The 48498-nt window shown below is 30.2% G+C and carries 51 protein-coding genes and 6 pseudogenes; 29 read left to right on the top strand and 28 right to left on the bottom strand.

The genetic code is table 11. The features are described 5' to 3' along the window. Window positions 1-288: 288 nt before the first annotated feature. A complete protein-coding gene (gene mobV / locus BW731_RS12245; RefSeq protein WP_408645973.1) occupies window positions 289-1545 on the top strand; it encodes a MobV family relaxase in 1257 nt (418 codons plus the stop codon). Window positions 1546-2779: 1234 nt separating this feature from the next. On the opposite strand, the gene BW731_RS12240 is transcribed toward mobV (BW731_RS12245), so the two are convergent. Then, the gene (locus BW731_RS12240; protein ID WP_079348693.1) at window positions 2780-3052 is read right to left on the bottom strand and encodes a helix-turn-helix transcriptional regulator; all 273 of its coding nucleotides are present in this window, start codon (window positions 3050-3052) and stop codon (window positions 2780-2782) included. Window positions 3053-3254: 202 nt separating this feature from the next. Further along, window positions 3255-3617 carry a helix-turn-helix domain-containing protein gene (locus BW731_RS12235; RefSeq protein WP_143592813.1) on the bottom strand — a complete coding sequence of 121 codons (363 nt, stop codon included), beginning with the start codon at window positions 3615-3617 and terminating at the stop codon, window positions 3255-3257. Window positions 3618-3869: 252 nt separating this feature from the next. Here BW731_RS12235 and BW731_RS12230 point away from each other — a divergent pair, with 252 nt between their 5' ends. The 3 genes from BW731_RS12230 to BW731_RS12215 all read left to right on the top strand — a co-directional run bounded on the left by BW731_RS12230 (window position 3870) and on the right by BW731_RS12215 (window position 5302). Beyond that, entirely contained in the window at window positions 3870-4130 is a 261-nt protein-coding gene (locus tag BW731_RS12230) for a GIY-YIG nuclease family protein (RefSeq protein WP_079348674.1), read from the top strand. A gap of 678 nt (window positions 4131-4808) precedes the next feature. Then, a complete protein-coding gene (gene relB, locus BW731_RS12220; RefSeq protein WP_079348670.1) occupies window positions 4809-5030 on the top strand; it encodes a type II toxin-antitoxin system RelB family antitoxin in 222 nt (73 codons plus the stop codon). Continuing rightward, on the top strand, window positions 5030-5302 hold the full coding sequence (locus BW731_RS12215; protein ID WP_079348668.1) for a type II toxin-antitoxin system RelE family toxin: 273 nt from the start codon (window positions 5030-5032) through the stop codon (window positions 5300-5302). Before relB (BW731_RS12220) ends, BW731_RS12215 begins: the two co-directional genes overlap by 1 nt. Before the next feature lie 54 nt (window positions 5303-5356). On the opposite strand, the pseudogene BW731_RS12210 reads toward BW731_RS12215, so the two are convergent. From BW731_RS12210 to BW731_RS12195, 4 genes and pseudogenes are all read right to left on the bottom strand, one after another. Next, window positions 5357-6503: pseudogene (locus BW731_RS12210) on the bottom strand (IS3 family transposase). A 151-nt stretch (window positions 6504-6654) separates the two neighbouring features. Then, window positions 6655-8774, bottom strand: a pseudogene (locus BW731_RS12205) (heavy metal translocating P-type ATPase). Between the two features lie 5 nt (window positions 8775-8779). Next, a pseudogene (locus tag BW731_RS12200) lies at window positions 8780-9133 on the bottom strand (ArsR/SmtB family transcription factor). Between the two features lie 493 nt (window positions 9134-9626). Then, window positions 9627-10079 (bottom strand): DUF536 domain-containing protein, encoded by a 453-nt coding sequence (locus tag BW731_RS12195; protein ID WP_079348684.1) that lies wholly within the window; start codon window positions 10077-10079, stop codon window positions 9627-9629. Between the two features lie 569 nt (window positions 10080-10648). Here BW731_RS12195 and BW731_RS12190 point away from each other — a divergent pair. From BW731_RS12190 to BW731_RS12925, 3 genes are all read left to right on the top strand, one after another. Beyond that, window positions 10649-11359: a replication initiation protein gene (locus BW731_RS12190; protein WP_332881451.1), complete on the top strand. Its 711-nt coding sequence runs from the start codon at window positions 10649-10651 to the stop codon at window positions 11357-11359. A 331-nt stretch (window positions 11360-11690) separates the two neighbouring features. Then, on the top strand, window positions 11691-12110 hold the full coding sequence (gene mobV, locus BW731_RS12930) for a MobV family relaxase (protein WP_233120567.1): 420 nt from the start codon (window positions 11691-11693) through the stop codon (window positions 12108-12110). Continuing rightward, the gene (locus BW731_RS12925; protein ID WP_233120566.1) at window positions 12091-12432 is read left to right on the top strand and encodes a hypothetical protein; all 342 of its coding nucleotides are present in this window, start codon (window positions 12091-12093) and stop codon (window positions 12430-12432) included. The genes mobV (BW731_RS12930) and BW731_RS12925 overlap by 20 nt, the downstream gene beginning before the upstream one ends. 1459 nt (window positions 12433-13891) lie before the next feature. Here the strand turns inward: BW731_RS12925 and BW731_RS12175 are convergent. Both BW731_RS12175 and BW731_RS12170 read right to left on the bottom strand, forming a co-directional pair. Further along, complete coding sequence (locus BW731_RS12175) at window positions 13892-14413, bottom strand: helix-turn-helix domain-containing protein (protein WP_079348678.1); 522 nt, start codon at window positions 14411-14413, stop codon at window positions 13892-13894. Window positions 14414-14881: 468 nt separating this feature from the next. Next, window positions 14882-14998 (bottom strand): helix-turn-helix transcriptional regulator, encoded by a 117-nt coding sequence (locus tag BW731_RS12170; RefSeq protein WP_079348689.1) that lies wholly within the window; start codon window positions 14996-14998, stop codon window positions 14882-14884. 224 nt (window positions 14999-15222) lie between these two features. Here BW731_RS12170 and BW731_RS12680 point away from each other — a divergent pair, with 224 nt between their 5' ends. The 3 genes from BW731_RS12680 to BW731_RS12155 all read left to right on the top strand — a co-directional run bounded on the left by BW731_RS12680 (window position 15223) and on the right by BW731_RS12155 (window position 16645). Next, on the top strand, window positions 15223-15387 hold the full coding sequence (locus BW731_RS12680; protein WP_158080223.1) for a GIY-YIG nuclease family protein: 165 nt from the start codon (window positions 15223-15225) through the stop codon (window positions 15385-15387). 790 nt (window positions 15388-16177) lie between these two features. Then, window positions 16178-16318: a DUF6290 family protein gene (locus tag BW731_RS12920; protein WP_233120565.1), complete on the top strand. Its 141-nt coding sequence runs from the start codon at window positions 16178-16180 to the stop codon at window positions 16316-16318. Between the two features lie 54 nt (window positions 16319-16372). Next, window positions 16373-16645, top strand: coding sequence for a type II toxin-antitoxin system RelE family toxin (locus BW731_RS12155; RefSeq protein WP_079348668.1), 273 nt, complete (start codon window positions 16373-16375; stop codon window positions 16643-16645). Between the two features lie 54 nt (window positions 16646-16699). On the opposite strand, the pseudogene BW731_RS12150 reads toward BW731_RS12155, so the two are convergent. The 4 genes and pseudogenes from BW731_RS12150 to BW731_RS12135 form a co-directional block, all read right to left on the bottom strand. Continuing rightward, window positions 16700-17848: pseudogene (locus BW731_RS12150) on the bottom strand (IS3 family transposase). Window positions 17849-17998: 150 nt separating this feature from the next. Further along, window positions 17999-20116 carry a heavy metal translocating P-type ATPase gene (locus BW731_RS12145; protein WP_079348686.1) on the bottom strand — a complete coding sequence of 706 codons (2118 nt, stop codon included), beginning with the start codon at window positions 20114-20116 and terminating at the stop codon, window positions 17999-18001. Beyond that, window positions 20109-20471, bottom strand: coding sequence for an ArsR/SmtB family transcription factor (locus BW731_RS12140; RefSeq protein WP_079348685.1), 363 nt, complete (start codon window positions 20469-20471; stop codon window positions 20109-20111). The genes BW731_RS12145 and BW731_RS12140 overlap by 8 nt, the downstream gene beginning before the upstream one ends. A 491-nt stretch (window positions 20472-20962) precedes the next feature. Continuing rightward, on the bottom strand, window positions 20963-21415 hold the full coding sequence (locus BW731_RS12135) for a DUF536 domain-containing protein (RefSeq protein WP_079348684.1): 453 nt from the start codon (window positions 21413-21415) through the stop codon (window positions 20963-20965). 568 nt (window positions 21416-21983) lie between these two features. Here BW731_RS12135 and BW731_RS12130 point away from each other — a divergent pair. Then, entirely contained in the window at window positions 21984-22721 is a 738-nt protein-coding gene (locus BW731_RS12130; RefSeq protein ID WP_079348683.1) for a replication initiation protein, read from the top strand. 303 nt (window positions 22722-23024) lie between these two features. After that, the gene (mobV, locus tag BW731_RS12125; protein WP_143592812.1) at window positions 23025-24314 is read left to right on the top strand and encodes a MobV family relaxase; all 1290 of its coding nucleotides are present in this window, start codon (window positions 23025-23027) and stop codon (window positions 24312-24314) included. Between the two features lie 222 nt (window positions 24315-24536). On the opposite strand, the gene BW731_RS12120 is transcribed toward mobV (BW731_RS12125), so the two are convergent. Beyond that, on the bottom strand, window positions 24537-24737 hold the full coding sequence (locus BW731_RS12120; protein WP_079348681.1) for a hypothetical protein: 201 nt from the start codon (window positions 24735-24737) through the stop codon (window positions 24537-24539). 141 nt (window positions 24738-24878) lie between these two features. Here BW731_RS12120 and BW731_RS12115 point away from each other — a divergent pair, with 141 nt between their 5' ends. After that, window positions 24879-25157, top strand: a complete 279-nt coding sequence (locus BW731_RS12115) for a hypothetical protein (RefSeq protein WP_079348680.1) — start codon at window positions 24879-24881, stop codon at window positions 25155-25157. A 119-nt stretch (window positions 25158-25276) separates the two neighbouring features. Here BW731_RS12115 and BW731_RS12110 read toward each other — a convergent pair whose 3' ends face one another. Together BW731_RS12110 and BW731_RS13105 are read right to left on the bottom strand one after the other, a co-directional pair. Next, complete coding sequence (locus BW731_RS12110) at window positions 25277-25798, bottom strand: helix-turn-helix domain-containing protein (protein ID WP_079348678.1); 522 nt, start codon at window positions 25796-25798, stop codon at window positions 25277-25279. A gap of 157 nt (window positions 25799-25955) precedes the next feature. Then, window positions 25956-26384 (bottom strand): helix-turn-helix domain-containing protein, encoded by a 429-nt coding sequence (locus BW731_RS13105; protein WP_079348676.1) that lies wholly within the window; start codon window positions 26382-26384, stop codon window positions 25956-25958. A 224-nt stretch (window positions 26385-26608) separates the two neighbouring features. On the opposite strand from BW731_RS13105, the gene BW731_RS12100 reads away from it, so the two are divergent. The 4 genes from BW731_RS12100 to BW731_RS12085 all read left to right on the top strand — a co-directional run bounded on the left by BW731_RS12100 (window position 26609) and on the right by BW731_RS12085 (window position 28026). Further along, window positions 26609-26869, top strand: a complete 261-nt coding sequence (locus BW731_RS12100; protein ID WP_079348674.1) for a GIY-YIG nuclease family protein — start codon at window positions 26609-26611, stop codon at window positions 26867-26869. 6 nt (window positions 26870-26875) lie between these two features. Continuing rightward, window positions 26876-27427, top strand: coding sequence for a hypothetical protein (locus BW731_RS12095; protein WP_079348687.1), 552 nt, complete (start codon window positions 26876-26878; stop codon window positions 27425-27427). Between the two features lie 105 nt (window positions 27428-27532). Continuing rightward, window positions 27533-27754: a type II toxin-antitoxin system RelB family antitoxin gene (relB, locus tag BW731_RS12090; protein WP_079348670.1), complete on the top strand. Its 222-nt coding sequence runs from the start codon at window positions 27533-27535 to the stop codon at window positions 27752-27754. Further along, complete coding sequence (locus tag BW731_RS12085) at window positions 27754-28026, top strand: type II toxin-antitoxin system RelE family toxin (protein WP_079348668.1); 273 nt, start codon at window positions 27754-27756, stop codon at window positions 28024-28026. The genes relB (BW731_RS12090) and BW731_RS12085 overlap by 1 nt, the downstream gene beginning before the upstream one ends. 54 nt (window positions 28027-28080) lie before the next feature. Here BW731_RS12085 and BW731_RS12080 read toward each other — a convergent pair. From BW731_RS12080 to BW731_RS12065, 4 genes are all read right to left on the bottom strand, one after another. Next, window positions 28081-29225, bottom strand: a protein-coding gene (locus BW731_RS12080) for an IS3 family transposase (RefSeq protein ID WP_143592811.1) whose coding sequence is annotated in 2 segments (ribosomal slippage) — window positions 28081-28943 and window positions 28943-29225 — 1146 coding nt in all. Because the reading frame shifts where the segments join, the coding sequence is not laid out codon by codon here. 150 nt (window positions 29226-29375) lie between these two features. Then, window positions 29376-31493, bottom strand: coding sequence for a heavy metal translocating P-type ATPase (locus tag BW731_RS12075; RefSeq protein ID WP_079348686.1), 2118 nt, complete (start codon window positions 31491-31493; stop codon window positions 29376-29378). Continuing rightward, the gene (locus BW731_RS12070; protein WP_079348685.1) at window positions 31486-31848 is read right to left on the bottom strand and encodes an ArsR/SmtB family transcription factor; all 363 of its coding nucleotides are present in this window, start codon (window positions 31846-31848) and stop codon (window positions 31486-31488) included. The genes BW731_RS12075 and BW731_RS12070 overlap by 8 nt, the downstream gene beginning before the upstream one ends. Before the next feature lie 492 nt (window positions 31849-32340). After that, window positions 32341-32793, bottom strand: a complete 453-nt coding sequence (locus BW731_RS12065) for a DUF536 domain-containing protein (protein WP_079348684.1) — start codon at window positions 32791-32793, stop codon at window positions 32341-32343. A 568-nt stretch (window positions 32794-33361) separates the two neighbouring features. Between BW731_RS12065 and BW731_RS12060 the strand changes: the two genes are divergently transcribed. After that, entirely contained in the window at window positions 33362-34099 is a 738-nt protein-coding gene (locus BW731_RS12060) for a replication initiation protein (RefSeq protein ID WP_079348683.1), read from the top strand. A gap of 303 nt (window positions 34100-34402) precedes the next feature. Further along, a complete protein-coding gene (gene mobV, locus BW731_RS12055; RefSeq protein WP_143592812.1) occupies window positions 34403-35692 on the top strand; it encodes a MobV family relaxase in 1290 nt (429 codons plus the stop codon). Window positions 35693-35914: 222 nt separating this feature from the next. Here the strand turns inward: mobV (BW731_RS12055) and BW731_RS12050 are convergent, their stop codons facing one another. Continuing rightward, window positions 35915-36115, bottom strand: coding sequence for a hypothetical protein (locus BW731_RS12050; RefSeq protein WP_079348681.1), 201 nt, complete (start codon window positions 36113-36115; stop codon window positions 35915-35917). Window positions 36116-36256: 141 nt separating this feature from the next. Between BW731_RS12050 and BW731_RS12045 the strand changes: the two genes are divergently transcribed. Next, window positions 36257-36535: a hypothetical protein gene (locus BW731_RS12045; RefSeq protein WP_079348680.1), complete on the top strand. Its 279-nt coding sequence runs from the start codon at window positions 36257-36259 to the stop codon at window positions 36533-36535. A gap of 119 nt (window positions 36536-36654) precedes the next feature. On the opposite strand, the gene BW731_RS12040 is transcribed toward BW731_RS12045, so the two are convergent. Together BW731_RS12040 and BW731_RS13100 are read right to left on the bottom strand one after the other, a co-directional pair. Further along, entirely contained in the window at window positions 36655-37176 is a 522-nt protein-coding gene (locus BW731_RS12040; RefSeq protein ID WP_079348678.1) for a helix-turn-helix domain-containing protein, read from the bottom strand. Between the two features lie 157 nt (window positions 37177-37333). Next, window positions 37334-37762 (bottom strand): helix-turn-helix domain-containing protein, encoded by a 429-nt coding sequence (locus tag BW731_RS13100; protein ID WP_079348676.1) that lies wholly within the window; start codon window positions 37760-37762, stop codon window positions 37334-37336. A gap of 224 nt (window positions 37763-37986) precedes the next feature. On the opposite strand from BW731_RS13100, the gene BW731_RS12030 reads away from it, so the two are divergent. From BW731_RS12030 to BW731_RS12015, 4 genes are all read left to right on the top strand, one after another. Further along, entirely contained in the window at window positions 37987-38247 is a 261-nt protein-coding gene (locus tag BW731_RS12030) for a GIY-YIG nuclease family protein (protein ID WP_079348674.1), read from the top strand. 6 nt (window positions 38248-38253) lie between these two features. After that, window positions 38254-38649: a hypothetical protein gene (locus tag BW731_RS12025; protein WP_079348672.1), complete on the top strand. Its 396-nt coding sequence runs from the start codon at window positions 38254-38256 to the stop codon at window positions 38647-38649. 262 nt (window positions 38650-38911) lie between these two features. Then, complete coding sequence (relB, locus tag BW731_RS12020; RefSeq protein ID WP_079348670.1) at window positions 38912-39133, top strand: type II toxin-antitoxin system RelB family antitoxin; 222 nt, start codon at window positions 38912-38914, stop codon at window positions 39131-39133. Then, a complete protein-coding gene (locus tag BW731_RS12015) occupies window positions 39133-39405 on the top strand; it encodes a type II toxin-antitoxin system RelE family toxin (protein ID WP_079348668.1) in 273 nt (90 codons plus the stop codon). Before relB (BW731_RS12020) ends, BW731_RS12015 begins: the two co-directional genes overlap by 1 nt. Before the next feature lie 54 nt (window positions 39406-39459). On the opposite strand, the gene BW731_RS12010 is transcribed toward BW731_RS12015, so the two are convergent. From BW731_RS12010 to BW731_RS11995, 4 genes and pseudogenes are all read right to left on the bottom strand, one after another. Then, a protein-coding gene (locus BW731_RS12010) for an IS3 family transposase (protein WP_143592811.1) occupies window positions 39460-40604 on the bottom strand; the annotation gives its coding sequence in 2 pieces (ribosomal slippage) (window positions 39460-40322 and window positions 40322-40604; 1146 coding nt in all). A gap of 149 nt (window positions 40605-40753) precedes the next feature. Beyond that, a pseudogene (locus BW731_RS12005) lies at window positions 40754-42847 on the bottom strand (heavy metal translocating P-type ATPase); the annotation flags it as partial. A gap of 58 nt (window positions 42848-42905) precedes the next feature. Beyond that, window positions 42906-43228 (bottom strand): annotated as a pseudogene (locus tag BW731_RS12000) (ArsR/SmtB family transcription factor). Window positions 43229-43811: 583 nt separating this feature from the next. Further along, entirely contained in the window at window positions 43812-44021 is a 210-nt protein-coding gene (locus BW731_RS11995; protein ID WP_079348667.1) for a hypothetical protein, read from the bottom strand. A 681-nt stretch (window positions 44022-44702) separates the two neighbouring features. Here BW731_RS11995 and BW731_RS11990 point away from each other — a divergent pair. The 5 genes from BW731_RS11990 to BW731_RS12675 all read left to right on the top strand — a co-directional run bounded on the left by BW731_RS11990 (window position 44703) and on the right by BW731_RS12675 (window position 46916). Then, window positions 44703-45419, top strand: a complete 717-nt coding sequence (locus BW731_RS11990; protein ID WP_233120564.1) for a replication initiation protein — start codon at window positions 44703-44705, stop codon at window positions 45417-45419. Between the two features lie 316 nt (window positions 45420-45735). After that, window positions 45736-45849: a plasmid recombination protein gene (locus tag BW731_RS12905; protein WP_233120563.1), complete on the top strand. Its 114-nt coding sequence runs from the start codon at window positions 45736-45738 to the stop codon at window positions 45847-45849. A 138-nt stretch (window positions 45850-45987) separates the two neighbouring features. Next, window positions 45988-46128, top strand: coding sequence for a plasmid recombination protein (locus tag BW731_RS12900; RefSeq protein ID WP_233120562.1), 141 nt, complete (start codon window positions 45988-45990; stop codon window positions 46126-46128). Then, window positions 46079-46549, top strand: a complete 471-nt coding sequence (locus BW731_RS12895) for a plasmid recombination protein (protein ID WP_233120561.1) — start codon at window positions 46079-46081, stop codon at window positions 46547-46549. The genes BW731_RS12900 and BW731_RS12895 overlap by 50 nt, the downstream gene beginning before the upstream one ends. Before the next feature lie 223 nt (window positions 46550-46772). Further along, window positions 46773-46916, top strand: a complete 144-nt coding sequence (locus tag BW731_RS12675; RefSeq protein ID WP_158080222.1) for a hypothetical protein — start codon at window positions 46773-46775, stop codon at window positions 46914-46916. Window positions 46917-47145: 229 nt separating this feature from the next. On the opposite strand, the gene BW731_RS12760 is transcribed toward BW731_RS12675, so the two are convergent. Both BW731_RS12760 and BW731_RS12670 read right to left on the bottom strand, forming a co-directional pair. Then, window positions 47146-47472 carry a hypothetical protein gene (locus tag BW731_RS12760; protein ID WP_079348665.1) on the bottom strand — a complete coding sequence of 109 codons (327 nt, stop codon included), beginning with the start codon at window positions 47470-47472 and terminating at the stop codon, window positions 47146-47148. Between the two features lie 731 nt (window positions 47473-48203). Beyond that, on the bottom strand, window positions 48204-48371 hold the full coding sequence (locus BW731_RS12670; RefSeq protein ID WP_158080221.1) for a hypothetical protein: 168 nt from the start codon (window positions 48369-48371) through the stop codon (window positions 48204-48206). Window positions 48372-48498: the final 127 nt, after the last annotated feature.

The following is a 48498-nucleotide window of genomic DNA, read 5'->3' as shown; positions in this document are numbered from 1 at the left end:
GGCAATCTAGCCACCGTTGATAGATAAAAAGCAGCGAGTCTAAATTGGAAACAATTTGGACAGCTGTACGCTAAAAAAGAGAAGATCATAAATTGCCTAAAGGCGATTTTATCTGAACGTTTTAGCTCGACTGGAAACAGTCGAAATGCGTCGCAGACCGAGTGCCAAAATCTATTTTGGTATAACGAGCTATACCAAATTGAATTGGTCTTCTAACCATGCTATGATGAACTCAACTTATTTAGGAGGTTTTCTCATGGCTCACGTTGAAAAATTTACTCAAGGTCTGTGAACGGATTGTCCATTCACATTGAAAGAAAAACAACCAATCATTCTAACCCTGATATTGATTCAGAACGAACTTATTTGAATTATGATTTGTGTGATAAAGAAGGCGATATGAATCAACGGTTAAAAAATAGGTTAGCTGAAGTCTATTGCTTTAATCGTGCTGACGTTAAAGTTATGGCTGACTGGATTGTGACACTTCCTAAATCACTTGAACAAGAGACAATGAGTACTCAAAAAGAGTTTTTTAAAGCGACAGTTGATTTTCTGAATGAACGATACGGTAGTCAAAATGTATTATCAGCAACCGTTCATCATGATGAAACGACACCTCACTTGCATTATGCCTTTATTCTGTTGTTTTTTGATGAAAAAAAGCAACGTGAGAAAGTCTCTGCCAAAGAGGTCTTAACTAGGAAAGAACTATCTTCTTTTCATCAAGACCTGGATAAGTATCTCAAACAACAAATTCCTCACATTTACCAGGAAGGAATTTTAAACAATCAAACAATTGGCATTGATGACGTTAAAATCATCAAAAAAATGGCAAAAGAAATCGCTGAAAAAGAAACAGAGCTATCTCAAAGAAAAGAGCATATCAATAAAAAAATAAAAGAAGTTAAAAATATAGGTGTCTCGACTCAAAACGTGTACGACGTTCAAGATCAATGGACTCATTTAACCAATCAATTTGAAAAAACATTTTTAGGAAAAACGATTGTTGATACCAAAAATTTAACTCATTTAAAAGAGTTTATGGGTGGGGTTCAAAAAGAAGCTGAATTAACTAAAAAAACTAATTATAACCTAAATAAAAAGGTCAAAAATTTAACTGAAAAAATAGAGAAACACACCTTCCAATTAGAAGGTCGTGACAATCAGATTAATCATTTAAAACAAGAAAATAGACATCTGAAGCAAGACTTAGAAGAAACACAAGAACACACACTACAAGTAAGGGACAACAATAGAGTTCTGAAAAGTTTATTAAAAGATATGGGAAAAACTGACTTTTCTATGTCGCAAGTAGAATATGAAGGTCGAATTATTTTAGACAAACTCGAGCATGACGAAAAACCACGAGATTCTTATGAGTGTTCAGACTGGAAGGAGACTCTTGAAGAAAATAAAATTAAGCGATATATCCCTGAAAATCGCTTAACTCAATGGATTCAGCAGTTAACAACGTGGTTAAAACAATTAATCACACGAGAAAAACAGATAGAGCAACAAAAAAGTAGAGGAATGTCTCGCTAAAAAAAATTAATGTTACTAGTAATATTAATTTTAAAAATAACAAAACCCCCTCAAAATGATTTTCAAATTTCACTATCTTCATAAAAAAAAAAGCCTTATTTCTAAGGCTTCTTTTTTTATTTTGAGGTAGACCTTTTAAGATTCACAATCTTGCGAGTTGAATCCGTTGGTACCTCTACAGCTTCTTAAAATGGTGATTATGTTAACTAAGGTATTAAATAACTAATTCTCTTTTTTAAAATTGGGATTCGCCATATAATTTGAATTGTTTTTATCTGTAATTCCTATGTTCGCTTTTGTTAATTCCAACCATTCCAGTATTAACCATTGGGTTTGAACCTTTCAAAGGGTCTTTACCTTTTGCACGTAATTTATCATTTTTTTATTCGGAGCTTTTCTGATTTTAATAATTCTTTTTCTGACATAAAAATCTCTCCATTCTTTTTTTATTTATTGTACCATAATATCAAAAAGTAACTTCGTATAATCACCAGTTATGTAAACTAACCTTGATTTAGTACACCATGATATAATTAATATATAGGATTTGAAAGAGGGTGATTGTTATGAATAGAGTAATTACCATAATAAGTTTTGTCTTATTTATATTAATAGCTATTATTTTTAATGTACCTACAAAATATACATTCCTTATTTTAAGTTTATTTTTATTTTATATATCTTATCAATTGGGTGTAAAAAAAAGATTTAAGCTGGGCAAATTTTAGTCAGGAACTCTGATATAACCTAAATGAAACAGATAAAAATATAGGAAAATCAACTGCTGTTATCGTTTTGATAATTGGGTTAATTTTAACTATGCTTATCTATCTTTATGCTTTTAAAATGAACCATCGTATAATTGCCATTATGTGAACCTAGAATGATTTTTCAAGTATGCTGCTAGGAAATTGTCCAAACAATTGATAAAAAGCCACTCAGAATCGATTTCTGAGGGCTTTTAAAATGGAATTAATCACCTAGCAAAAGGGTAAAAGCCATAATACTAAAAACTAATATTAATATTACTGGAATCAACAACCATTTATTTTCAGTTTTTTAAATTATCTGATATGGGCTTTTATTCTCATTTGTTACTTTCACTTCTTTAGCAAAATAAAAACATAGTGAAAACTATTTAAAATAATTCCAAGAGTTAGTAAAACAAAAGCTACAGTTGATAAATCACCATATAAATTTTTGTGTGCCTAGTATTAAAACAAAACTATGTTAGTTAACCAACTGAAAGTAAAGTATTTTTTTGCGATTTTAGCAGCTTCAATTTTTTTTGATGTTTTCCCACGATATCTGATCCCTCCAATAATAAGTTATCCAAAGATAAATCAAATAGAGCAGATAGTCGAATGAGACTATCAATATCAGGAGTTGTTTTACCAGTTTCCCAATTAGATACTGTCCTATTTGTTACATATATTTTTTCAGCCAATTGCTCTTGAGTTAATTGATACTCTTTCCGTTTCTCTTTCAACACTTGCCCTATTGTCATTTATCTTCACCTACAATTTATCATTTGAGTTTTTTATTTCTCTTTCTAATCTATTTCATATTGCTGTAAAAGTCATTAGAAAGTCTTTTCCTTTATTGATTTAATAGTATTTTCAACTAAGAATAATATCAGATTATGTCTACCTAACAGTTAAATAACTATTTTTTGTTTTTTTCAGAAAATCTTTTTATATTTGATAGCCTCAACTATAACTGGTACTTGTATTTACCAAAATTATCACTGTAATAAAAAAAGAAACGAAACTATTGTAGCCTATATTTTTTAATAATTGATCAGTATAAGTAATAATAGATTTAATACATTGTTTAATTATAAATTTTGAATTTAGTCCTTCTTTGCTTTCTTTAACTTCCAATTTCTTAATCATAGTAATATCTCCTTTTATTAATTCATCTAAAGAGATTTCATAAACATCGCTCAATAAAATTAAACTTGTGACGTCAGGTAAACTTTTAGAATTCTCCCAACTAGATATTGTTTGTCTCGATACATGAATTTTTTCTGCCAGTTCATCTTGAGTTAACTTCAAATCTTTACGTTTAATTTTTTATTGTTTCTCCAATATTCATTCCGTTCTCCTTACTCATTACCTTAGTTGATATTCTATGTATCCTCCATCAAAGATAGCTTACATTTATTGATATTATAGCAATGTAAAGCTATTTTGACTTCAAAAATATGATAATAAGTTTAACTTGGTATAACTAACCAGTTATGTAAATCATGATAATTTTTTGAGTCTTAAGAACGTTCTAGAGAACTTGTTTGATATAATCTTTCTAAAAGGGGACTTATTATGTATAGATATTATGTTTATGGTCACTACACTGATGATGGTACTTTATTTTATATTGGAAAGGGGTCTGGAGGTAGACTTAACAACAATAATAGGAACTCAGCCCATGATAGAATTGCGAATAAAAGAGGTTGTGTATCAAAAATATTTATTGATGGGTTGCTAGAAGATGAAGCACTAGCTTTAGAAAAAGATTTTATTTGGCATGCAGAAGACATTGGGTTTATTTTAACCAATCAAAACCTAGGCGACTATTCCTAACCTACAATGACTGATGAAGATTCTCTAAATTTTATTAACTTTATATGCGCTAGGAATAATTTCAATCGCAATGATATAACTCATTATGATAAAGAAATTATTAAAATAAATTTAGATGATGAAATCATAAATAGAGAATATGAAAAAACAATATATAAAATCATAGAAAATTATACTCAACTTCAAATAGATTTTATTATCTATTATTTTGGTAAATACTATCGCTTATAGTTTTTCAAATAAAATAAGTTTTAGTATATAAAGAATTATCAAAAAATTTTAAGCATAGAAGAAAAATGTGCTAGAAAAAAAAATTGATTTTCATTTTACCACTCTAATTTAGATCTAGAAGTTAAAAACAATTAAAAGATATAGTAGATATCCTATTTTTAAAAGTTATATCCTTACGTGACGATTATTATGAGGTTGTTTTTATTTAATTATTATCAAGATTTACTTATTACTGCATATAACAAAATCCACCCTTATGCTTCTGAAAAGGTAGCTATTTACCTAAGTGATATAGTTCATTTATACAATGGCCCATATTAACGTCACTTCAAAAACTATGAACTCCGTATAACTTGATTTATGTTAACTATTATAAATTTGACTCCTTGTATACATTTGTTAATACAATAAGAATGTAAAACAAATGTACACAAGGAGGTTTTTTATATGAGTACTGTTACATTTAGAGTTACGGATGAGGAAAAATTATTTATTCAATCTATGGCTGATTTAAATGGATTAAGTTTATCAGAATTGGCTAGGACTAAATTATTAGAGGGGCTGGAAGATCAAATTGATATGGCTTTATATGAAAAAGCAATGAAAGCTCATGAATTAAGTGACGAAAGTATCTCACATAAAGATATGCTTCTAGAATTAGGATTATGATGGATAAAAAATACACCGTTCGGTATGAAAAAAATGCTCAAAAATCACTAAAAAAGATGGATAAACATCAAGCTAGACTTATATTATCTTGGATTTCTAAGAACTTAGAAGGAACTGATTCTCCTCGAGCTCACGGAAAAGGATTAGTAGGTAATAAAAGTGGGCAATGGCGATATAGAATAGGAGATTATCGTTTGTTGGCAAACATAGATGATGACACTATAACGATTCTAGTTTTAGAAATCGGTCATCGTAGAGACATATATAAATAAAAGACCTCATAATTGTGGGACTGAACCCCTAAAATGAGACAGTAATAAAAACACCTATGCGATTACTTTTTTCCGATAGTCAACTGGAGATAAGTAGTCGTATTTTTGTTGAATTCTTTCTTTATTATAATAGTTGATGAAATTTTGTACAGTTTCAATTACACTAATTGTAGAGCTTCCAAGCTCTGGGTGTAATGAGAACGTTTCAGACTTTTAGGATGGAATGAAACGATTCTATTGGAGCATTATCTGCAGGAGTCCCTTTTCGGGACATACTTCTGGTAATGCTCTTTTCTTTTGTTGCGTGATAATAAGCATATGAAGTATACACAGAACCTTGATCCGAATGAAGTATACATTTATCTGGAAGTTAGGTAATTTATTTAGTGTGTCTAAAACACAAGATATGTCCTGTTTTTCACTTATTGTATAAGAAAGTATTTCTCCATTAAACAAATCCATAATGCTAGAAAGATAGAGTCTTTTAGGACCATAATCAAGATAAGTGATGTCTGTTGTTAGTTTTTCTAGTGGCTTACTTGAACTAAAGTCTCTATCAATTATATTAGTAGTTTTAAAATAAATAGAACCTGGACGTTTTTCTTTCTTTATTTTCACCTGACAACTCCATCCATATTTTTGCATAATACGCTGAACAACTTTATGATTCACTTTTATCTTTTTACGAAGTAAAAAAGTGATTTTTCGATAACCATAAGTGAACTTGTTTTCTTTACACAGCTGCTCAATCATTTTAATTCGATTATCGGCAACATATTCTTTCTTAGACCAACGATAGTAAGTACTTCTAGCTATCCTAAAATAGTGACATAACCATGTTATAGATAGTTTTCCTTTATAAGAATCAACTAAATTTATGAATACTTCTTTTTTCCACATCCTTTCCAACTCCTTGTATTTTTTTAAAACATCAATTTCCTGTTTCAAGTACTTGTTTTCTCTTTCTAGAACTTCTAAAGGCGAAAAGTGTTCATTACCTTTTCCATAAGTATATTGTTTTCCCACACCTTGAGAGAATCGATAAGATTCTCCATTTCTATACCATTTCCACCATGTTTTCACCTGAGTTTTATTCCGAATGTTGAGTTTATTCATAATTTCTGATGTTGTTTTTACCTTCAAGTTTCATTTTTATAGCTTCTTCTTTTACTTCTACTGGATAAGCAATCCTTTTAACCATAAAAAATACACCTCCGTTAAATTCATTTTACATGAATTCAACAGGGGTGTTTTTATATTTGTCTCATCTTTTGGGGTCAGTTCCTTGTTGAGGTCTTTTTACTTCGTATAAATATTTGATTATGTTAATCAACGAGATAAATAACTATTTCTTACTTCTGTTTCATCAATCTCAATCCATTAAGTGTTACTAATAAAGTTGCTCCCATATCTGCAACAATAGCAATCCAAAGTGATAACCATCCTGGAATAATTAGCAATAAAGCTAAGAATTTAATGCTTAAAGAGAAAGTAATATTTTGTTTTATAATTTTTAATGTTTTTCGACTAAGATTAACAATAAACGGTAACTTTTGTAAATCATCACCCATTAAGGCAACATCAGCTGTTTTCTAAAGCAGTGTCCGTTCCAGCCCCACCCATTGCAATCCCAACAGTTGCTGATGCTAACGCAGGAGCATCATTTACTCCGTCTCCTACCATAGCCACTTTTCCATACTTTTCTTTAAGCTCTTTAATATAATCTAACTTATCTTGTGGCATTAAATCACCTTTAATGTCTGTCACACCAAACTTGTTCTCCAATTGATTTAGCTGTTCTGATATTGTCACCAGTTAACATAATTGTATGTTCAATACCTAACTGATGAAGCTTAGCGATTACTTCTGAACTTGACTTTCTTAATTCATCAGCAACTGCGATAATTGCCAAAATATTTTGTGCTGTTCCAAAAATCATGACGGTTTTTCCTTGCTCTTGTAACTTCTCATAATTTTTCATGACACTAGCTTGCCTAATTAATTCTGAATCAAATAATTTAGGACTTCCAACAAAATAAGTTGTACCTTGATAATCACCTTTAATTCCTTTACCAGTTACTGATTTAAAATTCATAATATCGATCATTTGATAGTTTGACTCTCTTCTATCAGCTTCTTTAAGAATGGCTGAAGCTAAAGGATGTTGAGAAAGTATTTCTAACGCTGAAATGATAGATAAGTACTGATTTTCTTGATTTGTGTCACTTACAACAAAGTCTGTTACAGAAGGCGTTCCTTTGGTTAAAGTCCCTGTTTTATCAAAAGCGATTGCTTTTAATCCTCCGATTTCTTCGAGATAAATACCTCCTTTTACCAGCACACCATTTTTAGCTGAATTTCCAATAGCTGAAACGATTGAAACAGGTGTTGAGATAACTAATGAACAAGGACAACCAACTACTAATAGTGATAAACCCTGGTACAACCACTTATTCCAATCACCACCAAAAAACAATGGTGGAATAATGATAATTAAAGCCGAAATAGCCATGATAGAAGGGGTATAGTATTTAGCAAAGTTATCAACGAATGCTTGTGCAGGTGCTCGTTCTCCTTGTGCTTCTTCCACTAAATGAATGATTTTAGCAATGGTTGTATCATTAACATGTTTAGTCACTTCCACTTCTAAAATTCCCTCTTTATTTAAAGTTCCTGCAAAAATTTCGTCCTTAATTTGTTTTTCAATTGGAACAGACTCACCCGTTATTGCTGCTTGATTAACAGCAGAATGTCCTTTAATGACTACCCCATCCATAGCTATTTTTTGCCCTGGTTTAATAATCATAATATCTCCTATTTGAATATCAGAAACATTTATCATTTTTTCTTCGTTATTTCTTCTAATCAAAGCTTCTTTTGGTGCTATATCCATTAACGAACGAATAGATTGTCTTGCTCTATCCATTGAAAATCGTTCAAGGGCTTCACTAACAGCGAATAAGATAACTACAATAGAACCTTCAGCCCATTCACCTATAATTGATGCGCCTAATAATTGCTACTGTCATTAAAACTTCCATTGAAAAGTTTAATTTAAGTAAATCCTTAATTCCTTCTGTAAATAAACTAAATCCACAATAACGATGGCTGATATAAATAAGCTTTTAGTTATGATATCATTCTCGCCTACAGTAGCTCTAAAATAAAAAGCTATCGCTATTAATATTACTGAAATAACTAATTTCCAATTACGTTTCAAGAAAGAGTCTTTCTGTCCCCCTTCAGATTCTTGATTGTCCTCATCTTGAATAATTAGATTTTCAAAAGCTCCAGCAGACTTAATTTCTTGAATGGAAGATGTTCCCTCAACTTTAATTTTTCCAGCACCAAAGTTTACTTTTGCATCTGTTACACCTTCAATACTTTTAACATTTTTTTCAAATTTAGCAGCACAATTCGTACAGCTTAATCCCTCTACTCGATATGTTTTACTAGAAGTTTCTTTACTCATAGCTATCACCCTGTTCTAGTTGTTTTTCCTAAATTTATCAATTCAACAATCCTATCATCAGAACTAAAATAATAAACTAATTTGCCTATTTTTTTACTATCTACAACACCTAATTTTTTTAATGATTGCAAATGATGTGATGTATTTGCCATAGTTGCTCCAATAATATTGGCTACGTCACATACACATAGTTGATCTTCATAAGCTAAAGCATGTAATATTTTTGAATCTATTTTCATCTGATAAAATTTTAAATAAAGAACTTAGATCTTTTGCTATTAGTATTTTTTAATCTCTCTTTTGAAATTAGTTACTTGCTCCTCATGAATACAAGTAATCTCACATATTTCATTTGTCACGTTTATTCCTCCAAAATCACTCATTCAAGTTCATACTTGATTATATATAAACAGATTTGTAATAATCAAGTACAAGTTTGATTGTCTTTGATTTCACTAGGTATAATTTGATTTATGTTAGTCACTTTTAATATTACCAGTACTTTAAATTAAGTATTTTGATTGAAATTTAAAGTCATGATATAATGAAGGTGCGAAAACGAGAATATGTGTTAGTGTATCTAGCACAAAAGCCACTACCTCATCACAGGTAGTGGCTTTTTTTTTCGTTAGTGCGACTCTAACGAGTGGGTTTGTTGGCACTCATGCCTTTATTCATCATCTTTATCGTCAAACCAACGATTTAATAACTTTTTAGTTATAACTGTTGTTACTGTTGTAAAAAACAGTCGTGATGAATAACGAGAATATGTTTATCAAGCATGTATCTAGCACCCCTTTCAAAATGAAATGGGCTAAGTGCCATTAATAATATATCATATTTGCGAGAATCTTATTTTCTAAATAAACGTTGCCATAAAGATAATTTTTCTTTTTCCTCAGATTCTGCTAGGTTCATTTCTAATTGCTCTATTTTTTGATTAGCTTGCAATGTTAAAACCTGTTGCTGATCTAGTAATTTTTGAAGATTTTTCTGACTCTCTAATAATTCAGTTATTATCTCATCTTTATTATTCAATTCTTCTTTTAAAAGTTCTAATTCTTTAGATATTAATTGTTTCTTTGCTGTATAGTTTGCTGATTCTTTTGTCGGTTTCTCTATATTCTTTTTGCCGATTTTTTCTGACAAAAGTGATTGTAAACGGTTATCTAACAATATCGCTCCTTTGTCGCTTAATACTGTTTCTTTGTCGGCAAAAGATTTGTAATGATATTGGACTGTTTGTTTGGTCACACCTAAGTCATCTGCTAGTTCTTTTATTGTTTTATATTCTTCATTTTTCATCTTAATAGTAACTCCTTCAGAAAGAATAACTAATATCTTAATACTCTTTATCTGCTTTTGGGTTGTTAGGGCTTGCCCTGACCGTCTGTAAGACGTTTTAAAGAAAGTATAACGTATTTATCTAGTTTATGCTTAAAAGCTCTTAAAACTCGTTTTTAAGCATATAAAAAGAATCCTTTAAAGAAAGGTTTTATTTTTTTTAGCAAAGGAGCGTATAGCGACTGCTGCAAGTAAAATGTGAGAGTGGTTTTCTCTCACTCCTTTTTTAATTGTTTTTTAGTTAACTTTTTTCAAAAGAAATTAAAAAAATAATTGCTTATCCTACTAAGTAAATACTTTAAAGAATACTTTTAAATACTTTTAAATACTTTAGGGTCTTTCAAAACGCACTAATATCAATGCTTTCAGAGGTTATAAATACCATTTTCCACGTCATAAATACCATTTTCCACGTTATAAATACCATTTTCCACGTTATAAATACCATTTTCCACGTTATAAATACCTTGTTTGTATTTATTCTGTTTTTTTGGTATTATTACATAATCAGATGAATAGAGGTGTATAATTTGAAAAACAAGAAAGCCGAGCTAGCAATAAAAGATTTATTAGCACGTCAAGATTACTTAGTAGTTCAAGGAAATGATTTAGCTAAGTCGTTTGGTGGCTTAAAATCTTTTGAACAACGTGTTCTTGATTACTGTTTTAGCTATGTTACAAAAGACTCTAAATTAGATGATGAATATGAAGTATCAGCATTGGAAATCATTAAACATTTTAATCTTAATACTTCAGGCGATTCATATACTAGGATTGCTAAAGCTTTTAAAAAACTAAATGAAAATACTGCTTTGTATTTACCTATAGTTGAAGATGGTGTAAGTGGTATTTTAATGACTCAATTATTTTCTAGAATTAAATTTTTAGAGAATGGTGTTGTTAGATTTAAATTTTCTGAAGATGCTGCTCCTTTAGTTTTTGATTTGAAAGAACATTTTTATAGTTTTAGATTAAATGAACTTTCTAGAATTAACGGGAAGTATTCACTAATTATGTTAAAGCTTTGGGAATCTCATAGAAGAGGTAGAGAAAAATATACAACTATTTCTGCTGATTTAGAAAGTTGGCAGTCATGGTTTTTAGGTAAAGATTCTCGTATGCCTGCAGGACAATTTTTTCAAAAAGTTATTACACGCTCTATCGAAGAATTGGAAGAAAAGATTGCATGCGAATTTTTTCGTTACCACACAAAAAAGAGGGCGAAAAGTGGTTGGCTATGAAATCATGATTACAGATACATCTATTTAGATTTTGAGAGAACCTTAGTAGGTTCTTTTTTTATCTATCAACCATTGGCAATCTAGCCACCGTTGATAGATAAAAAGCAGCGAGTCTAAATTGGAAACAATTTGGACAGCTGTACGCTAAAAAAGAGAAGATCATAAATTGCCTAAAGGCGATTTTATCTGAACGTTTTAGCTCGACTGGAAACAGTCGAAATGCGTCGCAGACCGAGTGCCAAAATCTATTTTGGTTATAACGAGCTATACCAAATTGAATTGGTCTTCTAACCATGCTATGATGAACTCAACTTATTTAGGAGGTTTTCTCATGGCTCACGTTGAAAAATTTACTCAAGGTTCTGTGAACGGATTGTCCATTCACATTGAAAGAAAAACAACCAATCATTCTAACCCTGATATTGATTCAGAACGAACTTATTTGAATTATGATTTGTGTGATAAAGAAGGCGATATGAATCAACGGTTAAAAAATAGGTTAGCTGAAGTCTATTGCTTTAATCGTGCTGACGTTAAAGTTATGGCTGACTGGATTGTGACACTTCCTAAATCACTTGAACAAGAGACAATGAGTACTCAAAAAGAGTTTTTTAAAGCGACAGTTGATTTTCTGAATGAACGATACGGTAGTCAAAATGTATTATCAGCAACCGTTCATCATGATGAAACGACACCTCACTTGCATTATGCCTTTATTCCTGTTGTTTTTGATGAAAAAAAAGCAACGTGAGAAAGTCTCTGCCAAAGAGGTCTTAACTAGGAAAGAACTATCTTCTTTTCATCAAGACCTGGATAAGTATCTCAAACAACAAATTCCTCACATTTACCAGGAAGGAATTTTAAACAATCAAACAATTGGCATTGATGACGTTAAAATCATCAAAAAAATGGCAAAAGAAATCGCTGAAAAAGAAACAGAGCTATCTCAAAGAAAAGAGCATATCAATAAAAAAATAAAAGAAGTTAAAAATATAGGTGTCTCGACTCAAAACGTGTACGACGTTCAAGATCAATGGACTCATTTAACCAATCAATTGAAAAAACATTTTTAGGAAAAACGATTGTTGATACCAAAAATTTAACTCATTTAAAAGAGTTTATGGGTGGGTTCAAAAAGAAGCTGAATTAACTAAAAAAACTAATTATAACCTAAATAAAAAGGTCAAAAATTTAACTGAAAAAATAGAGAAACACACCTTCCAATTAGAAGGTCGTGACAATCAGATTAATCATTTAAAACAAGAAAATAGACATCTGAAGCAAGACTTAGAAGAAACACAAGAACACACACTACAAGTAAGGGACAACAATAGAGTTCTGAAAAGTTTATTAAAAGATATGGGAAAAACTGACTTTTCTATGTCGCAAGTAGAATATGAAGGTCGAATTATTTTAGACAAACTCGAGCATGACGAAAAACACGAGATTCTTATGAGTGTTCAGACTGGAAGGAGACTCTTGAAGAAAATAAAATTAAGCGATATATCCCTGAAAATCGCTTAACTCAATGGATTCAGCAGTTAACAACGTGGTTAAAACAATTAATCACACGAGAAAAACAGATAGAGCAACAAAAAAGTAGAGGAATGTCTCGCTAAAAAAAATTAATGTTTACTAGTAATATTAATTTTAAAATAACAAAACCCCCTCAAAATGATTTTCAAATTTCACTATCTTCATAAAAAAGAAGCCTTATTTCTAAGGCTTCTTTTTTTATTTGAGGTAGACCTTTTAAGATTCACAATCTTGCGAGTTGAATCCGTTGGTACCTCTACAGCTTCTTAAAATGGTGATTATGTTAACTAAGGTATTAAATAACTAATTCTCTTTTTAAAATTGGGATTCGCCATATAATTTGAATTGTTTTTATCTGTAATTCCTATGTTCGCTTTGTTAATTCCAACCATTCCAGTATTAACCATTGGGTTTGAACCTTTCAAAGGGTTTACCTTTTGCACGTAATTTATCATTTTTTATTCGGAGCTTTTCTGATTTTAATAATTCTTTTTCTGACATAAAAATCTCTCCATTCTTTTTTTATTTATTGTACCATAATATCAAAAAGTAACTTCATAATCACCAGTTATGTAAACTAACCTTGATTTAGTACACCATGACGGAGGGTAATTGTATTTTAGCTAATTTTTTGTTTTTTATATTAATAGCTATTTTTAATGTACCTACAAAATATACATTCCTTATTTTAAGTTTTATTTTATTTTATATATCTTATCAATTGGGTGTAAAAAAAGATTTAAGCTGGGCAAATTTAGTCAGGAACTCTGATAAACCTAATGAAACAGATAAAAATATAGGAAAATCAACTGCTGTTATCGTTTTGATAATTGGGTTAATTTTACTATGCTTATCTATCTTTATGCTTTTAAAATGAACATCGTATAATTGCCATTATGTGAACCTAGAATGATTTTTCAAGTATCTGCTAGGAATGTCCAAACAATTGATAAAAAGCCCTCAGAATCGATTCTGAGGGCTTTTAAATGGAATTAATCACCTAGCAAAAAGGGTAAGCCATAATACTAAAACTAATATTAATATTACTGGAATCAACAACCATTTATTTTCAGTTTTTAATATCTGATATGGGCTTTTATTCTCATTTGTTACTTTCACTTCTTTAGCAAAATAAAACATAGTGAAACTATTTAAAATAATTCCAAGAGTTAGTAAAACAAAAGCTACAGTTGATAAATCACCATATAATTTTTGTGTGCCTAGTATTAAAACAAAAACTATGTTAGTTAACCAACTGAAAGTAAAGTATTTTTTTGCGATTTTAGCAGCTTCAATTTTTTTGATGTTTTCCACGATATCTGATCCCTCCAATAATAAGTTATCCAAAGATAAATCAAATAGAGCAGATAGTCGAATGAGACTATCAATATCAGGAGTTGTTTTACCAGTTTCCCAATTAGATACTGTCCTATTTGTTACATATATTTTTTCAGCCAATTGCTCTTGAGTTAATTGATACTCTTTCCGTTTCTCTTTCAACACTTGCCCTATTGTCATTTATCTTCACTACAATTTATCATTTGAGTTTTTATTTCTCTTTCTAATCTATTTCATATTGCTGTAAAAGTCATTAGAAAGTCTTTTCCTTTATTGATTTAATAGTATTTTCAACTAAGAATAATATCAGATTATGTCTACCTAACAGTTAAATAACTATTTTTTGTTTTTTCAGAAATCTTTTTATATTTGATAGCCTCAACTATAACTGGTACTGTATTTACCAAAATTATCACTGTAATAAAAAAAGAACGAAACTATTGTAAGCCTATATTTTTTTAATATTGCATCAGTATAAGTAATAATAGATTTAATACATTGTTAATTATAAATTTTGAATTTAGTCCTTCTTTGCTTTCTTTAACTTCCAATTTCTTAATCATAGTAATATACTCCTTTATTAATTCATCTAAAGAGATTTCATAAACATCGCTCAATAAAATTAAACTTGTGACGTCAGGTAAACTTTTAGAATTCTGCCCAACTAGATATTGTTTGTCTCGATACATGAATTTTTCTGCCAGTTTCATCTTGAGTTAACTTCAAATCTTTACGTTTAATTTTTATTGTTTCTCCAATATTCATTTCCGTTCTCCTTTACTCATTACTTAGTTATATTCTATGTATCCTCCATCAAAGATAGCTTACATTTATTGATATTATAGCAATGTAAAGCTATTTTGACTTCAAAATATGATAATAAGTTAACTTGGTATACTAACCAGTTATGTAAATCATGATAATTTTTGAGTCTTAAGAAACGTTCTAGAGAACTTGTTTGATATAATCTTTCTAAAAGGGGACTTATTATGTATAGATATTATGTTTATGGTCACTACACTGATGATGGTACTTTATTTTATATTGGAAAGGGGTCTGGAGGTAGACTTAACAACAATAATAGGAACTCAGCCATGATAGAATTGCGAATAAAAGAGGTTGTGTATCAAAAATATTTATTGATGGGTTGCTAGAAGATGAAGCACTAGCTTTAGAAAAAGATTTTATTTGGCATGCAGAAGACATTGGGTTTATTTTAACCAAATCAAAACCTAGGCGACTATTCCTAACCTACAATGACTGATGAAGATTCTCTAAATTTTATTAACTTTATATGCGCTAGGAATAATTTCAATCGCAATGATATAACTCATTATGATAAAGAAATTATTAAAATAAATTTAGATGATGAAATCATAAATAGAGAATATGAAAAAACAATATATAAAATCATAGAAAATTATACTCAACTTCAAATAGATTTATTATCTATTATTTTGGTAAATACTATCGCTTATAGTTTTTTCAAATAAAATAAGTTTTAGTATAAAAGAATTATCAAAAATTTTAAGCATAGAAGAAAATGTGCTAGAAAAAAAATTGATTTCATTTTACCCTAATTTAGATCTAGAAGTAAAAAACAATTAAAAGATATAGTAGATATCCTATTTTTAAAAGTATATCCTTACGTGACGATTATTATGAGGTTGTTTTATTTAATTATTATCAAGATTTACTTATTACTGGCATATAACAAAATCCACCCTTATGCTTCTGAAAGGTAGCTATTTACCTAAGTGATATAGTTCATTTATACAATGCCCATATTAACGTCACTTCAAAACTATGAACTCCGTATAACTTGATTTATGTTAACTATTATAAATTTGACTCCTTGTATACATTTGTAATACAATAAGAATGTAAAAACAAATGTACACAAGGAGGTTTTTTATATGAGTACTGTTACATTTAGAGTTACGGATGAGGAAAAATTATTTATTCAATCTATGGCTTGATTTAAATGGATTAAGTTTATCAGAATTGGCTAGGACTAAATTATTAGAGGGGCTGGAAGATCAAATTGATATGGCTTTATATGAAAAAAGCAATGAAAGCTCATGAATTAAGTGACGAAAGTATCTCACATAAAGATATGCTTCTAGAATTAGGATTATGATGGATAAAAAATACACCGTTCGGTATGAAAAAAATGCTCAAAAATCACTAAAAAAGATGGATAAACATCAAGCTAGACTTATATTATCTTGGATTTCTAAGAACTTAGAAGGAACTGATTCTCCTCGAGCTCACGGAAAAGGATTAGTAGGTAATAAAAGTGGGCAATGGCGATATAGAATAGGAGATTATCGTTTGTTGGCAAACATAGATGATGACACTATAACGATTCTAGTTTTAGAAATCGGTCATCGTAGAGACATATATAAATAAAAGACCTCATAATTGTGGGACTGAACCCCTAAAATGAGACAGTAATAAAAACACCTATGCGATTACTTTTTTCCGATAGTCAACTGGAGATAAGTAGTCGTATTTTTGTTGAATTCTTTCTTTATTATAATAGTTGATGAAATTTTGTACAGTTTCAATTACACTAATTGTAGAGCTTCCAAGCTCTGGGTGTAATGAGAACGTTTCAGACTTTAGGATGGAATGAAACGATTCTATTGGAGCATTATCTGCAGGAGTCCCTTTTCGGGACATACTTCTGGTAATGCTCTTTTCTTTTGTTGCGTGATAATAAGCATATGAAGTATACACAGAACCTTGATCCGAATGAAGTATACATTTATCTGGAAGTTTAGGTAATTTATTTAGTGTGTCTAAAACACAAGATATGTCCTGTTTTTCACTTATTGTATAAGAAAGTATTTCTCCATTAAACAAATCCATAATGCTAGAAAGATAGAGTCTTTTAGGACCATAATCAAGATAAGTGATGTCTGTTGTTTAGTTTTTCTAGTGGCTTACTTGAACTAAAGTCTCTATCAATTATATTAGTAGTTTTAAAATAAATAGAACCTGGACGTTTTTCTTTCTTTATTTTCACCTGACAACTCCATCCATATTTTTGCATAATACGCTGAACAACTTTATGATTCACTTTTATCTTTTTACGAAGTAAAAAAGTGATTTTTCGATAACCATAAGTGAACTTGTTTTCTTTACACAGCTGCTCAAATCATTTTAATTCGATTATCGGCAACATATTCTTTCTTAGACCAACGATAGTAAGTACTTCTAGCTATCCTAAAATAGTGACATAACCATGTTATAGATAGTTTTCCTTTATAAGAATCAACTAAATTTATGAATACTTCTTTTTCCACATCCTTTCCAACTCCTTGTATTTTTTTAAAAACATCAATTTCCTGTTTCAAGTACTTGTTTTCTCTTTCTAGAACTTCTAAAGGCGAAAAGTGTTCATTACCTTTTCCATAAGTATATTGTTTTCCCACACCTTGAGAGAATCGATAAGATTCTCCATTTCTATACCATTTCCACCATGTTTTCACCTGAGTTTTATTCCGAATGTTGAGTTTATTCATAATTTCTGATGTTGTTTTTACCTTCAAGTTTCATTTTTATAGCTTCTTCTTTTACTTCTACTGGATAAGCAATCCTTTTAACCATAAAAAATACACCTCCGTTAAATTCATTTTACATGAATTCAACAGGGGTGTTTTTATATTTGTCTCATCTTTTGGGGTCAGTTCCTTGTTGAGGTCTTTTTACTTCGTATAATATTTGATTATGTTAATCAACGAGATAAATAACTATTTCTTACTTCTGTTTCATCAATCTCAATCCATTAAGTGTTACTAATAAAGTTGCTCCCATATCTGCAACAATAGCAATCCAAAGTGATAACCATCCTGGAATAATTAGCAATAAAGCTAAGAATTTAATGCTTAAAGAGAAAGTAATATTTTGTTTTATAATTTTTAATGTTTTTCGACTAAGATTAACAATAAACGGTAACTTTTGTAAATCATCACCCATTAAGGCAACATCAGCTGTTTCTAAAGCAGTGTCCGTTCCAGCCCCACCCATTGCAATCCCAACAGTTGCTGATGCTAACGCAGGAGCATCATTTACTCCGTCTCCTACCATAGCCACTTTTCCATACTTTTCTTTAAGCTCTTTAATATAATCTAACTTATCTTGTGGCATTAAATCACCTTTAATGTCTGTCACACCAACTTGTTCTCCAATTGATTTAGCTGTTCTGATATTGTCACCAGTTAACATAATTGTATGTTCAATACCTAACTGATGAAGCTTAGCGATTACTTCTGAACTTGACTTTCTTAATTCATCAGCAACTGCGATAATTGCCAAAATATTTTGTGCTGTTCCAAAAATCATGACGGTTTTTCCTTGCTCTTGTAACTTCTCATAATTTTTCATGACACTAGCTTGCCTAATTAATTCTGAATCAAATAATTTAGGACTTCCAACAAAATAAGTTGTACCTTGATAATCACCTTTAATTCCTTTACCAGTTACTGATTTAAAATTCATAATATCGATCATTTGATAGTTTGACTCTCTTCTATCAGCTTCTTTAAGAATGGCTGAAGCTAAAGGATGTTGAGAAAGTATTTCTAACGCTGAAATGATAGATAAGTACTGATTTTCTTGATTTGTGTCACTTACAACAAAGTCTGTTACAGAAGGCGTTCCTTTGGTTAAAGTCCCTGTTTTATCAAAAGCGATTGCTTTTAATCCTCCGATTTCTTCGAGATAAATACCTCCTTTTACCAGCACACCATTTTTAGCTGAATTTCCAATAGCTGAAACGATTGAAACAGGTGTTGAGATAACTAATGAACAAGGACAACCAACTACTAATAGTGATAAACCCTGGTACAACCACTTATTCCAATCACCACCAAAAAACAATGGTGGAATAATGATAATTAAAGCCGAAATAGCCATGATAGAAGGGGTATAGTATTTAGCAAAGTTATCAACGAATGCTTGTGCAGGTGCTCGTTCTCCTTGTGCTTCTTCCACTAAATGAATGATTTTAGCAATGGTTGTATCATTAACATGTTTAGTCACTTCCACTTCTAAAATTCCCTCTTTATTTAAAGTTCCTGCAAAAATTTCGTCCTTAATTTGTTTTTCAATTGGAACAGACTCACCCGTTATTGCTGCTTGATTAACAGCAGAATGTCCTTTAATGACTACCCCATCCATAGCTATTTTTTGCCCTGGTTTAATAATCATAATATCTCCTATTTGAATATCAGAAACATTTATCATTTTTTCTTCGTTATTTCTTCTAATCAAAGCTTCTTTTGGTGCTATATCCATTAACGAACGAATAGATTGTCTTGCTCTATCCATTGAAAATCGTTCAAGGGCTTCACTAACAGCGAATAAGATAACTACAATAGAACCTTCAGCCCATTCACCTATAATTGATGCGCCTATAATTGCTACTGTCATTAAAACTTCCATTGAAAAGTTTAATTTAAGTAAATCCTTAATTCCTTCTGTAAATAAACTAAATCCACCAATAACGATGGCTGATATAAATAAGCTTTTAGTTATGATATCATTCTCGCCTACAGTAGCTCTAAAATAAAAAGCTATCGCTATTAATATTACTGAAATAACTAATTTCCAATTACGTTTCAAGAAAGAGTCTTTCTGTCCCCCTTCAGATTCTTGATTGTCCTCATCTTGAATAATTAGATTTTCAAAAGCTCCAGCAGACTTAATTTCTTGAATGGAAGATGTTCCCTCAACTTTAATTTTTCCAGCACCAAAGTTTACTTTTGCATCTGTTACACCTTCAATACTTTTAACATTTTTTTCAAATTTAGCAGCACAATTCGTACAGCTTAATCCCTCTACTCGATATGTTTTACTAGAAGTTTCTTTACTCATAGCTATCACCCTGTTCTAGTTGTTTTCCTAAATTTATCAATTCAACAATCCTATCATCAGAACTAAAATAATAAACTAATTTGCCTATTTTTTTACTATCTACAACACCTAATTTTTTTAATGATTGCAAATGATGTGATGTATTTGCCATAGTTGCTCCAATAATATTGGCTACGTCACATACACATAGTTGATCTTCATAAGCTAAAGCATGTAATATTTTGAATCTATTTTCATCTGATAAAATTTTAAATAAAGAACTTAGATCTTTGCTATTAGTATTTTTTAATCTCTCTTTTGAATTAGTTACTTGCTCCTCATGAATACAAGTAATCTCACATATTTCATTTGTCACGTTTATTCCTCCAAAATCACTCATTCAAGTTCATACTTGATTATATATAAACAGATTGTAATAATCAAGTACAAGTTTGATTGTCTTTGATTTCACTAGGTATAATTTGATTTATGTTAGTCACTTTTAATATTACCAGTAACTTTAAATTAAGTATTTTGATTGAAATTTAAAGTCATGATATAATGAAGGTGCGAAAACGAGAATATGTGTTAGTGTATCTAGCACAAAAGCCACTACCTCATCACAGGTAGTGGCTTTTTTTTTCGTTAGTGCGACTCTAACGAGTGGGTTTGTTGGCACTCATGCCTTTATTCATCATCTTTATCGTCAAACCAACGATTTAATAACTTTTTAGTTATAACTGTTGTTACTGTTGTAAAAACAGTCGTGATGAATAACGAGAATATGTTATCAAGCATGTATCTAGCACCCCTTTCAAAATGAAATGGGCTAAGTGCCATTAATAATATATCATATTTGCGAGAATCTTATTTTCTAAATAAACGTTGCCATAAAGATAATTTTTCTTTTTCCTCAGATTCTGCTAGGTTCATTTCTAATTGCTCTATTTTTTGATTAGCTTGCAATGTTAAAACCTGTTGCTGATCTAGTAATTTTTGAAGATTTTTCTGACTCTCTAATAATTCAGTTATTATCTCATCTTTATTATTCAATTCTTCTTTTAAAAGTTCTAATTCTTTAGATATTAATTGTTTCTTTGCTGTATAGTTTGCTGATTCTTTTGTCGGTTTCTCTATATTCTTTTTGCCGATTTTTTCTGACAAAAGTGATTGTAAACGGTTATCTAACAATATCGCTCCTTTGTCGCTTAATACTGTTTCTTTGTCGGCAAAAGATTTGTAATGATATTGGACTGTTTGTTTGGTCACACCTAAGTCATCTGCTAGTTCTTTTATTGTTTTATATTCTTCATTTTTCATCTTAATAGTAACTCCTTCAGAAAGAATAACTAATATCTTAATACTCTTTATCTGCTTTTGGGTTGTTAGGGCTTGCCCTGACCGTCTGTAAGACGTTTTAAAGAAAGTATAACGTATTTATCTAGTTTATGCTTAAAAGCTCTTAAAACTCGTTTTTAAGCATATAAAAAGAATCCTTTAAAGAAAGGTTTTATTTTTTTAGCAAAGGAGCGTATAGCGACTGCTGCAAGTAAAATGTGAGAGTGGTTTTCTCTCACTCCTTTTTTAATTGTTTTTTAGTTAACTTTTTTCAAAAGAAATTAAAAAAATAATTGCTTATCCTACTAAGTAAATACTTTAAAGAATACTTTTAAATACTTTTAAATACTTTAGGGTCTTTCAAAACGCACTAATATCAATGCTTTCAGAGGTTATAAATACCATTTTCCACGTCATAAATACCATTTTCCACGTTATAAATACCATTTTCCACGTTATAAATACCATTTTCCACGTTATAAATACCTTGTTTGTATTTATTCTGTTTTTTTGGTATTATTACATAATCAGATGAATAGAGGTGTATAATTTGAAAAACAAGAAAGCCGAGCTAGCAATAAAAGATTTATTAGCACGTCAAGATTACTTAGTAGTTCAAGGAAATGATTTAGCTAAGTCGTTTGGTGGCTTAAAATCTTTTGAACAACGTGTTCTTGATTACTGTTTTAGCTATGTTACAAAAGACTCTAAATTAGATGATGAATATGAAGTATCAGCATTGGAAATCATTAAACATTTTAATCTTAATACTTCAGGCGATTCATATACTAGGATTGCTAAAGCTTTTAAAAAACTAAATGAAAATACTGCTTTGTATTTACCTATAGTTGAAGATGGTGTAAGTGGTATTTTAATGACTCAATTATTTTCTAGAATTAAATTTTTAGAGAATGGTGTTGTTAGATTTAAATTTTCTGAAGATGCTGCTCCTTTAGTTTTTGATTTGAAAGAACATTTTTATAGTTTTAGATTAAATGAACTTTCTAGAATTAACGGGAAGTATTCACTAATTATGTTAAAGCTTTGGGAATCTCATAGAAGAGGTAGAGAAAAATATACAACTATTTCTGCTGATTTAGAAAGTTGGCAGTCATGGTTTTTAGGTAAAGATTCTCGTATGCCTGCAGGACAATTTTTTCAAAAAGTTATTACACGCTCTATCGAAGAATTGGAAGAAAAGATTGCATGCGAATTTTTCGTTACCACACAAAAAAGAGGGCGAAAAGTGGTTGGCTATGAAATCATGATTACAGATACATCTATTTAGATTTTGAGAGAACCTTAGTAGGTTCTTTTTTTTATCTATCAACCATTGGCAATCTAGCCACCGTTGATAGATAAAAAGCAGCGAGTCTAAATTGGAAACAATTTGGACAGCTGTACGCTAAAAAAGAGAAGATCATAAATTGCCTAAAGGCGATTTTATCTGAACGTTTTAGCTCGACTGGAAACAGTCGAAATGCGTCGCAGACCGAGTGCCAAAATCTATTTTGGTATAACGAGCTATACCAAATTGAATTGGTCTTCTAACCATGCTATGATGAACTCAACTTATTTAGGAGGTTTTCTCATGGCTCACGTTGAAAAATTTACTCAAGGTTCTGTGAACGGATTGTCCATTCACATTGAAAGAAAAACAACCAATCATTCTAACCCTGATATTGATTCAGAACGAACTTATTTGAATTATGATTTGTGTGATAAAGAAGGCGATATGAATCAACGGTTAAAAAATAGGTTAGCTGAAGTCTATTGCTTTAATCGTGCTGACGTTAAAGTTATGGCTGACTGGATTGTGACACTTCCTAAATCACTTGAACAAGAGACAATGAGTACTCAAAAAGAGTTTTTTAAAGCGACAGTTGATTTTCTGAATGAACGATACGGTAGTCAAAATGTATTATCAGCAACCGTTCATCATGATGAAACGACACCTCACTTGCATTATGCCTTTATTCCTGTTGTTTTTGATGAAAAAAAGCAACGTGAGAAAGTCTCTGCCAAAGAGGTCTTAACTAGGAAAGAACTATCTTCTTTTCATCAAGACCTGGATAAGTATCTCAAACAACAAATTCCTCACATTTACCAGGAAGGAATTTTAAACAATCAAACAATTGGCATTGATGACGTTAAAATCATCAAAAAAATGGCAAAAGAAATCGCTGAAAAAGAAACAGAGCTATCTCAAAGAAAAGAGCATATCAATAAAAAAATAAAAGAAGTTAAAAATATAGGTGTCTCGACTCAAAACGTGTACGACGTTCAAGATCAATGGACTCATTTAACCAATCAATTTGAAAAAACATTTTTAGGAAAAACGATTGTTGATACCAAAAATTTAACTCATTTAAAAGAGTTTATGGGTGGGGTTCAAAAAGAAGCTGAATTAACTAAAAAAACTAATTATAACCTAAATAAAAAGGTCAAAAATTTAACTGAAAAAATAGAGAAACACACCTTCCAATTAGAAGGTCGTGACAATCAGATTAATCATTTAAAACAAGAAAATAGACATCTGAAGCAAGACTTAGAAGAAACACAAGAACACACACTACAAGTAAGGGACAACAATAGAGTTCTGAAAAGTTTATTAAAAGATATGGGAAAAACTGACTTTTCTATGTCGCAAGTAGAATATGAAGGTCGAATTATTTTAGACAAACTCGAGCATGACGAAAAACCACGAGATTCTTATGAGTGTTCAGACTGGAAGGAGACTCTTGAAGAAAATAAAATTAAGCGATATATCCCTGAAAATCGCTTAACTCAATGGATTCAGCAGTTAACAACGTGGTTAAAACAATTAATCACACGAGAAAAACAGATAGAGCAACAAAAAAGTAGAGGAATGTCTCGCTAAAAAAAATTAATGTTACTAGTAATATTAATTTTAAAAATAACAAAACCCCCTCAAAATGATTTTCAAATTTCACTATCTTCATAAAAAAAGAAGCCTTATTTCTAAGGCTTCTTTTTTTATTTTGAGGTAGACCTTTTAAGATTCACAATCTTGCGAGTTGAATCCGTTGGTACCTCTACAGCTTCTTAAAATGGTGATTATGTTAACTAAGGTATTAAATAACTAATTCTCTTTTTTAAAATTGGGATTCGCCATATAATTTGAATTGTTTTTATCTGTAATTCCTATGTTCGCTTTGTTAATTCCAACCATTCCAGTATTAACCATTGGGTTTGAACCTTTCAAAGGGTCTTTACCTTTTGCACGTAATTTATCATTTTTTATTCGGAGCTTTTCTGATTTTAATAATTCTTTTTCTGACATAAAAATCTCTCCATTCTTTTTTTATTTATTGTACCATAATATCAAAAAGTAACTTCGTATAATCACCAGTTATGTAAACTAACCTTGATTTAGTACACCATGATATAATTAATATATAGGATTTGAAAGAGGGTGATTGTTATGAATAGAGTAATTACCATAATAAGTTTTGTCTTATTTATATTAATAGCTATTATTTTTAATGTACCTACAAAATATACATTCCTTATTTTAAGTTTATTTTTATTTTATATATCTTATCAATTGGGTGTAAAAAAAGATTTAAGCTGGGCAAATTTAGTCAGGAACTCTGATAAACCTAATGAAACAGATAAAAATATAGGAAAATCAACTGCTGTTATCGTTTTGATAATTGGGTTAATTTTACTATGCTTATCTATCTTTATGCTTTTAAAATGAACATCGTATAATTGCCATTATGTGAACCTAGAATGATTTTTCAAGTATCTGCTAGGAATGTCCAAACAATTGATAAAAAGCCCTCAGAATCGATTCTGAGGGCTTTTAAATGGAATTAATCACCTAGCAAAAAGGGTAAGCCATAATACTAAAACTAATATTAATATTACTGGAATCAACAACCATTTATTTTCAGTTTTTAATATCTGATATGGGCTTTTATTCTCATTTGTTACTTTCACTTCTTTAGCAAAATAAAACATAGTGAAACTATTTAAAATAATTCCAAGAGTTAGTAAAACAAAAGCTACAGTTGATAAATCACCATATAATTTTTGTGTGCCTAGTATTAAAACAAAAACTATGTTAGTTAACCAACTGAAAGTAAAGTATTTTTTTGCGATTTTAGCAGCTTCAATTTTTTTGATGTTTTCCACGATATCTGATCCCTCCAATAATAAGTTATCCAAAGATAAATCAAATAGAGCAGATAGTCGAATGAGACTATCAATATCAGGAGTTGTTTTACCAGTTTCCCAATTAGATACTGTCCTATTTGTTACATATATTTTTTCAGCCAATTGCTCTTGAGTTAATTGATACTCTTTCCGTTTCTCTTTCAACACTTGCCCTATTGTCATTTATCTTCACCTACAATTTATCATTTGAGTTTTTATTTCTCTTTCTAATCTATTTCATATTGCTGTAAAAGTCATTAGAAAGTCTTTTCCTTTATTGATTTAATAGTATTTTCAACTAAGAATAATATCAGATTATGTCTACCTAACAGTTAAATAACTATTTTTTGTTTTTTTCAGAAATCTTTTTATATTTGATAGCCTCAACTATAACTGGTACTGTATTTACCAAAATTATCACTGTAATAAAAAAAGAAACGAAACTATTGTAGCCTATATTTTTTAATAATTGCATCAGTATAAGTAATAATAGATTTAATACATTGTTAATTATAAATTTTGAATTTAGTCCTTCTTTGCTTTCTTTAACTTCCAATTTCTTAATCATAGTAATATCTCCTTTTATTAATTCATCTAAAGAGATTTCATAAACATCGCTCAATAAAATTAAACTTGTGACGTCAGGTAAACTTTTAGAATTCTCCCAACTAGATATTGTTTGTCTCGATACATGAATTTTTTCTGCCAGTTCATCTTGAGTTAACTTCAAATCTTTACGTTTAATTTTTATTGTTTCTCCAATATTCATTCCGTTCTCCTTACTCATTACCTTAGTTGATATTCTATGTATCCTCCATCAAAGATAGCTTACATTTATTGATATTATAGCAATGTAAAGCTATTTTGACTTCAAAATATGATAATAAGTTTAACTTGGTATACTAACCAGTTATGTAAATCATGATAATTTTTGAGTCTTAAGAACGTTCTAGAGAACTTGTTTGATATAATCTTTCTAAAAGGGGACTTATTATGTATAGATATTATGTTTATGGTCACTACACTGATGATGGTACTTTATTTTATATTGGAAAGGGGTCTGGAGGTAGACTTAACAACAATAATAGGAACTCAGCCCATGATAGAATTGCGAATAAAAGAGGTTGTGTATCAAAAATATTTATTGATGGGTTGCTAGAAGATGAAGCACTAGCTTTAGAAAAAGATTTTATTTGGCATGCAGAAGACATTGGGTTTATTTTAACCAATCAAAACCTAGGCGACTATTCCTAACCTACAATGACTGATGAAGATTCTCTAAATTTTATTAACTTTATATGCGCTAGGAATAATTTCAATCGCAATGATATAACTCATTATGATAAAGAAATTATTAAAATAAATTTAGATGATGAAATCATAAATAGAGAATATGAAAAAACAATATATAAAATCATAGAAAATTATACTCAACTTCAAATAGATTTATTATCTATTATTTTGGTAAATACTATCGCTTATAGTTTTTCAAATAAAATAAGTTTTAGTATAAAAGAATTATCAAAAATTTTAAGCATAGAAGAAAATGTGCTAGAAAAAAAATTGATTTCATTTTACCCTAATTTAGATCTAGAAGTAAAAACAATTAAAAGATATAGTAGATATCCTATTTTTAAAAGTATATCCTTACGTGACGATTATTATGAGGTTGTTTTATTTAATTATTATCAAGATTTACTTATTACTGCATATAACAAAATCCACCCTTATGCTTCTGAAAAGGTAGCTATTTACCTAAGTGATATAGTTCATTTATACAATGCCCATATTAACGTCACTTCAAAACTATGAACTCCGTATAACTTGATTTATGTTAACTATTATAAATTTGACTCCTTGTATACATTTGTAATACAATAAGAATGTAAAACAAATGTACACAAGGAGGTTTTTTATATGAGTACTGTTACATTTAGAGTTACGGATGAGGAAAAATTATTTATTCAATCTATGGCTGATTTAAATGGATTAAGTTTATCAGAATTGGCTAGGACTAAATTATTAGAGGGGCTGGAAGATCAAATTGATATGGCTTTATATGAAAAAGCAATGAAAGCTCATGAATTAAGTGACGAAAGTATCTCACATAAAGATATGCTTCTAGAATTAGGATTATGATGGATAAAAAATACACCGTTCGGTATGAAAAAAATGCTCAAAAATCACTAAAAAAGATGGATAAACATCAAGCTAGACTTATATTATCTTGGATTTCTAAGAACTTAGAAGGAACTGATTCTCCTCGAGCTCACGGAAAAGGATTAGTAGGTAATAAAAGTGGGCAATGGCGATATAGAATAGGAGATTATCGTTTGTTGGCAAACATAGATGATGACACTATAACGATTCTAGTTTTAGAAATCGGTCATCGTAGAGACATATATAAATAAAAGACCTCATAATTGTGGGACTGAACCCCTAAAATGAGACAGTAATAAAAACACCTATGCGATTACTTTTTTCCGATAGTCAACTGGAGATAAGTAGTCGTATTTTTGTTGAATTCTTTCTTTATTATAATAGTTGATGAAATTTTGTACAGTTTCAATTACACTAATTGTAGAGCTTCCAAGCTCTGGGTGTAATGAGAACGTTTCAGACTTTAGGATGGAATGAAACGATTCTATTGGAGCATTATCTGCAGGAGTCCCTTTTCGGGACATACTTCTGGTAATGCTCTTTTCTTTTGTTGCGTGATAATAAGCATATGAAGTATACACAGAACCTTGATCCGAATGAAGTATACATTTATCTGGAAGTTTAGGTAATTTATTTAGTGTGTCTAAAACACAAGATATGTCCTGTTTTTCACTTATTGTATAAGAAAGTATTTCTCCATTAAACAAATCCATAATGCTAGAAAGATAGAGTCTTTTAGGACCATAATCAAGATAAGTGATGTCTGTTGTTAGTTTTTCTAGTGGCTTACTTGAACTAAAGTCTCTATCAATTATATTAGTAGTTTTAAAATAAATAGAACCTGGACGTTTTTCTTTCTTTATTTTCACCTGACAACTCCATCCATATTTTTGCATAATACGCTGAACAACTTTATGATTCACTTTTATCTTTTTACGAAGTAAAAAAGTGATTTTTCGATAACCATAAGTGAACTTGTTTTCTTTACACAGCTGCTCAATCATTTTAATTCGATTATCGGCAACATATTCTTTCTTAGACCAACGATAGTAAGTACTTCTAGCTATCCTAAAATAGTGACATAACCATGTTATAGATAGTTTTCCTTTATAAGAATCAACTAAATTTATGAATACTTCTTTTTCCACATCCTTTCCAACTCCTTGTATTTTTTTAAAACATCAATTTCCTGTTTCAAGTACTTGTTTTCTCTTTCTAGAACTTCTAAAGGCGAAAAGTGTTCATTACCTTTTCCATAAGTATATTGTTTTCCCACACCTTGAGAGAATCGATAAGATTCTCCATTTCTATACCATTTCCACCATGTTTTCACCTGAGTTTTATTCCGAATGTTGAGTTTATTCATAATTTCTGATGTTGTTTTACCTTCAAGTTTCATTTTTATAGCTTCTTCTTTTACTTCTACTGGATAAGCAATCCTTTTAACCATAAAAAATACACCTCCGTTAAATTCATTTTACATGAATTCAACAGGGGTGTTTTTATATTTGTCTCATCTTTTGGGGTCAGTTCCTTGTTGAGGTCTTTTTACTTCGTATAATATTTGATTATGTTAATCAACGAGATAAATAACTATTTCTTACTTCTGTTTCATCAATCTCAATCCATTAAGTGTTACTAATAAAGTTGCTCCCATATCTGCAACAATAGCAATCCAAAGTGATAACCATCCTGGAATAATTAGCAATAAAGCTAAGAATTTAATGCTTAAAGAGAAAGTAATATTTTGTTTTATAATTTTTAATGTTTTTCGACTAAGATTAACAATAAACGGTAACTTTTGTAAATCATCACCCATTAAGGCAACATCAGCTGTTTCTAAAGCAGTGTCCGTTCCAGCCCCACCCATTGCAATCCCAACAGTTGCTGATGCTAACGCAGGAGCATCATTTACTCCGTCTCCTACCATAGCCACTTTTCCATACTTTTCTTTAAGCTCTTTAATATAATCTAACTTATCTTGTGGCATTAAATCACCTTTAATGTCTGTCACACCAACTTGTTCTCCAATTGATTTAGCTGTTCTGATATTGTCACCAGTTAACATAATTGTATGTTCAATACCTAACTGATGAAGCTTAGCGATTACTTCTGAACTTGACTTTCTTAATTCATCAGCAACTGCGATAATTGCCAAAATATTTTGTGCTGTTCCAAAAATCATGACGGTTTTTCCTTGCTCTTGTAACTTCTCATAATTTTTCATGACACTAGCTTGCCTAATTAATTCTGAATCAAATAATTTAGGACTTCCAACAAAATAAGTTGTACCTTGATAATCACCTTTAATTCCTTTACCAGTTACTGATTTAAAATTCATAATATCGATCATTTGATAGTTTGACTCTCTTCTATCAGCTTCTTTAAGAATGGCTGAAGCTAAAGGATGTTGAGAAAGTATTTCTAACGCTGAAATGATAGATAAGTACTGATTTTCTTGATTTGTGTCACTTACAACAAAGTCTGTTACAGAAGGCGTTCCTTTGGTTAAAGTCCCTGTTTTATCAAAAGCGATTGCTTTTAATCCTCCGATTTCTTCGAGATAAATACCTCCTTTTACCAGCACACCATTTTTAGCTGAATTTCCAATAGCTGAAACGATTGAAACAGGTGTTGAGATAACTAATGAACAAGGACAACCAACTACTAATAGTGATAAACCCTGGTACAACCACTTATTCCAATCACCACCAAAAAACAATGGTGGAATAATGATAATTAAAGCCGAAATAGCCATGATAGAAGGGGTATAGTATTTAGCAAAGTTATCAACGAATGCTTGTGCAGGTGCTCGTTCTCCTTGTGCTTCTTCCACTAAATGAATGATTTTAGCAATGGTTGTATCATTAACATGTTTAGTCACTTCCACTTCTAAAATTCCCTCTTTATTTAAAGTTCCTGCAAAAATTTCGTCCTTAATTTGTTTTTCAATTGGAACAGACTCACCCGTTATTGCTGCTTGATTAACAGCAGAATGTCCTTTAATGACTACCCCATCCATAGCTATTTTTTGCCCTGGTTTAATAATCATAATATCTCCTATTTGAATATCAGAAACATTTATCATTTTTTCTTCGTTATTTCTTCTAATCAAAGCTTCTTTTGGTGCTATATCCATTAACGAACGAATAGATTGTCTTGCTCTATCCATTGAAAATCGTTCAAGGGCTTCACTAACAGCGAATAAGATAACTACAATAGAACCTTCAGCCCATTCACCTATAATTGATGCGCCTATAATTGCTACTGTCATTAAAACTTCCATTGAAAAGTTTAATTTAAGTAAATCCTTAATTCCTTCTGTAAATAAACTAAATCCACCAATAACGATGGCTGATATAAATAAGCTTTTAGTTATGATATCATTCTCGCCTACAGTAGCTCTAAAATAAAAAGCTATCGCTATTAATATTACTGAAATAACTAATTTCCAATTACGTTTCAAGAAAGAGTCTTTCTGTCCCCCTTCAGATTCTTGATTGTCCTCATCTTGAATAATTAGATTTTCAAAAGCTCCAGCAGACTTAATTTCTTGAATGGAAGATGTTCCCTCAACTTTAATTTTTCCAGCACCAAAGTTTACTTTTGCATCTGTTACACCTTCAATACTTTTAACATTTTTTTCAAATTTAGCAGCACAATTCGTACAGCTTAATCCCTCTACTCGATATGTTTTACTAGAAGTTTCTTTACTCATAGCTATCACCCTGTTCTAGTTGTTTTCCTAAATTTATCAATTCAACAATCCTATCATCAGAACTAAAATAATAAACTAATTTGCCTATTTTTTTACTATCTACAACACCTAATTTTTTTAATGATTGCAAATGATGTGATGTATTTGCCATAGTTGCTCCAATAATATTGGCTACGTCACATACACATAGTTGATCTTCATAAGCTAAAGCATGTAATATTTTGAATCTATTTTCATCTGATAAAATTTTAAATAAAGAACTTAGATCTTTGCTATTAGTATTTTTTAATCTCTCTTTTGAATTAGTTACTTGCTCCTCATGAATACAAGTAATCTCACATATTTCATTTGTCACGTTTATTCCTCCAAAATCACTCATTCAAGTTCATACTTGATTATATATAAACAGATTGTAATAATCAAGTACAAGTTTGATTGTCTTTGATTTCACTAGGTATAATTTGATTTATGTTAGTCACTTTTAATATTACCAGTAACTTTAAATTAAGTATTTTGATTGAAATTTAAAGTCATGATATAATGAAGGTGCGAAAACGAGAATATGTGTTAGTGTATCTAGCACAAAAGCCACTACCTCATCACAGGTAGTGGCTTTTTTTTTCGTTAGTGCGACTCTAACGAGTGGGTTTGTTGGCACTCATGCCTTTATTCATCATCTTTATCGTCAAACCAACGATTTAATAACTTTTTAGTTATAACTGTTGTTACTGTTGTAAAAACAGTCGTGATGAATAACGAGAATATGTTATCAAGCATGTATCTAGCACCCCCTTTCAAAATGAAATGGGCTAAGTGCCATTAATAATATATCATATTTGCGAGAATCTTATTTTCTAAATAAACGTTGCCATAAAGATAATTTTTCTTTTTCCTCAGATTCTGCTAGGTTCATTTCTAATTGCTCTATTTTTTGATTAGCTTGCAATGTTAAAACCTGTTGCTGATCTAGTAATTTTTGAAGATTTTTCTGACTCTCTAATAATTCAGTTATTATCTCATCTTTATTATTCAATTCTTCTTTTAAAAGTTCTAATTCTTTAGATATTAATTGTTTCTTTGCTGTATAGTTTGCTGATTCTTTTGTCGGTTTCTCTATATTCTTTTTGCCGATTTTTTCTGACAAAAGTGATTGTAAACGGTTATCTAACAATATCGCTCCTTTGTCGCTTAATACTGTTTCTTTGTCGGCAAAAGATTTGTAATGATATTGGACTGTTTGTTTGGTCACACCTAAGTCATCTGCTAGTTCTTTTATTGTTTTATATTCTTCATTTTTCATCTTAATAGTAACTCCTTCAGAAAGAATAACTAATATCTTAATACTCTTTATCTGCTTTTGGGTTGTTAGGGCTTGCCCTGACCGTCTGTAAGACGTTTTAAAGAAAGTATAACGTATTTATCTAGTTTATGCTTAAAAGCTCTTAAAACTCGTTTTTAAGCATATAAAAAGAATCCTTTAAAGAAAGGTTTTATTTTTTTAGCAAAGGAGCGTATAGCGACTGCTGCAAGTAAAATGTGAGAGTGGTTTTCTCTCACTCCTTTTTTAATTGTTTTTTAGTTAACTTTTTTCAAAAGAAATTAAAAAAATAATTGCTTATCCTACTAAGTAAATACTTTAAAGAATACTTTTAAATACTTTTAAATACTTTAGGGTCTTTCAAAACGCACTAATATCAATGCTTTCAGAGGTTATAAATACCATTTTCCACGTCATAAATACCATTTTCCACGTTATAAATACCATTTTCCACGTTATAAATACCATTTTCCACGTTATAAATACCTTGTTTGTATTTATTCTGTTTTTTTGGTATTATTACATAATCAGATGAATAGAGGTGTATAATTTGAAAAACAAGAAAGCCGAGCTAGCAATAAAAGATTTATTAGCACGTCAAGATTACTTAGTAGTTCAAGGAAATGATTTAGCTAAGTCGTTTGGTGGCTTAAAATCTTTTGAACAACGTGTTCTTGATTACTGTTTTAGCTATGTTACAAAAGACTCTAAATTAGATGATGAATATGAAGTATCAGCATTGGAAATCATTAAACATTTTAATCTTAATACTTCAGGCGATTCATATACTAGGATTGCTAAAGCTTTTAAAAAACTAAATGAAAATACTGCTTTGTATTTACCTATAGTTGAAGATGGTGTAAGTGGTATTTTAATGACTCAATTATTTTCTAGAATTAAATTTTTAGAGAATGGTGTTGTTAGATTTAAATTTTCTGAAGATGCTGCTCCTTTAGTTTTTGATTTGAAAGAACATTTTTATAGTTTTAGATTAAATGAACTTTCTAGAATTAACGGGAAGTATTCACTAATTATGTTAAAGCTTTGGGAATCTCATAGAAGAGGTAGAGAAAAATATACAACTATTTCTGCTGATTTAGAAAGTTGGCAGTCATGGTTTTTAGGTAAAGATTCTCGTATGCCTGCAGGACAATTTTTTCAAAAAGTTATTACACGCTCTATCGAAGAATTGGAAGAAAAGATTGCATGCGAATTTTTCGTTACCACACAAAAAAGAGGGCGAAAAGTGGTTGGCTATGAAATCATGATTACAGATACATCTATTTAGATTTTGAGAGAACCTTAGTAGGTTCTTTTTTTTATCTATCAACCATTGGCAATCTAGCCACCGTTGATAGATAAAAAGCAGCGAGTCTAAATTGGAAACAATTTGGACAGCTGTACGCTAAAAAAGAGAAGATCATAAATTGCCTAAAGGCGATTTTATCTGAACGTTTTAGCTCGACTGGAAACAGTCGAAATGCGTCGCAGACCGAGTGCCAAAATCTATTTTGGTATAACGAGCTATACCAAATTGAATTGGTCTTCTAACCATGCTATGATGAACTCAACTTATTTAGGAGGTTTTCTCATGGCTCACGTTGAAAAATTTACTCAAGGTTCTGTGAACGGATTGTCCATTCACATTGAAAGAAAAACAACCAATCATTCTAACCCTGATATTGATTCAGAACGAACTTATTTGAATTATGATTTGTGTGATAAAGAAGGCGATATGAATCAACGGTTAAAAAATAGGTTAGCTGAAGTCTATTGCTTTAATCGTGCTGACGTTAAAGTTATGGCTGACTGGATTGTGACACTTCCTAAATCACTTGAACAAGAGACAATGAGTACTCAAAAAGAGTTTTTTAAAGCGACAGTTGATTTTCTGAATGAACGATACGGTAGTCAAAATGTATTATCAGCAACCGTTCATCATGATGAAACGACACCTCACTTGCATTATGCCTTTATTCCTGTTGTTTTTGATGAAAAAAAGCAACGTGAGAAAGTCTCTGCCAAAGAGGTCTTAACTAGGAAAGAACTATCTTCTTTTCATCAAGACCTGGATAAGTATCTCAAACAACAAATTCCTCACATTTACCAGGAAGGAATTTTAAACAATCAAACAATTGGCATTGATGACGTTAAAATCATCAAAAAAATGGCAAAAGAAATCGCTGAAAAAGAAACAGAGCTATCTCAAAGAAAAGAGCATATCAATAAAAAAATAAAAGAAGTTAAAAATATAGGTGTCTCGACTCAAAACGTGTACGACGTTCAAGATCAATGGACTCATTTAACCAATCAATTTGAAAAAACATTTTTAGGAAAAACGATTGTTGATACCAAAAATTTAACTCATTTAAAAGAGTTTATGGGTGGGGTTCAAAAAGAAGCTGAATTAACTAAAAAAACTAATTATAACCTAAATAAAAAGGTCAAAAATTTAACTGAAAAAATAGAGAAACACACCTTCCAATTAGAAGGTCGTGACAATCAGATTAATCATTTAAAACAAGAAAATAGACATCTGAAGCAAGACTTAGAAGAAACACAAGAACACACACTACAAGTAAGGGACAACAATAGAGTTCTGAAAAGTTTATTAAAAGATATGGGAAAAACTGACTTTTCTATGTCGCAAGTAGAATATGAAGGTCGAATTATTTTAGACAAACTCGAGCATGACGAAAAACCACGAGATTCTTATGAGTGTTCAGACTGGAAGGAGACTCTTGAAGAAAATAAAATTAAGCGATATATCCCTGAAAATCGCTTAACTCAATGGATTCAGCAGTTAACAACGTGGTTAAAACAATTAATCACACGAGAAAAACAGATAGAGCAACAAAAAAGTAGAGGAATGTCTCGCTAAAAAAAATTAATGTTACTAGTAATATTAATTTTAAAAATAACAAAACCCCCTCAAAATGATTTTCAAATTTCACTATCTTCATAAAAAAAGAAGCCTTATTTCTAAGGCTTCTTTTTTTATTTTGAGGTAGACCTTTTAAGATTCACAATCTTGCGAGTTGAATCCGTTGGTACCTCTACAGCTTCTTAAAATGGTGATTATGTTAACTAAGGTATTAAATAACTAATTCTCTTTTTTAAAATTGGGATTCGCCATATAATTTGAATTGTTTTTATCTGTAATTCCTATGTTCGCTTTGTTAATTCCAACCATTCCAGTATTAACCATTGGGTTTGAACCTTTCAAAGGGTCTTTACCTTTTGCACGTAATTTATCATTTTTTATTCGGAGCTTTTCTGATTTTAATAATTCTTTTTCTGACATAAAAATCTCTCCATTCTTTTTTTATTTATTGTACCATAATATCAAAAAGTAACTTCGTATAATCACCAGTTATGTAAACTAACCTTGATTTAGTACACCATGATATAATTAATATATAGGATTTGAAAGAGGGTGATTGTTATGAATAGAGTAATTACCATAATAAGTTTTGTCTTATTTATATTAATAGCTATTATTTTTAATGTACCTACAAAATATACATTCCTTATTTTAAGTTTATTTTTATTTTATATATCTTATCAATTGGGTGTAAAAAAAGATTTAAGCTGGGCAAATTTAGTCAGGAACTCTGATAAACCTAATGAAACAGATAAAAATATAGGAAAATCAACTGCTGTTATCGTTTTGATAATTGGGTTAATTTTACTATGCTTATCTATCTTTATGCTTTTAAAATGAACATCGTATAATTGCCATTATGTGAACCTAGAATGATTTTTCAAGTATCTGCTAGGAATGTCCAAACAATTGATAAAAAGCCCTCAGAATCGATTCTGAGGGCTTTTAAATGGAATTAATCACCTAGCAAAAAGGGTAAGCCATAATACTAAAACTAATATTAATATTACTGGAATCAACAACCATTTATTTTCAGTTTTTAATATCTGATATGGGCTTTTATTCTCATTTGTTACTTTCACTTCTTTAGCAAAATAAAACATAGTGAAACTATTTAAAATAATTCCAAGAGTTAGTAAAACAAAAGCTACAGTTGATAAATCACCATATAATTTTTGTGTGCCTAGTATTAAAACAAAAACTATGTTAGTTAACCAACTGAAAGTAAAGTATTTTTTTGCGATTTTAGCAGCTTCAATTTTTTTGATGTTTTCCACGATATCTGATCCCTCCAATAATAAGTTATCCAAAGATAAATCAAATAGAGCAGATAGTCGAATGAGACTATCAATATCAGGAGTTGTTTTACCAGTTTCCCAATTAGATACTGTCCTATTTGTTACATATATTTTTTCAGCCAATTGCTCTTGAGTTAATTGATACTCTTTCCGTTTCTCTTTCAACACTTGCCCTATTGTCATTTATCTTCACCTACAATTTATCATTTGAGTTTTTATTTCTCTTTCTAATCTATTTCATATTGCTGTAAAAGTCATTAGAAAGTCTTTTCCTTTATTGATTTAATAGTATTTTCAACTAAGAATAATATCAGATTATGTCTACCTAACAGTTAAATAACTATTTTTTGTTTTTTTCAGAAATCTTTTTATATTTGATAGCCTCAACTATAACTGGTACTGTATTTACCAAAATTATCACTGTAATAAAAAAAGAAACGAAACTATTGTAGCCTATATTTTTTAATAATTGCATCAGTATAAGTAATAATAGATTTAATACATTGTTAATTATAAATTTTGAATTTAGTCCTTCTTTGCTTTCTTTAACTTCCAATTTCTTAATCATAGTAATATCTCCTTTTATTAATTCATCTAAAGAGATTTCATAAACATCGCTCAATAAAATTAAACTTGTGACGTCAGGTAAACTTTTAGAATTCTCCCAACTAGATATTGTTTGTCTCGATACATGAATTTTTTCTGCCAGTTCATCTTGAGTTAACTTCAAATCTTTACGTTTAATTTTTATTGTTTCTCCAATATTCATTCCGTTCTCCTTACTCATTACCTTAGTTGATATTCTATGTATCCTCCATCAAAGATAGCTTACATTTATTGATATTATAGCAATGTAAAGCTATTTTGACTTCAAAATATGATAATAAGTTTAACTTGGTATACTAACCAGTTATGTAAATCATGATAATTTTTGAGTCTTAAGAACGTTCTAGAGAACTTGTTTGATATAATCTTTCTAAAAGGGGACTTATTATGTATAGATATTATGTTTATGGTCACTACACTGATGATGGTACTTTATTTTATATTGGAAAGGGGTCTGGAGGTAGACTTAACAACAATAATAGGAACTCAGCCCATGATAGAATTGCGAATAAAAGAGGTTGTGTATCAAAAATATTTATTGATGGGTTGCTAGAAGATGAAGCACTAGCTTTAGAAAAAGATTTTATTTGGCATGCAGAAGACATTGGGTTTATTTTAACCAATCAAAACCTAGGCGACTATTCCTAACCTACAATGACTGATGAAGATTCTCTAAATTTTATTAACTTTATATGCGCTAGGAATAATTTCAATCGCAATGATATAACTCATTATGATAAAGAAATTATTAAAATAAATTTAGATGATGAAATCATAAATAGAGAATATGAAAAAACAATATATAAAATCATAGAAAATTATACTCAACTTCAAATAGATTTATTATCTATTATTTTGGTAAATACTATCGCTTATAGTTTTTCAAATAAAATAAGTTTTAGTATAAAAGAATTATCAAAAATTTTAAGCATAGAAGAAAATGTGCTAGAAAAAAAATTGATTTCATTTTACCCTAATTTAGATCTAGAAGTAAAAACAATTAAAAGATATAGTAGATATCCTATTTTTAAAAAGTATATCCTTACGTGACGATTATTATGAGGTTGTTTTATTTAATTATTATCAAGATTTACTTATTACTGCATATAACAAAATCCACCCTTATGCTTCTGAAAAGGTAGCTATTTACCTAAGTGATATAGTTCATTTATACAATGCCCATATTAACGTCACTTCAAAACTATGAACTCCGTATAACTTGATTTATGTTAACTATTATAAATTTGACTCCTTGTATACATTTGTAATACAATAAGAATGTAAAACAAATGTACACAAGGAGGTTTTTTATATGAGTACTGTTACATTTAGAGTTACGGATGAGGAAAAATTATTTATTCAATCTATGGCTGATTTAAATGGATTAAGTTTATCAGAATTGGCTAGGACTAAATTATTAGAGGGGCTGGAAGATCAAATTGATATGGCTTTATATGAAAAAGCAATGAAAGCTCATGAATTAAGTGACGAAAGTATCTCACATAAAGATATGCTTCTAGAATTAGGATTATGATGGATAAAAAATACACCGTTCGGTATGAAAAAAATGCTCAAAAATCACTAAAAAAGATGGATAAACATCAAGCTAGACTTATATTATCTTGGATTTCTAAGAACTTAGAAGGAACTGATTCTCCTCGAGCTCACGGAAAAGGATTAGTAGGTAATAAAAGTGGGCAATGGCGATATAGAATAGGAGATTATCGTTTGTTGGCAAACATAGATGATGACACTATAACGATTCTAGTTTTAGAAATCGGTCATCGTAGAGACATATATAAATAAAAGACCTCATAATTGTGGGACTGAACCCCTAAAATGAGACAGTAATAAAAACACCTATGCGATTACTTTTTTCCGATAGTCAACTGGAGATAAGTAGTCGTATTTTTGTTGAATTCTTTCTTTATTATAATAGTTGATGAAATTTTGTACAGTTTCAATTACACTAATTGTAGAGCTTCCAAGCTCTGGGTGTAATGAGAACGTTTCAGACTTTAGGATGGAATGAAACGATTCTATTGGAGCATTATCTGCAGGAGTCCCTTTTCGGGACATACTTCTGGTAATGCTCTTTTCTTTTGTTGCGTGATAATAAGCATATGAAGTATACACAGAACCTTGATCCGAATGAAGTATACATTTATCTGGAAGTTTAGGTAATTTATTTAGTGTGTCTAAAACACAAGATATGTCCTGTTTTTCACTTATTGTATAAGAAAGTATTTCTCCATTAAACAAATCCATAATGCTAGAAAGATAGAGTCTTTTAGGACCATAATCAAGATAAGTGATGTCTGTTGTTAGTTTTTCTAGTGGCTTACTTGAACTAAAGTCTCTATCAATTATATTAGTAGTTTTAAAATAAATAGAACCTGGACGTTTTTCTTTCTTTATTTTCACCTGACAACTCCATCCATATTTTTGCATAATACGCTGAACAACTTTATGATTCACTTTTATCTTTTTACGAAGTAAAAAAGTGATTTTTCGATAACCATAAGTGAACTTGTTTTCTTTACACAGCTGCTCAATCATTTTAATTCGATTATCGGCAACATATTCTTTCTTAGACCAACGATAGTAAGTACTTCTAGCTATCCTAAAATAGTGACATAACCATGTTATAGATAGTTTTCCTTTATAAGAATCAACTAAATTTATGAATACTTCTTTTTCCACATCCTTTCCAACTCCTTGTATTTTTTTAAAACATCAATTTCCTGTTTCAAGTACTTGTTTTCTCTTTCTAGAACTTCTAAAGGCGAAAAGTGTTCATTACCTTTTCCATAAGTATATTGTTTTCCCACACCTTGAGAGAATCGATAAGATTCTCCATTTCTATACCATTTCCACCATGTTTTCACCTGAGTTTTATTCCGAATGTTGAGTTTATTCATAATTTCTGATGTTGTTTTACCTTCAAGTTTCATTTTTATAGCTTCTTCTTTTACTTCTACTGGATAAGCAATCCTTTTAACCATAAAAATACACCTCCGTTAAATTCATTTTACATGAATTCAACAGGGGTGTTTTTATATTTGTCTCATCTTTTGGGGTCAGTTCCTTGTTGAGGTCTTTTTACTTCGTATAATATTTGATTATGTTAATCAACGAGATAAATAACTATTTCTTACTTCTGTTTCATCAATCTCAATCCATTAAGTGTTACTAATAAAGTTGCTCCCATATCTGCAACAATAGCAATCCAAAGTGATAACCATCCTGGAATAATTAGCAATAAAGCTAAGAATTTAATGCTTAAAGAGAAAGTAATATTTTGTTTTATAATTTTTAATGTTTTTCGACTAAGATTAACAATAAACGGTAACTTTTGTAAATCATCACCCATTAAGGCAACATCAGCTGTTTCTAAAGCAGTGTCCGTTCCAGCCCCACCCATTGCAATCCCAACAGTTGCTGATGCTAACGCAGGAGCATCATTTACTCCGTCTCCTACCATAGCCACTTTTCCATACTTTTCTTTAAGCTCTTTAATATAATCTAACTTATCTTGTGGCATTAAATCACCTTTAATGTCTGTCACACCAACTTGTTCTCCAATTGATTTAGCTGTTCTGATATTGTCACCAGTTAACATAATTGTATGTTCAATACCTAACTGATGAAGCTTAGCGATTACTTCTGAACTTGACTTTCTTAATTCATCAGCAACTGCGATAATTGCCAAAATATTTTGTGCTGTTCCAAAAATCATGACGGTTTTTCCTTGCTCTTGTAACTTCTCATAATTTTTCATGACACTAGCTTGCCTAATTAATTCTGAATCAAATAATTTAGGACTTCCAACAAAATAAGTTGTACCTTGATAATCACCTTTAATTCCTTTACCAGTTACTGATTTAAAATTCATAATATCGATCATTTGATAGTTTGACTCTCTTCTATCAGCTTCTTTAAGAATGGCTGAAGCTAAAGGATGTTGAGAAAGTATTTCTAACGCTGAAATGATAGATAAGTACTGATTTTCTTGATTTGTGTCACTTACAACAAAGTCTGTTACAGAAGGCGTTCCTTTGGTTAAAGTCCCTGTTTTATCAAAAGCGATTGCTTTTAATCCTCCGATTTCTTCGAGATAAATACCTCCTTTTACCAGCACACCATTTTTAGCTGAATTTCCAATAGCTGAAACGATTGAAACAGGTGTTGAGATAACTAATGAACAAGGACAACCAACTACTAATAGTGATAAACCCTGGTACAACCACTTATTCAATCACCACCAAAAAACAATGGTGGAATAATGATAATTAAAGCCGAAATAGCCATGATAGAAGGGGTATAGTATTTAGCAAAGTTATCAACGAATGCTTGTGCAGGTGCTCGTTCTCCTTGTGCTTCTTCCACTAAATGAATGATTTTAGCAATGGTTGTATCATTAACATGTTTAGTCACTTCCACTTCTAAAATTCCTCTTTATTTAAAGTTCCTGCAAAAATTTCGTCCTTAATTTGTTTTTCAATTGGAACAGACTCACCCGTTATTGCTGCTTGATTAACAGCAGAATGTCCTTTAATGACTACCCCATCCATAGCTATTTTTTGCCCTGGTTTAATAATCATAATATCTCCTATTTGAATATCAGAAACATTTATCATTTTTTTCTTCGTTATTTCTTCTAATCAAAGCTTCTTTTGGTGCTATATCCATTAACGAACGATAGATTGTCTTGCTCTATCCATTGAAAATCGTTCAAGGGCTTCACTAACAGCGAATAAGATAACTACATAGAACCTTCAGCCCATTCACCTATAATTGATGCGCCTATAATTGCTACTGTCATTAAAACTTCCATTGAAAAGTTTAATTTAAGTAAATCCTTAATTCCTTCTGTAAATAAACTAAATCCACCAATAACGATGGCTGATATAAATAAGCTTTTAGTTATGATATCATTCTCGCCTACAGTAGCTCTAAAATAAAAAGCTATCGCTATTAATATTACTGAAATAACTAATTTCCAATTACGTTTCAAGAAAGAGTCTTTCTGTCCCCCTTCAGATTCTTGATTGTCCTCATCTTGAATAATTAGATTTTCAAAAGCTCCAGCAGACTTAATTTCTTGAATGGAAGATGTTCCCTCAACTTTAATTTTTCCAGCACCAAAGTTTACTTTTGCATCTGTTACACCTTCAATACTTTTAACATTTTTTTCAAATTTAGCAGCACAATTCGTACAGCTTAATCCCTCTACTCGATATGTTTTTACTAGAAGTTTCTTTACTCATAGCTATCACCCTGTTCTAGTTGTTTTCCTAAATTTATCAATTCAACAATCCTATCATCAGAACTAAATAATAAACTAATTTGCCTATTTTTTTTACTATCTACAACACCTAATTTTTTTAATGATTGCAAATGATGTGATGTATTTGCCATAGTTGCTCCAATATAATTTGGCTACGTCACATACACATAGTTGATCTTCATAAGCTAAAGCATGTAATATTTTGAATCTATTTTCATCTGATAAAATTTTAAAATAAAGAACTTAGATCTTTGCTATTAGTATATTTTTTAATCTCTCTTTTGAATTAGTTACTTGCTCCTCATGAATACAAGTAATCTCACATATTTCATTTGTCACGTTTATTTCCTCCAAAATCACTCATTCAAGTTCATACTTGATTATATATAAACAGATTGTAATAATCAAGTACAAGTTTGATTGTCTTTGATTTCACTAGGTATAATTTGATTTATGTTAGTCACTTTTATATATTACCAGTAACTTTAAATTAAGTATTTTGATTGAAATTTAAAGTCATGATATATATGAAGGTGCGAAAACGAGAATATGTGTTAGTGTATCTAGCACAAAAGCCACTACCTCATCACAGGTAGTGGCTTTTTTTTTCGTTAGTGCGACTCTAACGAGTGGGTTTGTTGGCACTCATGCCTTTATTTCATCATCTTTATCGTCAAACCAACGATTTAATAACTTTTTAGTTATAACTGTTGTTACTGTTGTAAAACAGTCGTGATGAATAACGAGAATATGTTATCAAGCATGTATCTAGCACCCCTTTTCAAAATGAAATGGGCTAAGTGCCATTAATAATATATCATATTGCGAGAATCTTATTTTCTAAATAAACGTTGCCATAAAGATAATTTTTCTTTTTTCCTCAGATTCTGCTAGGTTCATTTCTAATTGCTCTATTTTTTGATTAGCTTGCAATGGTTAAAACCTGTTGCTGATCTAGTAATTTTTGAAGATTTTTCTGACTCTCTAATAATTCAGTTATTATCTCATCTTTATTATTCAATTCTTCTTTTAAAAGTTCTAATTCTTTAGATATTAATTGTTTCTTTGCTGTATAGTTTGCTGATTCTTTTGTCGGTTTCTCTATATTCTTTTTGCCGATTTTTTCTGACAAAAGTGATTGTAAAACGGTTATCTAACAATATCGCTCCTTTTGTCGCTTAATACTGTTTCTTTGTCGGCAAAGATTTGTAATGATATTGGACTGTTTGTTTGGTCACACCTAAGTCATCTGCTAGTTCTTTTATTGTTTTATATTCTTCATTTTTCATCTTAATAGTAACTCCTTCAGAAAGAATAACTAATATCTTAATACTCTTTATCTGCTTTTGGGTTTGTTAGGGCTTGCCCTGACCGTCTGTAAGACGTTTTAAAGAAAGTATAACGTATTTATCTAGTTTATGCTTAAAAGCTCTTAAAACTCGTTTTTAAGCATATAAAAAGAATCCTTTAAAGAAAGGTTTTATTTTTTTAGCAAAGGAGCGTATAGCGACTGCTGCAAGTAAAATGTGAGAGTGGTTTTCTCTCACTCCTTTTTTAATTGTTTTTTAGTTAACTTTTTTCAAAAGAAATTAAAAAAATAATTGCTTATCCTACTAAGTAAATACTTTAAAGAATACTTTTAAATACTTTTAAATACTTTAGGGTCTTTCAAAACGCACTAATATCAATGCTTTCAGAGGTTATAAATACCATTTTCCACCATTTTCCACGTTATAAATACCTTTTTTATAAATACCATTTTGTTATTCTTTTTGGTTTATTATACATAATCAGATGAATAGAGGTGTATAATTTGAAAAACAAGAAAGCCGAGCTAGCAATAAAAGATTTATTAGCACGTCAAGATTACTTAGTAGTTCAAGGAAATGATTTAGCTAAGTCGTTTGGTGGCTTAAAATCTTTTGAACAACGTGTTCTTGATTACTGTTTTAGCTATGTTACAAAAGACTCTAAATTAGATGATGAATATGAAGTATCAGCATTGGAAATCATTAAACATTTTAATCTTAATACTTCAGGCGATTCATATACTAGGATTGCTAAAGCTTTTAAAAAACTAAATGAAAATACTGCTTTGTATTTACCTATAGTTGAAGATGGTGTAAGTGGTATTTTAATGACTCAATTATTTTCTAGAATTAAATTTTTAGAGAATGGTGTTGTTAGATTTAAATTTTCTGAAGATGCTGCTCCTTTAGTTTTTGATTTGAAAGAACATTTTTATAGTTTTAGATTAAATGAACTTTCTAGAATTAACGGGAAGTATTCACTAATTATGTTAAAGCTTTGGGAATCTCATAGAAGAGGTAGAGAAAAATATACAACTATTTCTGCTGATTTAGAAAGTTGGCAGTCATGGTTTTTAGGTAAAGATTCTCGTATGCCTGCAGGACAATTTTTTCAAAAAGTTATTACACGCTCTATCGAAGAATTGGAAGAAAAGATTGCATGCGAATTTTTCGTTACCACACAAAAAGAGGGCGAAAAGTGGTTGGCTATGAAATCATGATTACAGATACATCTATTTAGATTTTGAGAGAACCTTAGTAGGTTCTTTTTTTCTCTATCAACCATTGGCAATCTAGCCACCGTTGATAGATAAAAGCAGCGAGTCTAAATTGGAAACAATTTGGACAGCTGCTAAAAAGAGAAGATCATAAATTGCCTAAAAGGCGATTTTATCTGAACGTTTTAGCTCGACTGGAAACAGTCGAAATGCGTCGCAGACCGAGTGCCAAAATCTATTTTGGTATAACGAGCTATACCAAATTGAATTGGTCTCTAACCATGCTATGATGAACTCAACTTATTTAGGAGGTTTTCTCATGGCTCACGTTGAAAAATTTACTCAAGGTTCTGTGAACGGATTGTCCATTCACATTGAAAGAAAAACAACCAATCATTCTAACCTGATATTGATTCAGAACGAACTTATTTGAATTATGATTTGTGTGATAAGAAGGCGATATGAATCAACGGTTAAAAAATAGGTTAGAAGTCTATTGCTTTAATCGTGCTGACGTTAAAGTTATGCTGACTGGATTGTGACACTTCCTAAATCACTTGAACAAGAGACAATGAGTACTCAAAAAGAGTTTTTTAAAGCGACAGTTGATTTTCTGAATGAACGATACGGTAGTCAAAATGTATTATCAGCAACCGTTCATCATGATGAAACGACACCTCTTGCATTATGCCTTTATTCCTGTTGTTTTTGATGAAAAAAAGCAACGTGAGAAAGTCTCTGCCAAAGAGGTCTTAACTAGGAAAGAACTATCTTCTTTTCATCAAGACCTGGATAAGTATCTCAAACAACAAATTCCTCACATTTACCAGGAAGGAATTTTAAACAATCAAACAATTGGCATTGATGACGTTAAAATCATCAAAAAAATGGCAAAAGAAATCGCTGAAAAAGAAACAGAGCTATCTCAAAGAAAAGAGCATATCAATAAAAAAATAAAAGAAGTTAAAAAATATAGGTGTCTCGACTCAAAACGTGTACGACGTTCAAGATCAATGGACTCATTTAAACCAATCAATTTGAAAAAACATTTTAGGAAAACGATTGTTGATACCAAAAATTTAACTCATTTAAAAGAGTTTATGGGTGGGTTCAAAAAGAAGCTGAATTACTAAAAAAACTAATTATAACCTAAATAAAAAGGTCAAAAATTTAACTGAAAAAATAGAGAAACACACCTTCCAATTAGAAGGTCGTGACAATCAGATTAATTTAAAACAAGAAAATAGACATCTGAAGCAAGACTTAGAAGAAACACAAGAACACACACTACAAGTAAGGGACAACAATAGAGTTCTGAAAAGTTTATTAAAAGATATGGGAAAAACTGACTTTTCTATGTCGCAAGTAGAATATGAAGGTCGAATTATTTTTAGACAACTCGAGCATGACGAAAAACCACGAGATTCTTATGAGTGTTCAGACTGGAAGGAGACTCTTGAAGAAAATAAAATTAAGCGATATATCCTGAAAATCGCTTAACTCAATGGATTCAGCAGTTAACAACGTGGTTAAAACAATTAATCACACGAGAAAAACAGATAGAGCAACAAAAAAGTAGAGGAATGTCTCGCTAAAAAAAATTAATGTTACTAGTAATATTAATTTTAAAAAATAAAAACCCCCTCAAAATGATTTTCAAATTTCACTATCTTCATAAAAAAAGAAGCCTTATTTCTAAGGCTTCTTTTTTTATTTTGAGGTAGACCTTTTAAGATTCACAATCTTGCGAGTTGAATCCGTTGGTACCTCTACAGCTTCTTAAAATGGTGATTATGTTAACTAAGGTATTAATAACTAATCTCTTTTTTAAAATTGGGATTCGCCATATAAATTGAATTTTATCTGTAATTCCTATGTTCGCTTTGTTAATTCCAACCATTCCAGTATTAACCATTGGGTTTGAACCTTTCAAAGGGTCTTTACCTTTTGCACGTAATTTATCATTTTTTATTCGGAGCTTTTCTGATTTTAATAATTCTTTTCTGACATAAAAATCTCTCCATTCTTTTTTATTTATTGTACCATAATATATCAAAAAGTAACTTCGTATAATCACCAGTTATGTAAACTAACCTTGATTTAGTACACATGATATAATTATATATAGGATTTGAAAGAGGGTGATTGTTATGAATAGAGTAATTACCATAATAAAGTTTTGTCTTATTTATATTAATAGCTATTATTTTAATGTACCTACAAATATACATTCCTTATTTTAAGTTTATTTTTATTTTATATATCTTATCAATTGGGTGTAAAAAAAGATTTAAGCTGGGCAAATTTAGTCAGGAACTCTGATAAATAATGAAACAGATAAAAATATAGGAAAATCAACTGCTGTTATCGTTTTGATAATTGGGTTAATTTTACTATGCTTATCTATCTTTATGCTTTTAAAATGAACATCGTATAATTGCCATTATGTGAACCTAGAATGATTTTTCAAGTATCTGCTAGGAATGTCCAAACAATTGATAAAAAGCCCTCAGAATCGATTCTGAGGGCTTTTAAATGGAATTAATCACCTAGCAAAAAGGTAAGCCATAATACTAAAACTAAATATTAATATTCAATCAACAACCATTTATTTTCAGTTTTTAATATCTGATATGGGCTTTTATTCATTGTTACTTTCACTTCTTTAGCAAAATAAAACATAGTGAAACTATTTAAAATAATTCCAAGAGTTAGTAAACAAAAGCTACAGTTGATAAATCACCATATATTTTTGTGTGCCTAGTATTAAAACAAAAACTATGTTAGTTAACCAACTGAAAGTAAAGTATTTTTTTGCGATTTTAGCAGCTTCAATTTTTTGATGTTTTCCACGATATCTGATCCCTCCAATAATAAGTTATCCAAAGATAAATCAAATAGAGCAGATAGTCGAATGAGACTATCAATATCAGGAGTTGTTTTACCAGTTTTCAATTAGATACTGTCCTATTTGTTACATATATTTTTTTTCAGCCAATTGCTCTTGAGTTAATTGACTCTTTCCGTTTCTCTTTCAACACTTGCCCTATTGTCATTTATCTTCACCTACAATTTATCATTT

This window comes from Vagococcus martis, assembly GCF_002026305.1.
GTDB classification, from domain to species: domain Bacteria; phylum Bacillota; class Bacilli; order Lactobacillales; family Vagococcaceae; genus Vagococcus; species Vagococcus martis.
This window is presented reverse-complemented; position numbering and strand designations above follow the sequence as displayed.

Coding starts and splice junctions, on each gene's coding strand:
- BW731_RS12240 (WP_079348693.1), bottom strand. CDS start 3,052: ATGACAATAGGGCAAGTGTTGAAAGAGAAACGGAAAGAGTATCAATTA.
- BW731_RS12230 (WP_079348674.1), top strand. CDS start 3,870: ATGTATAGATATTATGTTTATGGTCACTACACTGATGATGGTACTTTA.
- relB (WP_079348670.1), top strand. CDS start 4,809: ATGAGTACTGTTACATTTAGAGTTACGGATGAGGAAAAATTATTTATT.
- BW731_RS12215 (WP_079348668.1), top strand. CDS start 5,030: ATGGATAAAAAATACACCGTTCGGTATGAAAAAAATGCTCAAAAATCA.
- BW731_RS12195 (WP_079348684.1), bottom strand. CDS start 10,079: ATGAAAAATGAAGAATATAAAACAATAAAAGAACTAGCAGATGACTTA.
- mobV (WP_233120567.1), top strand. CDS start 11,691: ATGGCTCACGTTGAAAAATTTACTCAAGGTTCTGTGAACGGATTGTCC.
- BW731_RS12925 (WP_233120566.1), top strand. CDS start 12,091: ATGAAAAAAAAGCAACGTGAGAAAGTCTCTGCCAAAGAGGTCTTAACT.
- BW731_RS12175 (WP_079348678.1), bottom strand. CDS start 14,413: ATGACAATAGGGCAAGTGTTGAAAGAGAAACGGAAAGAGTATCAATTA.
- BW731_RS12170 (WP_079348689.1), bottom strand. CDS start 14,998: ATGAATATTGGAGAAACAATAAAAATTAAACGTAAAGATTTGAAGTTA.
- BW731_RS12680 (WP_158080223.1), top strand. CDS start 15,223: ATGTATAGATATTATGTTTATGGTCACTACACTGATGATGGTACTTTA.
- BW731_RS12920 (WP_233120565.1), top strand. CDS start 16,178: ATGAGGAAAAATTATTTATTCAATCTATGGCTTGATTTAAATGGATTA.
- BW731_RS12155 (WP_079348668.1), top strand. CDS start 16,373: ATGGATAAAAAATACACCGTTCGGTATGAAAAAAATGCTCAAAAATCA.
- BW731_RS12145 (WP_079348686.1), bottom strand. CDS start 20,116: ATGAGTAAAGAAACTTCTAGTAAAACATATCGAGTAGAGGGATTAAGC.
- BW731_RS12135 (WP_079348684.1), bottom strand. CDS start 21,415: ATGAAAAATGAAGAATATAAAACAATAAAAGAACTAGCAGATGACTTA.
- mobV (WP_143592812.1), top strand. CDS start 23,025: ATGGCTCACGTTGAAAAATTTACTCAAGGTTCTGTGAACGGATTGTCC.
- BW731_RS12120 (WP_079348681.1), bottom strand. CDS start 24,737: ATGTCAGAAAAAGAATTATTAAAATCAGAAAAGCTCCGAATAAAAAAT.
- BW731_RS12115 (WP_079348680.1), top strand. CDS start 24,879: ATGAATAGAGTAATTACCATAATAAGTTTTGTCTTATTTATATTAATA.
- BW731_RS12110 (WP_079348678.1), bottom strand. CDS start 25,798: ATGACAATAGGGCAAGTGTTGAAAGAGAAACGGAAAGAGTATCAATTA.
- BW731_RS13105 (WP_079348676.1), bottom strand. CDS start 26,384: ATGAATATTGGAGAAACAATAAAAATTAAACGTAAAGATTTGAAGTTA.
- BW731_RS12100 (WP_079348674.1), top strand. CDS start 26,609: ATGTATAGATATTATGTTTATGGTCACTACACTGATGATGGTACTTTA.
- BW731_RS12095 (WP_079348687.1), top strand. CDS start 26,876: ATGACTGATGAAGATTCTCTAAATTTTATTAACTTTATATGCGCTAGG.
- relB (WP_079348670.1), top strand. CDS start 27,533: ATGAGTACTGTTACATTTAGAGTTACGGATGAGGAAAAATTATTTATT.
- BW731_RS12085 (WP_079348668.1), top strand. CDS start 27,754: ATGGATAAAAAATACACCGTTCGGTATGAAAAAAATGCTCAAAAATCA.
- BW731_RS12075 (WP_079348686.1), bottom strand. CDS start 31,493: ATGAGTAAAGAAACTTCTAGTAAAACATATCGAGTAGAGGGATTAAGC.
- BW731_RS12065 (WP_079348684.1), bottom strand. CDS start 32,793: ATGAAAAATGAAGAATATAAAACAATAAAAGAACTAGCAGATGACTTA.
- mobV (WP_143592812.1), top strand. CDS start 34,403: ATGGCTCACGTTGAAAAATTTACTCAAGGTTCTGTGAACGGATTGTCC.
- BW731_RS12050 (WP_079348681.1), bottom strand. CDS start 36,115: ATGTCAGAAAAAGAATTATTAAAATCAGAAAAGCTCCGAATAAAAAAT.
- BW731_RS12045 (WP_079348680.1), top strand. CDS start 36,257: ATGAATAGAGTAATTACCATAATAAGTTTTGTCTTATTTATATTAATA.
- BW731_RS12040 (WP_079348678.1), bottom strand. CDS start 37,176: ATGACAATAGGGCAAGTGTTGAAAGAGAAACGGAAAGAGTATCAATTA.
- BW731_RS13100 (WP_079348676.1), bottom strand. CDS start 37,762: ATGAATATTGGAGAAACAATAAAAATTAAACGTAAAGATTTGAAGTTA.
- BW731_RS12030 (WP_079348674.1), top strand. CDS start 37,987: ATGTATAGATATTATGTTTATGGTCACTACACTGATGATGGTACTTTA.
- BW731_RS12025 (WP_079348672.1), top strand. CDS start 38,254: ATGACTGATGAAGATTCTCTAAATTTTATTAACTTTATATGCGCTAGG.
- relB (WP_079348670.1), top strand. CDS start 38,912: ATGAGTACTGTTACATTTAGAGTTACGGATGAGGAAAAATTATTTATT.
- BW731_RS12015 (WP_079348668.1), top strand. CDS start 39,133: ATGGATAAAAAATACACCGTTCGGTATGAAAAAAATGCTCAAAAATCA.
- BW731_RS12905 (WP_233120563.1), top strand. CDS start 45,736: ATGGCTCACGTTGAAAAATTTACTCAAGGTTCTGTGAACGGATTGTCC.
- BW731_RS12900 (WP_233120562.1), top strand. CDS start 45,988: ATGAGTACTCAAAAAGAGTTTTTTAAAGCGACAGTTGATTTTCTGAAT.
- BW731_RS12895 (WP_233120561.1), top strand. CDS start 46,079: ATGATGAAACGACACCTCTTGCATTATGCCTTTATTCCTGTTGTTTTT.
- BW731_RS12675 (WP_158080222.1), top strand. CDS start 46,773: ATGTCGCAAGTAGAATATGAAGGTCGAATTATTTTTAGACAACTCGAG.